Here is a 55809-nt window from a genome sequence, read left to right on the forward strand (position 1 = left end):
ACGAAGCCATCGTCGAAACCTCCAGAATCAACAATGGCAGCTACAGAATCACATACGATTCAACCGCATCAAGCCATTTTCCGGCTTCGCTTCTTCACACTTGACCACAGCACGAAGCAAATGTGTGCGCACGCTAGCCCCTTGAGGAGAGGGTGCCGAGCGAAGCGAGGCGGGTGGGATCGTCTCAACTGCCTCGACCTCTATCTGGCTTTGACTGGAAAGATGGAGTGCGTCACCGCGGACCCCACCCGTCCATCCGCCTTCGGCGGCTGTCCACCCTCCCCTCAAGGGGGAGGGAGGGCGCTCATCTTCGCGGCAATGTCGCGCAATACGGCTTCATCCGCAGCGGAACGATCTTTCCTCGACGCCACGAGACAGGCCTGCGAGCGCAACACGAGGCCGTCGCCCAGCACCTTGAGATGGTTGGCGCGCAGCGTCGAGCCAGTGGTGGTGATGTCGACGATGACATCGGCCAGTCCCGCCGCCGGCGCGCCTTCGGTGGCACCTAAGCTCTCGACGATGCGATAGACCTGGATGCCATGCTTCTGCGAGAAGAATTGCTGGGTCAGCCGCCAGTATTTGGTGGCGATGCGCAACCGCCTGCCGTGGCGCTGGCGGAAATCGGCGGCGACGTCATCAAGGTCGGTCATGGTGTCGACGTCGAGCCATATGTCCGGCACGGCAACCACGACATCGGCACTGCCAAAGCCGAGACGGGCGACGATTTCGGCGCGGGTCTCCCAGTCAGCGAGGTTCTCCCGCACCAGATCTTCGCCGGTGATGCCGAGATCGACCGTGCCCTGGCCGATCTCGCCCGCAATCTCGGAAGCCGACAGGAAGACCACTTCGACATTGTCCAGGCCCTCGACGCGGGCGTGGTACTTGCGCTCGTCGCCGGGCAGGCTGACGGCGAGGCCGGCCTTGGCCAGCACGTCCAGCGCTTGCTCCTTGAGGCGGCCTTTCGACGGGATCGCCAGCGTGATCATGGCGCCATCTCCCGCAACGCCTCGATGCGGTCGAGCCAGACGGAAAAGCCGACGCCGGGGATCGGCGTCTTCGCGCCAAGCAAGGTCAGCAGCCGGTCGTAGCGGCCGCCACCGACCAGCGGCCGGTCGCCATTGTCAGCCGCGATTTCGAAAACAAGGCCGGTGTAATAGTCGAGCGGACGGCCGAAGGCGGCATCGTAGCGGATGTTTCCGGCCGGCAGGCCGTGCGCCTCGATCGCCTTGGCACGGGCGGCGAACTTCTCCAGCGCGGTATCGAGCGAAAGCCCGGCACCGCTGGCGAAGGAGGCCAGCGCCTCGGCCGCACTGTTAAGCGGCACGTCGATCGCCAGAAAACCCTTCAGCGCCGCGAAGGCCTCGTTCGATAGCCGCACGCTGCGCAGTTCGGCCTTTTCGATCAGCCGCCGCGCGATGTCGGATGGCGGGCGTCCGGCGGACGCCGACAGCCCCGCCTTTTCCATGCCGCCGGCGATGTGGGCGGAAAGTCCGTCCAGATCACCGTCGAGGACGAGGGCGGCGACCGGGCCGGAGAGCTGACCGTTGCGCGGCGGGTTGGCGAGATCGGCGAGTGCCGCCTCAAGCATCGGTGCGGAGCCGAAGGCGCGGGCAAGGCGCATGCGCCAGCCGCGCGGCAGGCCAAGGGCTGCCAGCACCGCCTCGAAAATGGTCTGGTCGCCGAGCGTGATCGCCAGCGCCTGGCCGGGCAGCACCAGGGCAAGCAGCGCATGCGCATCGGCCACCGAGCGGGCATCGGCTTCAGCGGTGTCGCGGTCGCCGAGGTCCTCGATACCGGCCTGGAAGAACTCGTTGCCGCCCTCGCGACGCTGCCGAAAGACCTCGCCGAGATAGGAATAGCGGCGCGGCGTCCCGGCCTGCGAATTTATGTGGTCGAGACAGACCGGAATGGTGAATTCAGGCCGCAGGCACAATGTCTGCCCGGTCTCGCTTTCGGTCAGAAAGATACGGCGGCGCAGATCCTCGCCGGCCATGTCGAGGAATGGATCGGCTGGCTGCAGCACCGCGACCTCGACGGCATGCGTGTCGCAGGTGGCGAAGAGGTTGGTGATGTCGGCTGCGATGGCGGGGTAGCGGGAGGTCATCGATCGGATGGGCGCGAGGCACCCCCCTCTGGCCTGCCAGCCATCTCCCCCGCAAGGGGGGAGATTGGCAGCTTGAGGCTCAGCGCCTCTCCTTCAACGCTGGAGATTGGCGAAAGCCCACGTGACATCCGATCTCCCCCCTTGCGGGGGAGATGGCCGGCAGGCCAGAGGGGGGTGTTCAAGCGCCACCTTTCGCGCGATCGGCAGCCTGCGCCGCCAGGATCTTCTTCACTTCCGCGACCAGTTCGCCCTCGGCAACCGTCACTTGCGCCGGGCGCGCGGCGCGCCATTCGGCGTTGTCGGTGATTTCGGCCGACATGCGCGCGCCTTCGATCAGGTCCTTGATCTGCAGCTCGCCCTTGGCGCGCTCGTCGCCGCCCTGGATGATTGCGACCGGGCAGTTGCGGCGGTCGGCGTATTTGAGCTGCGCCTTCATGCCGGCGCCGCCGAGATACATTTCGGAGCGGATGCCGGCAGCACGCAGCTCCGACACCATCTTCTGATAGCGGCCGAGACTGTCGATATCCTTGTCCATCACCAGCACCACGACCGGCGCGATCACGTCCGAGGCGTCGAGCTTGCCGAGGTTCTTCAGCGCGGTCATCAGCCTGGAGACGCCGATGGAGAAACCGGTTGCCGGCACCGACTCGCCGCGAAAGCGCGAGACCAAGCCATCATAACGGCCGCCGCCACCGACCGAGCCGAAGCGCACGATCTGGCCGTCCTCATTGGGGATTTCAGCCAACAGCTCGGCCTCGAAGACGGGGCCGGTGTAATATTCGAGGCCGCGCACGACGGAACGGTCCATGGCAATACGGTCCTCGCCATATCCTGCTGCCCTGACCAGGGCTTCAATCGTCGACAGTTCGCCGACACCTTCCTGGTAGACCGCGTTCGAACTAACCATGGCATCCTGGCCGGCCTGTGCATTCCTCGCTGTCGCGAGAAGGACTGCCTCGGTCTGCCCGTTGTTCAACCCGGCGCCCTTGGCGAAGTCGCCTTCGCCTTCCTTGCCGCCATCCCAGCGCCCCGGCCCAAGCAGAAGCCTCACCCCTTCCGGCCCGAGCTTGTCCAGCTTGTCGATCCCCCGCAGCACCGTCAGCCGGCGGCCGGCATTCTCGTCGCCGCCAAGGCCGATCGCTTCCAGAACGCCGTCCAGCACCTTGCGGTTGTTGACGCGGATGACGTAGTCGCCGCGCTTGATGCCGAGCGCTTCCATCACGTCGGCCATCATCATGGCCATCTCGGCGTCGGCGGCCACGCCCGGTGTGCCGATCGTGTCGGCATCGAACTGCATGAACTGGCGGAAGCGACCGGGGCCGGGCTTCTCGTTGCGGAACACCCAGCCGGAGCGATAGCTGCGATAGGGTTTGGGCAGGCGCTCATAATTCTCGGCGACAAAGCGCGCCGTCGGCGCGGTCAGGTCATAGCGCAGCGACAACCATTGGTCGTCGTCATCCTGGAAGGAGAACACGCCTTCGTTGGGCCGTTCCTGGTCGGGCAGGAATTTTCCAAGCGCATCGGTGTATTCGATCAGCGGCTGGTCGGCCGGTTCAAAACCATAAAGCTCATAGACCGAGCGGATCGTCGCCATCATCTTCTCGACGGCGCGGATGTCCTCGGCGCTGCGGTCGGCAAAACCGCGCGGCAGTCGCGCTTTCGTCTTTTCCGATTTGTCGGCCATGGAATGAGTCTTTTTGCTAAGTAATCGATGACATATCGCGAATGGGCGTGTCCTAACCGAAGCTGCTTGGTGCGGCAAGGGCGCGCGCTCTTCCTTCTCCCCTTGTGGGAGAAGGTGGATCGGCGCGCAGCGCCGAGACGGTTGAGGGGTGTTGGACGGAGTGCCGTCGGTGCCAAGCTGAAGCACCCCTCATCCGACCGAGCTGCGCTCGGCCACCTTCTCCCACAAGGGGAGAAGGGAAAAGGCGCCAAGCCTGAAACAGAAACGCACCGAGAATGAAACAATCCCGCCATGCGCGCGGCATCGTGCCGACACAATCGCAACAGATAAACGCGCCGAATTGAGGGGTTCGCGGCCATGACCAGCATAGCAAGATTCCATGCCATCGACAGCGATGCCGAACTGCCCGCACGCCTGCGCCCGGCCGACAGCCATGCTCCGAAAATGGTCAGTCAGGCTGCCGGCCCGTTCGAAGTCCCGGCCGATACCGGCAAGGGACCATCCATGCGCGACGCGTTGATGACCGGCCTGCTGGTGATCTATCCGACAGTGGCCACGGTGGTGGCGATTGTCGCCGGCTTGGTGCTGGCCAGCGCCAACGGCACCTGAGTCCTACTTCGGCCGCTTGAAAGCCTTCCGCTGCTTCTCAACCTCCTTGCGGCAGACGCAGCCCTCGAGGTGGTCGTTGACCAGACCCATCGCCTGCATGAAGGCGTAGACCGTGGTCGGGCCGACGAAGCTCCAGCCGCGCTTTTTCAGCTCCTTTGAAATTCGCACCGAGACGGCCGTGGTCGGGTTGGCGCGCAGATGCGCGAGATCGATGATCACGGGCCGCTCATCCTTGCCGGGTTCGAATTTCCAGAACCAGGCGGCCAGCGAGCCGAACTCGTCGGCCATCTCGCGGGCGCGCTTGGCGTTGTTGATCGTCGAGACGATCTTGCCGCGATGGCGGATGATGCCGGCATTGCCGAGCAGGCGCTCGACATCCTTGTCGGTGAAGGCGGCGACCTTGTCGAATTCGAAATTGGCGAAGGCTTCGCGAAAATTCTCCCGCTTGCGCAGGATGGTCAGCCATGACAGGCCCGACTGGAAGCCTTCGAGGCAGATCTTTTCGAACAGCCTGCGGTCATCGGCGACCGGCCGTCCCCACTCATGGTCGTGGTAGTGCAGATAGTCGGGCAGATTGCCGTGCCAGAAACAGCGCGCGACGCCGTCGGGGCCTGCGAGCAGGCCGGTGTTTTCCTTGTCCATAGCCCAAAATCCGTTCGTTAATGCGCTCTTGCGCTGCATTTACCGCGGCTTTACCAGATTCCTGAACCCGGCGGTAACCACACCAAAAGGTTTACTGACACTTGCGCATTTTATGCATTCCGATTCATGTTTCGGTTGCTGCTTCCACGCCAATGATCGCCGAACCGGGAGGACGTTTCCACCCGTTTATCAGACGATCAAGGTGCGTTCCGATGAAGGCAATTCTGTTTCCCATGCTCGGCGCCGTGGCTGTGTTTGCCGCCGGCGTCACGCCCTCAACCGCTGGCGACCGCTATGCCGACAGGCCGCCGGTGATGGTGAGCCCCGACCTTTCAGCACCTTGGGTGCTGCAGCTTGGCCAGGCGCCCGGCATCGTGCGACAGAACCGCCAGATCGTGCAGCAGCAGTTGCGGCTGCGCGCTACGCAACAGCCCGACCGGGTACAGACGGCAGCGGTGCAGCCACCCGCGAAACGTGTGGCCATTCGCCCGCAGATCAACCCGATCTTCCTGCCGCAGGAGGTCGACTTTGACGGCCCGCAGAAGCCGGGCACAATCGTCATCGATACCACGCAGAATTTCCTCTTCCTGATCGAGAAGAACGGCAAGGCGCGGCGCTACGGCGTCGGCACCGGCAAGCCGGGCTTCGAATGGTCGGGCACGCACAAGATCACCAACAAGCGCGAGTGGCCGGACTGGCGCCCGCCGGCGCAAATGATCAAGCGCGAAGCCGCCAAGGGCCGCTACCTGCCGACCTATCTGGCCGGCGGCATGGAGAACCCGCTCGGCGCCCGCGCGCTCTATCTCGGCACGACCGAGTACCGCATCCACGGCACCAACCAACCGTGGACGATCGGCGGCGCGGTGTCGTCGGGTTGCATCCGCATGCGCAACGAGGACGTCGTCGACCTCTATGAACGGGTCAATGTCGGAACCACGGTCGAGGTGATATGATAGTTCTTGCGAATCACTTGGCCGGCAAAGCAACCAGCTTTTCGAGGCCAGTCCGGAGATAACGGGGGACGGGCCGTATGGGGATGCGGCCAGTCAGAAAGGGCAGTGCGGGAAACCGTGCTGCCCTTTCCGTTTTGACCACGGCCTGAGGCGCAACGAAACACTGTTTCCTGGCGCGTCGCGCAAAAACCATGGTGGTTCGCTTTCGCGCTGCCCTTGCCGATGTTCTTTTGCTATGTGGGCGGCAACCAGACAAAAGAGTCGACCCATGTCCCTGTCAGACGACATCCGCTATCTCAAGGGCGGCCCGGTTGCCCACCGCATCATCGCCGCTGTGCGCGAAGACGCGGCGATCGCCAAAGCCGAGGGTTTTCCGCCCAAGCTGATCTCGATCACCGTCGCGATACCGATGCGGTGGACGTCTATGTGCGCAACCAGCGCGCCAAGGCACAATTGGCAGGCATCGATTTCGAGGAACGGCGCTTTCCCGCCACCATCACGTCAGGCGAGCTGGAAGCGGCAATCCACGGCCTGAACGCCGATCCGCGCGTCACCGGCATCATCATCCAGCGGCCGGTCCCTGCCCACATCCCGATCAGGATGCTGCAGGCGGCGGTGCATCCGCTGAAGGATGTCGAGGGCATGCATCCGGCTTCGATCGGCAACATCGTCTACAACCAGCTCGATCTCGCGCCCTGCACGGCGGCCGCTTCGGTCGAGTTGCTCAAGGAGACCGGCCTCGACCTCAAGGGGCTGGAAGTCGTGATCGTCGGCCATTCGGAAATCGTCGGCAAACCGATCGCCTTCCTGTTGATGAGCGAGGGCGCGACGGTGACGGTATGCCACCACATGACGCGATCGGTCGCCGCTCATGCAAGGCGCGCCGACGCGCTGTTCGTCGCCGTCGGCAAGCCGCGGCTGATCAAGGCCGACATGGTCAAGCCGGGTGCCGCCGTCATCGACATCGGCATCAATTCCGAGATCGGACCCGACGGCTCCAGCCGCATCGTCGGCGATGTCGACACTGACAGCGTGCGCGAGGTCGCCTCCTGGATCACGCCGGTACCGGGCGGCGTCGGCCCGATCACGGTCGCCATCCTGCTGCGCAACACAATGGTGGCGCTCAGCCGCCAGCGCGCGCTCTATGAGGCGACCTACGGCACCGCCGACAGGCTCGCGGCGGAGTAGCAGCGGCGCAGCTTTACTCCGCGGCGATCAGGTTCTCGTCCAGCACGCCTTCCGGCTTTGGCCCGCCATACGCCCAGTCGAGCAGCTTGATCGTGTGCACGACCGGCAGCTTCGCCGCCGAGGCGATCTGCGTGATGCAGCCGATATTGCCGGTGGCGACGATCGAGGCCCCCGTCGCCTCGATGTTTTTCACCTTGCGGTCGCGCAGCTTGGCCGAAATCTCGGACTGCAGGATGTTGTAGGTGCCGGCCGAACCGCAGCACAGATGGCCCTCGCGCGGCTCGCGTACGATGAAGCCGGCCCTGGCGAGCAGCTCCTTCGGCTCGTGCGTGATCTTCTGGCCGTGCTGCATCGAGCAGGCCGAGTGATAGGCGACGACGGTGCCCGGCTTGCGCACCGGTTCGGGCAGTTCGAGACCGGCCAGATATTCGGTGATGTCCTTGGCCAGTGCCGAGACGCGCGCGGCTTTGTCGGCATAGGCCGGATCCAGCCGCAGCATGAAGCCATAATCCTTGATCGTCGTGCCACAGCCGGACGCCGTGATGACGATGGCGTCGAGCCCACCTTGGTCGATGGCGCGCGTCCAGGCGTCGACGTTTTGTCTGGCCGACGCAAGGGCGGCTTGCTCCCGCCCCATATGATGCACCAGCGCGCCGCAGCAGCCCTCGCCCTGCGGCACCACGACCTCGATGCCTAACCGGGTCAGCAGCGAAATCGTCGTGTCGTTGATGGCGGGATCGAGCACCGATTGCGCACAGCCGGTGAGGATGGCGACGCGGCCCTTTTGGGTCCCCTGCCCGGCATGGGTGCCTGGTGAAGCGCTTCGCGAAGCCATCGGGATTGAGGCCGGGGCGAGCTTGAGCATCGCGCCGAGCGGCTTCAGTGCCGGAACTTTTTCGAAGACGCCGATGAACGGCTTCCCGAGCTTCGCCAGCTTGAGCGCAGTGCGAAAACGCTTGGGATGGGGCAGCACGAAGGCCAGCATGGCGCGGGTCAGACGGTCGAGCAGCGGCCGTTTGTAGGTCTCCTGGATATGGGCGCGGGCATGGTCGACCAGATGCATGTAGTTGACGCCCGATGGGCATGTCGTCATGCAGGCGAGGCAGGACAGGCAGCGGTCGATGTGGGTGACGATCTCCTTGTCGGCGGGACGGCCATTTTCCAGCATGTCCTTGATCAGGTAGATACGCCCGCGCGGTGAATCGAGCTCGTTGCCGAGCGTCACATAGGTCGGGCAGGTGGCGGTGCAGAAGCCGCAATGCACACATTTGCGCAGGATCTTTTCCGATTCCGCGACATGCGGATCGCTGAGCTGGGCAGCTGAAAAACTGGTCTGCATCGCATTTAGGTCCTAGGCCATGCGGCCGGGATTGAGAATGTTCTTCGGGTCGAATTCCTGCTTCAGGCGCTGGCTGAGTGCCGCCAGCGCCGGCGCTTGCGGCTCGAACACCGGCAAGGCGGCGCGATGCGAAGGTGCCGCGCGCACCAGCGTCGCATGGCCGCCGCCGTGTTTCCGCAACAGCCCGCGCAGCAGGGCGGCTTCCGGATCGCCTTGTTCCATGCGCAGCCACACCAGCCCGCCCTGCCAGTCATAGAAGGCGCTGACGGCGGCCTGCATGCGCAAGGCCAGCACCATCTGGTGGCCCGCTCCCGGCGTCATCGACACGCGCCACACCGGTTTCTCGCTGCTGTCGACGAAGGGCCTGCAATCGCGCACATCACGCCAGATCAGCCGTGAAATTTCTCCGGAAATCTCCTCCAGCGGCCCGGCATTGCCGAGCAGCGTTTTCAGTGCGGCGATGCGGTAGGCGACCGACGGGCCAAAACCCTCGACACGCAGCAGCGTGGCGGCCTCGCTGCCGAGCGCACCGGCGGCCACACGCGCGGCGATGCGCTCCGGCAGATGGGCGGCACTCGACACTTCCGCGCTGGAACCGAGCGCCATGGCCATGGAAGCGGCGGCCGCATCGTCGAGCAGGCCACGGATGGCGAGCGTGACTTCGGTTTCGGCGGCAGGCAGCACCTTGAAAGTAACGTCGGTGAACGCCGCCAGCGTGCCCCAACTGTTGGCCATCAGCTTGGACATGTCATAGCCGGTGACGTTCTTGACCACGCGGCCGCCCGACTTGAAGGCCTCGCCACGGCCGGACACCACATTGATGCCCAGGATATGATCGCGCGCCGCGCCCGCCTTCAGCCGGCGCGGGCCGGAGAGGTTTGCGGCGAGCACACCGCCGATCGTGCCTTTGCCAGCTTCGCCCCCGAGCAGCGGACCGTAGTCCATCGGCTCGAAGGCGAGCTGCTGGCCGTTTTCCGCCAGCAGCTTCTCGATGTCGGCCAGCGGTGTGCCTGCTTTGGCCGACAGCACCAATTCGGCTGGTTCGTAGAGCGTGACGCCGACAAGCCGAGACAGGTCGAGCGTGTGTTCGGTTTGCAGCGGCCGGCCGATGCCGCGCTTGGACCCATGGCCAAGGATTTCGAGCGGCGTCTCTTCCGCCACGGCCCAGGCGACGGCGGACAGGACCTCGTCTGACGTGGTTGGGGTAAAGGTGGTCATGAGGAGAACGCGCCAGTCGCGAGTGCCGAAGTGCTGCGATCCTTGGCAAGCGCCGACATGTCCCTCAAAACCTCGGAATGTCCGGGAACGGCAGCTTGCCGCCGGAGATGTGCATGCGGCCGAGTTCGGCGCAGCGGCGGAGCTGCGGGAAGACTTTGCCGGGGTTGAGCAGATGGTTGGGATCGAAGGCGCATTTGACGCGCATCTGCTGGTCGAGGTCGATCTGGGTGAACATTTCCGGCATCAGGTCGCGTTTTTCCACGCCCACCCCGTGTTCGCCTGTCAAGACGCCGCCGACCTTGACGCAGAGCCGCAATATGTCGGCGCCGAAGCTTTCCGCCTTGTCGAGTTCGCCCGGCACGTTGGCATCGTAGAGGATCAGCGGATGCAGATTGCCGTCGCCGGCGTGAAAGACATTGGCGACGCCGAGACCGTATTTCTCCGAAAGCTCGCGCATGCCGGCGAGCACACGTGGCAGCTTCTTGCGCGGGATGGTGCCGTCCATACAGTAATAGTCGGGCGAAATGCGGCCGACCGCCGGGAAAGCCGCCTTGCGGCCGGCCCAGAAGCTCAACCGCTCCTGCTCGGACCGCGAGATGCGGCAGGTGGTCGAGCCGTTCTTGTAGGCGATGGCTTCGACGAGACCGATCAGATGATCGACCTCGACGCCCGGTCCGTCGAGCTCGACGATCAGCAGCGCCTCGACATCGAGGGGATAGCCGGCATGGACGAAATCTTCCGCCGCGTGGATCGCCGGCCGGTCCATCATTTCCATGCCGCCCGGAATGATGCCGGCACCGATGATGTCGGCGACGCATTGGCCGCCCTGCTCGCTGGTCGGGAAGCCGATCAGCAGTGCACGCGCCGTCTCAGGCTTCTTCAGGATGCGCACGGTGACCTCGGTGACGACGCCGAGCAGCCCCTCCGAACCGGTCATGACGCCAAGCAGGTCATAGCCTTCCGCATCGAGGTGACTTCCGCCCAGCCGCACCACCTCGCCGCTCATCAGCACCATCTCGATGCCGAGCACATTGTTGGCGGTGAGGCCGTATTTCAGGCAGTGCACGCCGCCGGAATTCTCGGCGACGTTGCCGCCGATCGAGCAGGCGATCTGGGAGGATGGATCGGGGGCGTAGTAAAAGCCCTCCTGCTCGACGGCGGTGGTGATGCCGAGATTGGTGACGCCCGGCTGGGCGACGACGACGCGATTGGGAAAATCGATCGCGAGGATGCGGTTGAAGCGGCTCATGACCAGCAGCACCGCGTCCTCAAGCGGCAGCGCGCCGCCCGACAACGAGGTGCCGGAGCCGCGCGGCACGACGCGGATGTTGCGCTCGTTGCAATATTTCAGCACGCGCGAAACCTGCGCCACCGTTTGCGGCAAAACGACAACCAGCGGCAGTTGCCGGTAGGCGGTCAGGCCATCGCTCTCGAAGGCTCGCATGGAATTGGCGGCGTCGACGACACCCTCGCCCGGCACGATGATGCGCATGTCGGCGACGATCTCGTCGCGCCGGCGCATCGTCGCGTCGTCTGGTTTCGGCATGGCCAGGCCGGACATCAACAGCCTCGTTTCGCTTGACTGGTCAAAATCTTTTACCAGTGAAGCGCGCTGGTTGCAAATCCTGCCTTGGCGGAGAATCCAGTCTCAAGGTCGAGACGGGGTTCCGCAGCGGCAATCTGCCGCTGTCTTACCCTCCCCCTTGTGGGGAGGGTCGCGAACGAAGTGAGCGGGGCGGGGGTCAGCGCGGCGCTTTACGAGGACCCCCACCCCCGTCTCACGATCTTCGCTTCGCTGCGATCATGAGCCGACCCTCCCCACAAGGGGGAGGGTGGCAGTCCTACTCGCCAGCCAGCTTGCCGGGTTCGGAGTGCATCCGGCGCACACGGCGCACGCCCCACCAGACCAGCAGGAGGGCGACCGGCACCGAGGCGGCGGTGATGACCTCCGGAGCGAAGGCATGGCCGAAGATCGAGGCGCCCTTGGCGACATAACCGATGAGGCCGACCACATAATAGGAGACGGCGGCGACCGACAGGCCTTCGACGGTCTGCTGCAGGCGCAGCTGCAGGCGGGCGCGGTTGTTCATCGAGGCGAGCAGGTCGCGGTTCTGCTTCTCGACCTCGACATCGACCCATGTGCGCAGAAGCGTCGTGGCGCGAGTCAGCTTGCGCGACAGATTGGCTTGCCGCTCCTCGACCGAGCGGCACGTGCGCATGGCAGGTGCGACGCGGCGCTGCAGGAAGCCGCCCCAGGTGTCGTAGCCGGGCACGGCTTCTTCCTCGAGCGCCTCCAGCCGCTCGCCGACGATGCCGTCATAGGCGCGGCTGGCGCCAAAGCGGTAGAGGCTCGACGCCGCGTCCGCTTCCAGTTCCGCGGCGAGTTCGGTGAGATCGGCCAGCAAGGTCTGGCTGTCGCGAGTCTGAGCGACCTTCATCTCCAGCGTGGTCTGCGCCAGCCGGTCCTCGATGCGGCGGGCGCGGCCGGACAGGTTCAGCGCCAGCGGCAGGCCGAGCATGGCCAACGTGCGATAGGTTTCGATGTCGATCAGCCGTTGCGACAGCGCGCCGGTGCGCGCCGGGGTCAGGCCGCGATCGAGCACCAGCATGCGCGTCATGCCGTCACCGTCCTGGCGAAAGTCGGTGACGATGGCTGCGTTGCCGCGCTCGACCAGCGAGTAGCACAGGCTGGTCGGGTCGAAGCCGGCGATCAGCCTTTCGCTGACCTGGGTCCATTTGCGGATTTCGAGCCGGATGCCCGAAATGACGGTTCCCGGCGGCGAAAACCCGTTGCCGAACGGCGAATCTTCCTGCGCCCTGCCGCTTTCGGAGAGCGGCCCTTCCCACAGGTAGGTCGAGAATTCGGTGTGCCGTTCCCAGCGCAGCGAACCCTTGCCCCACTTCATGGCGTGGTGGCGGGCCTGCCGGTCGGGCGCGGCGATGCCGAGGCGTCGTGACAGTTCGGAAAGCACGGCATGATCAACGCCGGAGCCACCCTCGGTCATGAAGGCGAGTTGCACCAGCACGCGCGGCTTTTCGATCAGCGGATGCGGCCGGGCATGGACCTCGCCGAGCGCGCCGGGCCGGCCCTCATGCGCGGGAAACCCCATGACGCTGCCCTTGGCGCGTGGCTGGAACTCGAGATTGGACGGGTCGTCTGACACGGCTTGTCCCCCGGGTTTCTCTGAACCCTCTTGCACTCGCGTCCCTCTAGAGCCAATAGCCCGGTGACGCAAACAGCAAAGTTTAGACGAAGACGATATGGCGTCGGGCGGCAAAATCGACACGCTTCGACCAATTGGATAAATAATTTGACCAGTTGGCGGCGCAGGCTTTATCCTGCGCGACACCGGTTCACCTTCCAGGCATTTGAATTGAACGACATTTTTTCCAGGATCGAGCATTCGCGCACCGCCGACGAGGTGGTGCAGCAGATCGAGAGCCTCATCCTTGAAGGCGTGCTGCGCACCGGCGACCGGTTGCCGGGCGAGCGCGAGCTCGCACGTCAGTTCGACGTGTCGCGGCCGATCCTGCGCGACGCACTGAAAGCGCTGGAGGGGCGCGGCCTTTTGACGACAAGGCCCGGCGGCGGCACGCATGTCGCCGATGTCATCGGCCAGCTGTTCACCAAGCCGGTGACGGACCTGATCTCGATGCACCGCAAGGCTGTGACCGACTATCTGGAATACCGCCGTGAGATCGAAGGGGTGGCGGCCGAATACGCGGCGCGGCGCGCCACTCCAGACGACATGGCGCTGCTCGACAGGATCATGGCACGCATGGACGATGCGCACCGGACCGGCGATTTCGACGACGAGGCTGAAATCGACGTCGAGTTCCACCATGCGATCTGCGAATGCGCGCACAACATCATCCTTTTGCACACGCTGCGCTCCTGCTACCGGCTGTTGTCGGAAGGCGTGTTCCAGAACCGGCTCCTGGTGTTCAGCGTGCCCGGCGCGCGCGAGGCGCTGCTTGCGCAGCACCGGGCGATCCATGCGGCGGTGAAGGCCGGCGATCCGGCCGCTGCCCGGCAAGCGGCGATGGACCACATCACCTATGTCGAACGGTCGATGGCAGAGGCCGAGCGCAGCGGCGACTGGCAGCGCGTCTCGCGGCTGAGGCTGAAGCAGCGTGTCGACGCCACCGATGCCGAACCCGCACGCAAACGCTCCTAACCATCGAAACGGGAAGCCTATGAGCCAAATCCTGACCATCGCCGACCTCAAGGACCTCGCGCGCCGGCGCGTGCCGAAGATGTTCTTCGACTATGCCGATTCCGGTTCGTGGACCGAAAGCACGTATCGGGCCAACGAAGAGGACTTCCAGAAGATCAAGTTCCGCCAACGCGTGCTCGTCGACATGGACAACCGCTCGCTGGCTTCGACCATGATCGGCGAGAAGGTGTCGATGCCGGTTGCATTGGCGCCAACCGGCATGACAGGCATGCAGCACGCCAATGGCGAGATGCTGGCGGCGCAGGCGGCGGAGGAATTCGGCGTGCCGTTCACCCTGTCGACGATGAGCATCTGCTCGATCGAAGACGTTGCCTCTGTGACAACCAAGCCGTTCTGGTTTCAGCTCTATGTGTTGCGCGACAAGGATTTCGTGCTCAACCTAATCGACAGGGCCAAGGCGGCGAAATGCTCGGCGCTGATGCTGACGCTCGACCTGCAGATCCTCGGCCAGCGCCACAAGGACATCCGCAACGGCCTTTCGGCGCCGCCCAAGCTGACGCTGACGAACATCGTCGACATGGCCATCCGCCCGCGCTGGTGCGCCGCCATGGCCGGCACAAAGCGGCGGACCTTCCGCAATATTGTCGGCCACGCCAAAGGCGTCGGCAACATGGCCTCGCTGGCATCGTGGACGACGGAGCAGTTCGATCCGCATCTGTCGTGGAAGGACGTCGCCTGGATCAAGGAACGCTGGGGCGGCAAGCTGATCCTCAAAGGCATTCTCGACAAGGAAGACGCGCTTATGGCGGCCAAGACCGGCGCCGACGCGATCATCATTTCCAACCATGGCGGGCGCCAGCTCGATGGCGCGTCATCGTCGATCGGCGTGCTGGAAGAGATCGCCGATGCGGTCGGTGACACGATCGAGGTGCATATGGATGGCGGCATCCGCTCCGGCCAGGATGTGCTGAAGGCGCTCTGCCTCGGCGCCAAGGGCACCTATATCGGCCGGCCATTTCTTTACGGCCTGGGTGCGCTCGGCAAGGAAGGAGTTACCAAGGCATTGGAAATCATCCGCAAGGAGATGGACATCACGCTGGCGCTGTGCGGAAAGCGTCTGGTCACCGACATGGGCAAGGACCAGCTCCGGCGCTAGAGTTCCGTGACAGCCCTGACCACGGAGACGACGAGACCTTGGCGGAACCCGGTATCCATTTTCTCGACGCGCAGGGGCCGGACGGCGTGCGTCTCTACGCGATCGGCGACGTGCATGGCCGGCCCGACCTGCTGGCCGCCATGCATCAACGCATCAAGGCCGAGATCGAGCAGGACGCGCCCGCCGACTGGCGCGTCATCCATCTTGGCGACTATGTCGACCGCGGACCGGATTCAAAGGGCGTCATCGACTTCCTGATCGAAGCGCGCGAGCGCGACCCGCGTCATCTGATGCTGGCCGGCAACCACGACATCGGCTTTCTCGATTTTCTCAAGACCCCCGACCCGGAAGGGCTTTTCATCCGCTTTGGCGGTATCCAGACCGCGCAGTCCTACGGCGTGGCGATCAGCGAAGGCGCCAGCGCGTGGTTCGGCAAGGCCGAGACCGCCGTGCGCAAAGGACATCAGGCCTTGGTCGAGGCCGTGCCGCGGGGTCACATCGATTTCCTGCGCTCGCTGCCGTTTTCGGTGACGCTGGGCGATTTCTTCTTCTGTCATGCCGGCATCAGGCCGGGCATTCCCCTGGATAGGCAAAACCCGCAGGATCTGATCTGGATCCGCGACGTCTTCCACAATCACACCGGCCTCTATCCGAAGATCGTGGTGCATGGCCACACGCCGGTACCGGAAGCTGAAGTGATGGCCAACCGCGTCAATGTCGACACGCTTGCCTGGCAATCAGGCATGCTGACCGCGCTCGTCGTCGACGGCTCGGACAAACGCATCCTGACAATGACGATCAAGGGACCTGGTCAATAAAGGCAGCTTGAGCGCTGCGCGTCCGAGGACGCTCCGGCTCGCGGCGCGGCCCCGGCTTTAGCGCAGCGAGGCGGTGACGCCGTAACCGTCGACGGCATTGTGGTTGTTGGCCGCGTCGGCGGCGTAGATACCCAGACCGCAAAGCACGATGGCGGACAACATGGCAAAGGACAGAAGCGTTGCTTTCACGGAGGTCATCTCTTGTTGAGCTTTGTGCATCTGTGCACGAGGCGGTTACCAATGCGTTGAAACGGAGAATTCGCTTCAAAATTTCGACGATTTCGCGCTTCTAGGCATGTTCTGTATCAACGGTGTGTCGCGCGGGTCACACAAAAGGTTCATCGCGGTTGCACAGGAGATGCGGAGCGCGCGCCTTCTAGGATGGCGGACGGACACAAGCCAAGGATGAAACCGGTTTTCCCCAACGGTTTCGCCGCCGCGTGCCAATTATGTCACGCGGCAAGGCGCCAAGGCGCGGACGCTCAGATCGTCGCCACCCAGGCACGGGCAATGGCAAGGCCGGCGGCATCCGCGTCAGGCCCGTTGCGGGCCATTTCGCCATCGAGCTTGCCGGCCCAGTCGGGATGGCGCGCGGCGATGATCGGGGCAAAGGACATGCTCCAGTCCTTGACCATCGGCCGGTCGGCCTCGAAATGGAATTGGAAGCCGTAGACCGCGCGGCCGACGCGAAACGCCTGGTTTTCGGCGACATCGTTGCCAGCGAGCCGCACGGCGTTCTCGGGCAGCACGAAGGTGTCGTCGTGCCACTGGAAGATCGGGAAGTTTTCCGGCAGCGCGCCCAGCACCGCATCGGCCTTGGCGTCCGCCGTCAGCGACACGCCGCGCCAGCCGAACTCGTTGGCGCCGCCGATACGGTTCTCGCCACCGAACGCACGGGCGACGAGCTGGCTGCCGAGGCAAATGCCGAGCACGGCGCGATCCTTGCCGGCGAAATCGCGGGTCAGTTCGAGCAGTGCCGGGAAATAGGGGTACTCATCGTCGGCCAGTGCATTCTGGCCACCGCCGAGCACCACCATGGCATCATGCCCGGCCGCATCGTCCGGCAGGAGATCGCCCTTGTAAGGGTAGCGGACATCGAGATCGGCGCCCGCCTCCGCGAGAGCGGCGCCGACTTGGCCAAGGCCGGTATTGTCGTAGTTCTGGACCACCAGCACCCGCATGAAAAACCCCTGCTGACAGGAAAAAGATGCGACGAGCGATATCATGCCGTCCGCATTGCAGCCAAGATGCGCGTTCGGAGAGAAAGATATGCCACTGCAAAACCGGGTCGATCCGTTCGGCGCCATCCACGCCGTGCCCGAGCGTGGACTGTTCACCGGCAATCGCGGCATCATCCACGATCCCGAGACGAAGACGCTGTTGAAGAAGCGCTGGGCGCTTCAAGCCTGGATTATCTGCGTCTGCCAATTCCGCGATGTGCGGCGCGAGCCGATGGGCCGCAACCGGGAGGGCGGTAAAGCGGGTTGGACCGAGCTTTTCTTCCTCGACGAGGTGACGGCACTGGCGGCCGGGCATCGCCCCTGTTTCTTTTGCCAGCGCGAACGGGCCAAGGATTTCGTCGGTCGCTTCGGCGAAGCTTTCGGCATTGCCGAGCCGCGCGCGCCGCAAGTCGACAAGCGGCTGCACAAGGAGCGGCTGGAGTCGGGCGGCAGGCTGGCGATGTTGGCCTTTGAAGAGCTTGCCGGCCTGCCGGACGGCGCCATGGTCGCGGATGGCGGCAACGCTTATGCCTTGCGCGGCGGCAAGGTACTGCGCTGGTCTTTTGCCGGATACGGCCCGCCCGCCGATTTCGACCTGCTCGAAGGCAAGACACTCTCGCTGCTGACACCTGCCACGACGCTCGCCGTGCTGCGGCATGGCTTTCGACCCGTTTGGCATCCGTCCGTCGAGACTTGACGCCGGCGGCAGGCTCGCTCATTCCTCGGCGATGCGCGCCAATTACAAGATGCAACGTCTGTTCGTGCCCGACGATCTGCGGCCAGACATCGAGTTCGATGCCGGTCAGCAGCAGAGCCACTATCTCCTGCATGTGCTGCGGCTCGGCGAAGGCGCCGAAATCCTGGTGTTCAACGGCCGCGACGGCGAGTGGTCGGCGGCTATCGCTGCCAAATCAAAAAGGGCGGTGCGGCTGAAGGTGCTGGCGCTACAACGGCGGCAGCCGCCGTTGCCCGACCTCACCTACTGCTTCGCGCCGCTGAAGCAGGGCCGGCTCGACTATCTCGTGCAGAAGGCGGTCGAGATGGGTGCCGGCATCCTGCAGCCGGTCATCACCCAGCACACGCAAGTGGCCAAGCCAAGCATCGATCGCCTGCGCGCCAATGTCGTCGAAGCCGCCGAACAATGCGGCATCCTGGCGGTGCCTCAAGTGCTCGAAGCGGAAAAATTCGAGCGTTTGCTGACCGGTTGGGACAAGGAACGGCGGCTGATCTTCTGTGACGAGGACGCCTCGACCAACAATCCGCTGTCCGCGCTGCGGGCGGTGAAGGAAAACAAGCTTGGGCTGCTGGTCGGGCCGGAGGGCGGCTTTTCCGACGACGAGCGCAAGGTGCTGCGCGCGCTTCCCTTCGTCACCGCCATTCCACTCGGCCCGCGCATCCTGCGCGCCGATACGGCGGCGGTGGCGGCGCTCGCGGTGATGCAGGCAACAATCGGAGACTGGTAAGCGACCCCTTCTCTTCTCCCCTTTTTGGGAGAAGGAAGAACCGTCGCCGCCGTTCAATTCCCGTTCACCTGTGGCTCAGGATTTTTCGCTTGCTCGTCTGCTGACATTTCGTCCATTTAGCGCCGGCGATCGTCCGATCGTCCTACAGTGCCGCGCGTCCTTTCGGACACGCAAAGGACGCTGTAGCATTTCATTGGGTTCATGGCTCTTTCCGAAAATCGAAAGCAGATTTTCGGGGTCATGTGCTAAGGGCTTACAAATGGCGCGCGATACTACCGATTTCCGCCCGATCGAAGGTGTCGACGAACTCGTCGAGCATCTGGCCGAAGGCAACAAGCCGCGCGACAAGTGGCGTATCGGCACCGAACACGAGAAATTCCCCTTCTACGTCGACGGCAACGCGCCCGTCCCCTATGGCGGCGAACGCGGCATCCGCGCCATCCTCGAAGGCATGCAGTCAAAGCTCGGCTGGGATCCGATCATCGATGATGGCCGCATCATCGGTCTGGTCGAACCGACCGGCCAGGGGGCGATTTCGCTGGAACCCGGCGGCCAGTTCGAGCTTTCCGGGGCACCGCTGGAGACCATCCATCAGACCTGCCGCGAGGGCAATGCGCATCTGGCGCAGGTGCGCGAGATCGCCGAGCCAATGGGCATCCGCTTCCTCGGCCTCGGCGGCAGCCCGAAATGGTCGCTGGCCGAGACGCCGAAAATGCCGAAGTCGCGCTACGAGATCATGACGCGCTACATGCCCAAGGTCGGCACCAAGGGCCTCGACATGATGTACCGCACCTGCACGATCCAGGTGAATCTCGACTTCGAGAGCGAGGCCGACATGCGCCGCAAGATGCAGGTGTCGCTGAAGCTGCAGCCGCTGTCGACGGCATTGTTCGCCAATTCGCCCTTCACCGAAAGTCACCCGAACGGCTTGCAGAGCTGGCGCGGCGACATCTGGCGCGACACCGACAACCAGCGCTCGGGCCTGCTCGAATTCTGCTTTTCGCCCGATTTCGGTTTCGCCGACTATGTCGAATGGGCGCTCGACGTGCCGATGTATTTCGTCATCCGCGACGGCCGCTATCACGACATGACGCACATCACCTTCCGCCAGTTCATGGCCGGGGCCGCGCGCAATGAAGTTCCCGACGGACTGCCGACAATGGGCGACTGGGCAAACCATCTGTCGACGCTGTTCCCGGACGTGCGGCTGAAGCGCTTCCTCGAGATGCGCGGCGCCGACGGCGGGCCGTGGCGGCGCATCTGCGCGCTGCCGGCCTTCTGGGTCGGATTGCTCTATGATGAGGCGGCACTCGACGCCGCCGAGGCGCTGACCTCGAGCTGGACGTATGAAGAAACGCTGGCGATGCGCAATGCCGTGCCGGAACAAGGCATTTCCGCGCCCTTCCGCAACACCACGCTGCGCGAAATCGCGCGCGACGTGCTGGTCATTTCGCGCATGGGGCTGAAGAACCGCGGCAAGAAGAACCGCGACGGCTACGACGAGACATCCTTCCTCAACACGCTCGACGAGGTCGTCGCGCGCGGCACCACCAGCGCAGAGGAGATGCTGTCGGCCTACCACACGCGCTGGGGCGGCTCGATCGAGCCGGTGTTCATGGAATATGCCTATTAACCCCTCGGATTTGACGCAGCCGATCGATCGGCAAAAGTCGCTTCAATCGGAAGTGGAAACGAACTAGGCTTCTTCGGCGAGGATTTCCGGAGGAGACGCCCGATGCCTACCTTGTTCGACATGCTGACGCAGGCGCAGAACGGCAACGGCATGCAGGCCCTTGCCCAACAATACGGGCTTTCGATGCAGCAGACGCAGGCGGCGGTCGCCGCGCTGCTGCCGGCCTTTTCACAGGGGCTGCAACGCAACACCGCCGACCCCTACGGGCTCGGCGCCTTCATGACCGCGATGGCCAGCGGCCAGCACGCCAAATATTTCGAGGACGCAACCCGGGCCTTCTCGCCGCAGGGCGTCGATGAGGGCAACGGCATTCTCGGGCATCTGTTCGGCTCGAAGGATCTGTCGCGCGCCGTGGCCAGCCAGGCGGCGCAAGCGAGCGGTGTCAACCAGCAGATCCTGCAGCAGATGCTGCCGGCGATCGCCTCGATGCTCATGGGCGGGCTGTTCAAGCAGACGACAAATCAGATGCAGGCCGCCGGCGGCTTTGGCGGTGGCGGCAACAATCCACTCGGCGAGATCGTCGAGCAGATGATGCGGCAAGGTGGCGGCATGCAGGCCCCGGCGCCCCAGCCACGCCACGCGCCGCAGCCCCGGAATCCGATGGACAACCCGCTCGGCAAGGTTTTGCAGGACATGTTCGGCGGCGGGGCGCCACAGCCGCAACCTCAGCAGACGCAAAGCCCTTATGGCGATAATCCGCTCGGCAAAATCTTCGAGGAGATGCTGCGGCAAGGCGGCGGTGGCGGCTTCGGCATCCCGGGCGGCCAGCCGGCGCCGCAACAGCCTCAAGCGCCCCCGCAGCAGCGACAGGCATCTCAGCCACAGGCCAATCCGAGCGGTCGGCCGAGGAATCCCTTCGACGACCTGTTCGGCAAGATGTTCGAAACCGGCGCACAGCAGCGTGACGACTACCAGAAAAGCGTGGAAACGATCTTCGACCAGTTCAAGCGGGACATGGACCAGCGGTAGTCGAAATCAGTGGGTGAGAGACTGGAGCAGATGAAAGCTCGTGGCATTGATCGACGAGGCAAAGAGACATGATGGACAGACTTGAATATCCGGTCGTCATTGCGCCACTTTCTGCAGAGGACGGAGGGGGGTTTTCGGCTTTGGTGCCTGATCTGCCAGGCTGCGTGAGTGACGGCGACACCCCTGAAGAGGCCATCGCGAATGTCCAGGACGCCATAGCATCTTGGATAGGGGCTGCGCATGAGCTCGGCAGGTCGATACCAAGGCCATCGCGAAAGCTGGCATTCGCCTGACTGCCAAAAGAAAAGCCCGGTCCTGGGAGGACCGGGCAGAGTGCAGGCGGGCCGGCGGGGATCCGGCAGGGAGTCGGGGCCTGCATACTTCTCAGTCGCGTCGAACCTCGAAAAGGTTCACGGCAACCTAAACGACAAGCGACAGATCAAGCCACCTTGCGGGCAATGTCCTCGATCGTCTCGATGCGATCGCTAGCGATTTCGCGCAGCATCGCCGTCGGGTCGCGGCCGAACGGCACGTCGATGGCGACATGCAGGTCGGCGCGCGTCAGGCCGATATCGGCGAGTTCGGCATCCGACATCTCGCCAAGGCGGTAGAAGGCGCGGCGGTTTTTCCAGGCGCGGTAGACGTTGGAAATGGTGTTTGCCACGCGCGTCGCAACGGCCGGACGCGAGGTGATGCGCGAGGTCTCGGTGGCGAAATCAAACGTGGTCATTGTCGGTCTCCTTCAGACTCGAACGAGCAAGGCCAGGCAATCGGCGCTGGCGACAGCGGCCGCTCCGGTCCCAATTCACATGCTTTCATGTGGACAATGCGAATTTGCCATGATGCGATTGATTAATCCAACGAATGTTTCTAATCCTAGGCATCAACACTAGTGATGGATCATATCGATGAAATCGCCGCTCGATCTGGATCAATTGCAAACTTTCATCTCGATCGCCGACACCGGCAGCTTCACCAGAGCCGCCGAAGAGGTGCACCGGACCCAGTCGGCGGTGTCGATGCAGATGCGCCGGCTGGAGGAGCGGATCGGCAAGCCGCTGTTCGAAAAGGACGGGCGCACCAACAGGCTGACCGAGGAAGGCGACAAGCTGCTCTCCTACGCGCGCCGGCTGCTCTATCTCAACCGCGAGACGCTGGCGGCTTTCGACGACCGGCGGCTGGAAGGCACGATCCGCATCGGCACGCCCGATGATTATGCCGACCGTTTCCTGCCGGAAATCATGGCGCGGTTCACGCGCTCCAATCCGCGCGTCGAACTGACCGTCATCTGCGAGCCGACGCCGGGGCTGGTCGAGCATATCAAACGCGGCAATCTCGACCTGGCGCTGGTGACGCACAACGACGTACGCGGCCAGTCGGAGGTGGTGCGGCGCGAACCGCTGCTGTGGGTCACCTCGGCCAACCATGCGACGCACGAGCAGCAGACGCTGCCGATGGCCTTTGGCCGGCCGAACTGCATCTGGCGGCGCGCCGCCGTCGAGGTGCTCGACCAGCAGAACCGCGACTATCGCATCCTGTTCACCAGCTTCTCGGCCACCGTCATCACCGCCGCTGTGCTTTCGGGCCTGGCGATCTCGGTGCTGCCGGAATGCGCGCTGCGGCCGGGCATGCGGGTGCTGGGTGAAGCCGACGGCTTCGGCGCCTTGCCCGATTGCCGCATCGGCATCATGCGCGGCCAGACGTCGCGACCGGAGATCGTCGATGCGCTCGCCCGCCATATTTCGGAGAGCCTGGACAATATTTCCGTGCCGCTCAGCGAAGACACCGGGACATTCGATTTCGCAGCGCTCGCCTTCAGCAAGCTGCGGCGAACCAAGCCAAACCAGATCCTGCCCGGTTGGTAGGCGGGTCAGGCATGCGGGTTATGAACGCCTGGCCTGGCGCGGCCACCTTGACGCGGGCGCCCAACCGTTCCCCAATCGGCCGATGAGCGACGCACCATCCGAATCACGCACCAACGCCGCCGAATACACGGTGAGCGAGATTTCCGGCGCGCTGAAGCGCACGGTCGAGGACGTCTTCGGCAATGTGCGGGTGCGCGGCGAAATCTCGGGCTATCGCGGGCCGCATTCCTCAGGTCATGCCTATTTCGCGCTGAAGGACGACCGTGCCCGGCTCGACGCCGTGGTGTGGAAGGGCACGATGAGCCGGCTGAAGTTCCGCCCCGAAGAGGGGATGGAAGTGATCGCCACCGGCAAACTCACCACCTATCCCGGCAAGTCCAACTATCAGATCGTCATCGACAATCTGGAGCCGGCCGGCGCCGGCGCCCTGATGGCGCTGCTGGAAGAGCGCAAACGGCGGCTGCAGGCCGAGGGCCTGTTCGACACCGGCCGCAAGCGGTTGCTGCCATTCATGCCGCGCGTCATCGGCGTCGTCACCTCGCCAACAGGGTCCGTCATCCGCGACATCATCCACCGCATCAAGGACCGGTTTCCGCTGCACATCCTGGTCTGGCCGGTACGTGTGCAGGGCGAAACGTCAGGCGCGGAAGTGACCGCCGCGGTCAACGGCTTCAACACGCTGGCCCGGGATGGCGCCATCCAGCGCCCCGATCTACTGATCGTGGCGCGCGGCGGCGGCAGCCTCGAAGACCTCTGGGGCTTTAACGACGAGGCGCTCGCCCGTGCCGTTGCCGCCTCCGTGATTCCGGTGATTTCGGCCGTGGGCCACGAGACCGACTGGACGCTGATCGATCTCGTCGCGGATGTGCGGGCACCGACCCCGACCGGTGCGGCCGAGATTGCAGTGCCGGTGAAGGCGGACCTTGAAGCCACGCTTGCCAGCCTCGGCGCGCGGCTCAAGGCGGCGGTCCTGCGCAATTTCGAACGCAAGCGGCAGGCCGCCCGTGCGGCCGCCCGTGCTCTCCCCTCGCCCGATCAATTGCTGGCGCTGCCGCGGCGACGCCTCGATGATGCGACATCTAGGCTCGGCCGCGACCTGATGGTCTCCACCGAACGAAAGCGGGCACGGTTCTTCGCTGTGAAGCTGACGCCGGCGATGCTGTCCCAGCGGATTGCCGAGGCGCGGCGCACCAACGAGCGCAATCTTTTGCGGGCACAAGGGGCGCTACGCGCGTTGGCAAGAGCCCGACGTGCGGAATTAAATCGTGCGGCGGACCAGTTGCCAAAATGCGCCAGGGCATCGCTGCAGCGGCACAGGCAGCAGCTGGCTTTGCTGCAAGGCCGCATCACGATCGAGCCCACAGCGCGGCGGCAACGGGTGCAGAGGGATTTGCTGACAGCATTAACCAGACGCGGCACGCAAGCCGTGGTGCTCAGGCTGGAGCGTTTGCGCGGCCGCGTTGTCCAAGCCGACAGGCTGATGGCGACGCTGTCGCACAAGGCGGTGCTGGCACGCGGCTTCGCTTTGGTGAAGGACTCCGACGGAGCGGTGATCAAGCAGGCGTCGGAGGTGGCGTCGGGAATGGCGCTTTCGCTTGAGTTCGCGGATGGCACCGCCGATGCGATTGCAACCAGCGGCACGGCAAAACCGAAGGCGGTGGCCAAACCAGCAGCCAGGGCCAAAGAGCCCGGCAACCAGGGATCGCTGTTCTGAGACCATGACCGACAATCCGGACCATCTGGCAACGCCTTCCGGCAAGCCGCGCGCGCGGAGTTTTGGCATCGGCTTCGACGGGACACCCGGGCCGCTCAACGCGATCACCGATGTGCCCGGCGTTGCGGTCGGTTACGCGACGGTGATTTCCGGCGACGGCGCGCTCGTCGTCGGCCAGGGTCCGGTGCGCACCGGCGTGACCGCGATCCTGCCCAGGCCGTGCGCCGACCTTGCAACGCCGGTCTTCGCCGGCATCTTCAGCCAGAACGGCAATGGCGAACTGACCGGCTCGCACATCGTCGAGGAAACCGGCGCTTTCAACTTTCCGATCACCATCACCAACACGCATTCCTGCGGTGTCTCACGCGACGGCACGCTGCGCTGGATGCAAAGCGTGCTGCCGGCGGCGCTCGACAGCGCCTGGGGCCTGCCGGTGGCGGCGGAGACCTATGACGGCTTCCTCAACGACATCAACGGCCACCATTTGACTTTTGAGCACGTCGCCCAGGCCCTCGACGGTGCGACCAGCGGACCGATCGAGGAAGGCAGCGTCGGCGGCGGCACCGGCATGATCACCTTCGGCTTCAAGGCAGGTTCAGGGACCGCGTCGCGCGTCGTCGAATGGCAAGGCCATGCCTACACCGTCGGCGCCTTCGTGCAGTCGAATTTCGGCAAGCGACACAATTTTACCATTCGTGGTCTGCGTGCCGGGCCGGAACTCGTCGAACCGACGATCCGCGAAGGTGCGCCGCGCGCCGAAAAGGGCTCGATCATCGCCGTCATCGCCACCGATGCGCCGTTCCTGCCGCACCAGATGAAGCGGCTGGCACTCCGGGTGCCGCTCGGCGTCGCCATGACCGGCGGCTTCGGCTATCACAGCTCCGGCGATATTTTTCTCGCCTTCTCGACTGCTAATCCCGCAGCGGCTCTGGCGCCGTCAGGCAGCATCGCCAGTGCCGATTTCATCCCTGACACCGACATCGATCCGTTTTTCGACGCGGTGATCCAGGCCGTGGAGGAAGCGATCCTCAACGCGCTGGTCGCCAATGACGACATGAGCGGACGCGACGGCAATTTCGTGCCGGCGCTGCCGAAGGCCTGGCTGAAAGAAAAATTTGGCTGAAAGCGATCGTTGAAACGAAAACGCGGGCCAAACAAAGCCCGCGTGTTTCAGATGGGGGTCGCCCCCTAGAGCAGTTCACCGTTCACGGAAACGGCGAACCGCTCCAATTTCTTGTCTCGACGCAATTCCCAAGGGAAAGCGCTATGCGCTATTCCCGGGAAAACCGTTTCACATTTTTCCTGGAATTGCTCTAAGCGGTCATTCCGCGGCTTTGCTGGACGCCTGCTGCTGCTCGTCGGCCTCGGCCGCTTCCTCGAGCCTGGAGGCAATGAGTTCCTTGATGTCGCCGACTTCCTCCTGGATATCTTCCAGGGGTATGCCGACTTCGGCCGCCTTGGCGGCGCATTCCTTGGCCAGTGTCTCGGCCTGCTTCTCGATCCGGGCCTCGGAAGGCTGGCAGTGGACCTTTTCGCCGATCCATTCCTGCAAGAATTCGATCGCGTGTTCACTCATACTGCTATTCCCTTGCGGCAAAGCCGGTTGGTAATCATAAACGTCGGCACCCCGCAAAGGATGCATGTCCCCATTCCAGCCGAGTCGCGGCCATTCGGCAAGCCGATGCCGTCCAAGGTCCACAGAGCCATAGGAAATCGAGGGGTCAAGAACATTTTCTGATTCTGGAGGAGTCGGTACCGTTGGCTGGGTCTCGCCCAGCGTTGCGCATTGTTTCTATTTGCTTTTTTCCGGTTTCCGAGCCGATTTTCGTCACAATAGATGGCGCAACACACAACACATTTACAGTTGCTTCGGGGTGCTGCCCTCAGGCGCGCGGATCGAAGCCGCCGCTATATAGTGACATCTTCATGCAATGTCGACTCTGCTCGCCATCCTGCTTCTTTCCGCCGCGCCGAAGGGCGGAAACAAGCTGGGACGGACAACCTTGCCGCAGGGTTCAAGCTTCAGACGTGCACAGCCAAGACCGCCGCGCAGTCGCCGGCCTTGACCAGGCCGGGGAAATGCCGCGCCGCCAGCATGCCCGACATTTTTGCCCGGATTTCCTGGGGGGCGATGCCGGTGCGACCGGTGGAATGGATGCGGGCCAGCACCGCGCCTTCTTCGACGGGCTCGCCAAGATCGATCATGGTTTCGATCATGCCGTCATCCTCGGCGAACGAAAAACAATCGCCCGATGGCATGTCGAGCCACTGCGTCGGGCTCTTCTCGACCGCCCCGGCAACGATGCCGGTATGACGCAGCACATTGAGAATACCGCGCCGCGCGATCCGTACGGTTTGCGCGCGGGAGGTCCCGCCGCCGCCAAGCTCGGTGCTGACAAAGACCTTGCCCATCTCCTCGGCAGCCGTGTCGTACATGCCGACAGCGTCGATCTCGATCATGCGCATCGAGAACGGGGCAGAAAATGCCGCAACCGCGTCGAAAGCTTTCTGTTCCAGTGGCTTGTCGGGCAAAGTGTGCGCGGCGCAGAACGGCACGAAGTCCAGTGTCCTGCCGCCGGAATGGAAGTCGAACACGATGTCGGCGCGAGGCAGCAGCTCACGTTGAAAATAATCGGCGATCTTCTCGGTCACCGTGCCGTCCGGCCGGCCGGGAAAACTGCGGTTCATATTGCCCTTGTCGATCGGCGAGGTGCGTGTGCCGGCGCGGAAGGCCGGATAGTTCATCGCCGGCACGATGATCACCGTACCGCTGACATGCTTGGGATCGAGCGTGCGGGCGAGATCGTAGAGCGCCAGCGGCCCCTCATACTCGTCGCCATGGTTACCGCCGGTCAGCAGTGCTGCCGGCCCCTCGCCGTTGCGGATGACGCAGATCGGGATCATCACCGAGCCCCACGCCGAATCGTCGCGGCTGTAGGGCAGACGAAGGAAACCATGCTGGACGCCGTCACGGTCGAAATCCACCGTCGGCGCGATCGGTGATGGGCGTAGACTCGACATCGGGTTCAATCCTTCACCACCAGTTTGCGCGGCACATTGGCCAGGCACTCTACACCGGTTTCGGTGATCAGGATGGATTCGGTGATTTCCAGTCCCATCGTCTCCAGCCACAGCCCGGTCATGAAATGGAAGGTCATGCCCGGTTTGAGCTCAGTGCGGTCGCCGGGACGCAGGCTCATCGTGCGTTCGCCCCAGTCCGGCGGATAGGACAGGCCGATCGGGTAACCGGTGCGGTTGTCCTTGACGATGCCGTATTTCTTCAGCACGCCGAAGAAGCCGTTGGCGATATCTTCGCAGGTGTTGCCGGGTTTCGCTGCCGCCAGGCCCGCTTCCATGCCCTCCAGCGTTGCCTTCTCGGCATCGAGGAATTCCTGCGTCGGCTTGCCGAGGAAAACGGTGCGCGACAGTGGGCAATGGTACCTGTTGTAGCAACCGGCGATTTCGAAGAAGGTGCCCTCGCCCCGCTGCATCGGTTTGTCGTCCCAGGTCAAATGCGGCGCCGAGGCGTCGGCCCCCGACGGCAACAACGGCACGATCGCCGGATAGTCGCCGCCAATTCGCCCCTCTGGGCCGTCGACGCCGCGCGTGCCGGCATCATAGATCTCGGCGACGAGATCGCATTTGCGCATGCCGACCTCGATCTTGTCTACGATGCGCTGGTGCATCGCCTCGACGATGCGGGCGGCCTTGCGCATATAGTCGATCTCGGTCGGGCTCTTGACCGCGCGCTGCCAGTTGACCAATGCGGTGGCGTCGACGAAGCGGGCGTTGGGCAGATGCCTCTGCAGCGATGCGAAAGCGGCGGCAGAGAACCAGTAATTGTCCATCTCGACGCCGATGGTGAGCTTGCCCCAGCCGCGATCGGCAAGCACGCTCGACAAGAAATCCATCGGGTGGCGCTCGGTCGACTGCACATAGTGATCGGCATAGCCGACGATGTTGTCATGCGCGAGATAGGCGGTGCGCTTGGCGCCGTTGGCGTCCTGGCCGCGGCCATACCACACGGGCTCGCCCGACGGCGGAACGATGACGGCCTGATGCACATAAAACGACCAGCCGTCATAGCCGGTCAGCCAAGCCATGTTGGAGGGATCGCTGACGATCAAGAGGTCGACGCCCTTCGCTTCCATGGCTTTGCGCGTCTTGGCTAGGCGTTCTGCATATTCGCCTCGCGAGAATTTCAGGTTCGGCTGCATTGTTCTTGGTCCTCGTTTGTTGGGCCTCGGAACCCGCTTCAACTTCGTTGAATCTGGCTCCAGTCAATTTTCTTGTTTGAGCATGATCCCTTCGGAAAACCGGTTCCCACTTTTCCGGATCATGCTAATTTTCTTGTTTGAGCATGATTTCTCCGGAAAACCGCTTCCCGCTTTTCCGGATCATGCTCCTGCGGCCAGCATCAGCTTTCGAAAATGGTCCCGGAATTGGCCGCCCGCGCACGGTCGCGGGCGAGCGTGGCTATTGCCGTATCCTGCACGCCGGTGCCGGTCAGGTCGGCAATGGTGATGTCCCCGGCCGAACGCCGGCCGTGTTTTGCGCCAGCGATGATCTGGCCAAGTTCGGTCACCTCCGCATCGCCAGCCACCACACCCGCCGCGATGGCATGATGCAGTTCGCCCAGGCGCCGCGTCTGGCGGGCACTGTCGGCGACATAGAGATCGGCCATGCGCAGGATTGCCGGGGCGATCTCGTTCTTGTGCTCGGCGTCGGAGCCCATCGCGGTGATGTGCTGGCCCGCGGAAACAAACCCCGCCTTGATCAGCGGCTCGGTCGCCGGCGTCGTGGTGACGATTATGTCGGCGCCGACGACCGCGTTTGCAGGGTCGGATTCGACGCGTACGGTGATGCCGAGCTTTTCGCGCAAGGCAGCGGCGGTCATCTCTGCCTTGGCGGCATCGCGCGCCCAGATGCGTGCCTCGGCGATCGGCCGCACCAGCATGAGCGCTTCGAGTTGCAGCCCGGCCTGAACGCCGGCACCGAAGATCGCGGCAACCGACGAGTCCTGCCGCGACAGATGTTTGGCGGCGACGGCACCGGCGGCGGCCGTGCGGATGTCGGTCAGATAACCATTGTCGAGCAGCAGCGCCTCGACCAGACCGGTTTTGGCCGACAACAGCACCATCATGCCGTTGACGCTGGGCAGGCCGAGCTTCGGATTGTCGAAGAAGCCGGGGCTGATCTTGATGGCGAAGCCATCGATGCCCGGCACATAGGCGGTCTTCACGTCGACCTCGCCGCGATGCTCGGGAATGTCGAGCCGCATGATCGGCGGCATAGCCACCGGCAGGGTGGCGAGCGCGCGGAAGGCGTTTTCAATGCAGGCTACGGCATCAAGATCGAGCGTCACGATCGCGCGCAATTCAGCTTCGGTGAGAATTGTAATCCGGCTCATGCTGCGCGCTCCTTGAGCGACGGTGCCTCGCCGCAAACGATCTTGCGGTGCAGGTCCATGTCGATGTTGCGGCCGGAAAGCAGAACAATCACCGGCCCGTCCGACCTGACCTTGCCGGCGAGCAGCGCCGCGATGCCGACCGCGCCGGCGCCCTCGACGATCTCGCGTTCTCGTTCGTAGGCATGGCGGATCCCGGCGGCGATCTCGTCCTCGCCAAGCAGTATGACATCGTCAAGCAGGTCGCGGCACATGGCGAAGGTCAGCCGGTTGTCGAGGCCGATGCCGCCGCCGAGCGAATCCGCCAGCGTCGGCAACTCCTCCACCAGCACCGGATGGCCGGCATCGAGGCTGGCCTTCATCGCCGCACCGCGCGCCATCGAAACGCCGATGATTTTTGTCCCGGGATTGACGCCTTTGATGGCTGCGGCAACGCCGGAGGCGAGCCCGCCGCCAGAGAGCTGGACCAGAACGAGGGCAGCATCCGGGACCTGCTCGATCATCTCCAGCCCGAGCGTGCCTTGCCCGGCAATGATGGAAGGATGGTCGAAGGGTGGCAGCATCACCAGCCCCTCCTGCGCCACCAGCCGATCGACTTCCTGCTGGGCATCGTCCTGGCTGTTGCCGACGATGCGGACTTCCGCGCCAAGCCGGCGGATTTCGTCGAGCTTGTTGCCCGGCACCAGCCGCGACATGCAGATCACCGCGCGCATGCCTTCGAGCTTCGCCGCATGGGCAAGCGCCCGGCCATGATTGCCGGTCGACGCCGCGACCGCGCCGCGCGCCTTCTCGTCGGCGCTCAGCGAAGCGACGGCATTCGAGGCGCCGCGCAGCTTGAAGCTGCCGGTGGTTTGGCGATGTTCGAGCTTGAGGTGAACCTGTGCGCCCAACTGTTCGGAAAGACTCGGGGACAGCACGGTCGGCGTACGCTCGACCTTGCCGGCGATGCGCTCACGCGCGGCGCGAATGTGTTCTAGCGTAACCTGTGTCATGATCATCAATCACGCGGCAATGGCAGCGTCATCAGACGGCCGGATTCGGGATGGGCTGTCTCGTCGCCGCAAAGCCGCAGACAATTCCAGGCGGTCGCCTGGTTGCTGGTCACCACGGGACGGCCGATCGCCTTTTCCATGCCGGTGACCGCGAGGGCAGCACGCAGCGCCGTGCAGGACACGAACAGCGCGTCGGCGCTGGCATCGGTCGCATCACGCGCCAGATCGACAAGCGCTGCCGGGGCGATGCGCGCCATCTCGCGGTCGTCCTCGAAGCCGAGACAGGTGAAGCTGGCGATGTCGAACCCCCGCGCCGCGAAATAGGCCGCCATCGGCCTAGATGTCTCGACCGTGTAGGGCGTGAGAATGCTGATCCTGTTTGCGCCGAGCGCACGCAGCCCGCGTACGCCCGCCCTCGGCGGCGTGACGACGGGCACGCCGGGTTTGGCGGCCTGGATCGCGGCCTCGATCTCGGCATCGCCGATCACCACCGAGGCCGACGTGCAGGAATAGCAGATGGCATCAAGCGGCTCATCCGGAAGGATCAGGGCCGCGCCCGCCGTCAGCGCCGGCTGCATCTTGCGCAGATTTTCCGGTGTCGTCGGGTTGGCGTAGGGAATGCGCGCGACGTAGACGCCGATCCGCTCGCTCGCCACCATGCGGCGAAAATCCGGCTCGCTGGTGTGGTCGGTGGCTAGGATGATCAGGCCGACGCGACGCTCAAGCGGGCGCGCATCCAGTGACGGCCGTTTCGGATAGACCTTTATCTCGGGCAAGGGTTTCATCGGTTACCTCTCGATCTTGCCGTAGCGGCGTTCCAGCCAGCGTAGCAGAATGACCGAAAACAGACTGATGACGAGGAAGAAAGCACCGACCAGCGTGATCGGCTCGATGTAGCGATAATAGGTGTTGGCGACGCTTTTCGCCTGGTTCATCAACTCCAGCACGGTGATCGCCGACAGCAGCGGCGTTTCCTTGAACATGGCGATGAAATAATTGGCCAGCGCCGGGATCATCGGCGGAATGGCCTGCGGAATGATGATGTGGGTCCAGGTCTGCCTGGCGCCGAGATTACACGCCTTGGCTGCCTCCCATTGGCCGCGCGGCACATTGTCGATGCCGGCGCGGTAGACTTCCGCCGTATAGGTGCCGTAGTGCAGCCCGAGCCCGATGACACCGGCCACCAGCGGCGGCAACAGGATGCCGATGTCGGGCAGGACGTAGAAGATGAAATAGAGCTGCACCAGCAACGGCGTGCCGCGAATGAACTCGGCCAGGAAGCCGACCGTGCGCGACAACGCCTTGTTGGGCGAGCGGCGCGCCAGCGCGATGCCAAGACCGACGATCGCCGCCAGCACCGAACCGAGCAGCGTCGCCAGGATGGTGATCTTCACCCCCTGGATCAGCGTCGGCATGATTTCCCAGACGAAATTCCAATCCCATTCCATCAGCAGGCCCAATTTATCAGAAAGGCATTCGCCATCAGACGCGCATCCCATCGAGGCCGCGCGCCATGCGGCGTTCCAGCGAGCGCACGCCCCATGAGATGAGCAGCGCCAGGATGAAATAGATGAACAGGATGGTGGTGAAGGGCACCATGGTGTTACCGGTCTGGGCGCGCACCACCTGCGCCTGGAAGGTCAGGTCGGTGAGCGAGATCAGCGACACAACGGCGGTCGCCTTGAGCAGTTCGATGGCGTTGTTGCCGAAGGTGGGCAACATCACCAGCAGCGCCTGCGGCAAGATGATGTGACGCATGGCTTGCCAGCGGCCGAGATTGAGCGCGGTGCAGGCCTCGTATTGTTCGCGGCCGATCGACTGGATGGCGCCACGCACCACTTCGGCGGCATAGGCACCAACATTGAGGCCGAGCGCCAGCACGCCGGCCTGCAGCGGCGTCAGCGAAATACCGGCAAAAGGCAGCACGAAATAGGCCCAGAACAACTGCACGAAGATCGAGGTGCCACGAAAGAATTCGATATAGGCGGTGGCCAGCGCGCGCAGCACGAAGAAACGCGACAGCCGCCCCATCCCGGCGAGAAAGGCCATGAACAGGGCAAGCACCGACCCCATCAGCGTCAGCTCGATGGTGACAAGCGCTCCCTGCAATATCAGGCCGACATAGCCGGACCACTGGGTCATCTAGGTTCCAACGTTGGTTTAGCTCCTTCTCCCCGTTGACGGGGAGAAGGTGCCGGCAGGCAGATGAGGGGCGGCGCTAAACTCTCAGAAGTTGGCGCTGCCCCTCGTCCGGCCCTTCGGGCCACCTTCTCCCCGTGAAACGGGGAGAAGGAAAAAGAAAAGCCCTACTTCGCCGCGCAGAGCTTGTCGCGCGTCGTCGACATCGCCGCTGCCGCCGAGAAGCCGTAGGGCTCGATGATCTTGGCGAACTCGCCCGATGTCTTCAGCTTGGCCAGTTCGACGTCGAAGGCGTCGCGCAGCGCCTCGTCGCCCTTCTTGAAGGCGGCGCCGTCGCAATAGACCGGCGCGCCCTGCACCGGCGCGATGACTTCGAGGTTCGGATCATTGGCTTTCTTGACCAGGTCGTTGATCGACAGAACAGGCAGCGAGTAAACGTCGATGCGGCCATCCTGCAGCATCTTCACGCCGCTCTGGCCATCCGGCACAACGATGACACGCTCGCGCGGCACGCCGGCATTGAGCGCCAGTTTCTCTTCGGTGCCGCCGCCGGGCGCGCCGATGGTTGCGGTGGCGTCCTTGGCGACATCCTCATAGCTCTTGAAACCCTTCGGATTGCCCTTCTTCACCAGCATCGCCTCGGCGTCGCACAGCACCGGTTCCGAATAGGCAACGGCGGCGCAGCGCTCCGGCTTCATGAACAGGCCGGCGGTGACGACGTCGAAGCGCCCGGCCTGCAGGCCGGGGATCATCGCGCCGTACTCCGAGATCGAGGCGACGATGTCGGCGACGCCGAGGCGCTTGAAGATCTCGCGCGCCACATCGGGCGCAGCGCCCGAAACCTTGCCGTCGGCGGCGACCGCCGTATAGGGCGGCTCGTTGGCGATGGCGACGCGGGCAAAGCCTTGCGCCTTGAGCTGCTCGAGCTTGCTGTCGTCGGCCGAACCGGCGGTCGAGGCGGCCAGCACCGCGGTTAGCGCAAGGCCGGCGACACCGGCCAGAATGCCAAGTTTCTTCATTGTTCCCAACTCCTTGTTTCTTGTCTTGCTTTTGTTCCGGATGGCCTCGCCACCCCTGGCATTGCGGTCAGACGCGATGTCCGGCCGCGATGATCTTCTTCAGGAAGCCTTGCGTACGCTCCTGCTTTGGATTGCGGAAAATCTCGTCGGGCTTGCCTTCCTCGACGATCTTGCCGCGATCGAAGAACAGCACCCGGTCGGCGAAATCATGGGCAAAACCCATCTCGTGGGTGACCAGCAGCATGGTCATGTCGGTTTCGGCGGCGAGCTTGCGCATGACGTTCATCACCTCCTCGACCAACTCCGGATCGAGCGCCGACGTCACCTCGTCGAACAGCATGATCTTCGGCGACAGCGCGAGTGCTCGGGCGATCGCGACGCGTTGCTTCTGCCCGCCGGACAATTGCGCCGGCATGCTTTTAGCCTTGTCGGCCATGCCGACCATCTCGAGCAGTTCCATCGCCCGCTTTTCGGCGGCCGCACGCGGCGTGCCCTTGGTCAGCATCGGCGCCAAAGTGACATTGTCGATGACGCATTTGTGCGGAAACAGGTTGAACAGCTGGAAGACCATGCCGATCTTCTGGCGCATCCTTGTGAGGTGCCGCTCGTCGGCGGGCAGCAACTGGCCGTTGCGCTCCATGTGGTAGAGTTGCTCGCCGTCGATCTGGATATGACCGCCATCGATGCGCTCCAGCGTCATCAGGATGCGCAGGATCGTCGTCTTGCCCGAGCCCGACGGGCCGATCAGCGCCAGCTTCTCGCCAGGCATGACCTGCATCGACAGGCCGTCCAGCACTTTGAACGTGCCGAAGCTTTTGGAAATGGCGTCGATCTTGATGATGGGCGTGGGCACTGCGGTTCCCCGTCCTGGAGAGGTCTATGCTCTTAACGATGCGGAACGCGCCAAATCATGTCAATTGGGAAAATAATACCATGACAATTATTCTGATTCCGCACAATTTCCGAGCACTTCGGCCTAGATAGCGAGCAACAGATGTTCCGGATCGCCAAGCAAAAGCTTGGTGACAACGCCGAGGCCGGCGCGCAGTTCCCCTTCAGTGGTCGAGCCCAGCGAGATGCGCACCGCCGGATGCCAGGGCGCATCCGAAATGCGGAAGGATGTGCCGGGCGCGATCGCCACGCCCTGCAGCCGGGCCTGGGCGACAAAACTTTCCTCGGCGCGGTCGGCGGGCAGTTGCAGCCAGACATGCAGCCCGTCGCGCCGGGCGCGATAGTCGACCCCGGCCAGCACCTCCGCCGCGATATCCAGCCGCCGACGCAGCGCCGCGCGCTGCCAGTGGACAAGTTCCATCGCGGTGCCGTCGGTCACCCATTTGGTGGCGATCTCGGCCACCAGCGGCGTCGCCATCCAGTTCGAGACCAGATGCCGGTTGGCGACGGCGGCGACATAGCGGTCGGGCGCGGCGAGATAGCCGATGCGCAAGCCTGGCACCACGATCTTGGTAAAGGAGGTGACGTAGAGCGTGCGCTCTGGCGCAAACGCGGCGACCGGCGGCGGCCGGTCCTCGACCAGCGGGCCGAGCACATCGTTCTCGATGATGGCGATGTCGTGCTTGCGTGCGACGGCGGCGATCTGCTCGCGCCGCGCCGCATCCATCAGCGTCGCCGTCGGATTGATCACCGAGGGCTGCACGAAGACGGCGCGGATATCGGAAAGCCGGCAAGCCTCGTCCAGCGCTTCCGGGATCAGCCCATTGTCATCAATCGGCAGCCCCTCGAGGTTGAAGCCGAGATAGCGGGCCAGCGGCACCAGCGTATGGTGGCCGATCGCCTCGGTGGCAACCGTCGAGCCCGGCGGCGCCACGCTCATCAGCGCCACCGTCATGCCGGCGGTGGCGCCGTTGGTCAGGCTTATGTTCTGCGCGGAGGTGTCGAGCCCGCACAGTCGAAGCCATTCGACCGCCACCGCGCGGTGACGTGGAAACACCATGTTGGGACGGAACGAAAGTGCCGAACTCGACGGCAGATTCTCCGCCAGCCAGCCCAGCGCCTGCTTCAGCCGCTCCAGATGCATCGGTTCGCAGACAGGCTTCAGGATCGACAGATCGATGACTTCGCCGAGCCGCTCCGGCAGATAAGGCGGTTCCGGCTCGCGGCGCTGCGTCTGGACGAAACTGCCGCGGCCGATCTCGCCCGAAATCAGGCCGCGGCGGATCAATTCCTCATAGGCGCGGCTGACGGTCTGCACCGAAAGTTTGAGGTCGTCGGCCAGTCGGCGGTGGGTCGGCAGCCGCGCACCATTGGCAAGGCGCCCGTCATGGATGGCGCGCGCGAACTGGTCGGCAAGCGACTGATAGGCTGGCCGTCGGATGAGCTTGGGATCGGGACGCCACAATGTCATGACTTATTAGAGATCGAAATCAGTGCAATTGACAATCGAAATAATGCGCCCTCATGGTACCGTCGACGAAAAAGTGGGCCCTTATGACTTCAGCGAAACTCGACCCGATCGACCTGAAAATCCTCGACGCCATCCAGCGAGACGGACGCATCACCAAGCTGGCGCTGGCCGAACAGGTCGGCCTGTCGCCGACGCCGTGCTGGATGCGGCTGCGCAAGCTGGAAAAGGCCGGCATCGTCTCGGGCTATCACGCCAGGATCGCCATGCGCGTCGTCGCCCCCGTCGCCACCGTGCTGATGGAGGTGACGCTGGCCAACCACCGCCAGGCCGATTTCGACCGCTTCGAGCGCGTCATCCGCGACATTCCCGAGATCGTCGCCTGCTGGTCCGTCGGCGGCGGCGTCGACTATGTGCTGAAGGTGATGGCGCGCGACATCGACGCCTACCAGCGCCTGGTCGATGGCTTGCTCGAGCGTGAAATCGGCATCGATCGCTACTTCACCTACATCGTCATCAAGACAGTGAAGGACGAGATTGCGCTGCCCATAGCCGACCTTTTGCCGGCGTCGGCTTGAGGTCGATCTCCCCTACTGTACACCCCAGGAGACTGATCGAAACACCCGTCACTTCGTCATCCACGGGCGGAGCAAAGAGCGCAGCGACGCGGCGCAGACCCGAGGATGACGAAGGCGGGGAGCTTTCGGCCAATCTCCAGGGTTTAGTAGCGCCCATCGGCCAGTAGAGAGATCATCTGCGCCCACGGGCCAATAGAGACAATCTCTCTCTATGGGGCTGTCCAAACAGCCTCTCTGTCCGCATAGGACGGATAGTCTTCCCCGCATCATTCCGAACCGGGAGGCCTCGAACCATGTCCGCGCATTTTGCCCGCTCGCATCGCCATGAAGCGCTCGATCGCCTCGTCGACCGCCGGCTGCTGCGTGAGCTCGCCTATATCGATGGGCACTGGACGGCAAGCGAAGCCGCCGGAAGCTTCGAAGTCACCGATCCGGCCACCGGCACCACCGTCGCTTTCGTCGCCGCGCTCGATGGCAAGCAGACGACAAAGGCGATCGATGCCGCCGCGCGCGCCTTTCCGGCGTGGCGGTCGCTGTTGCCGCAGGAGCGCTCGAGGATCCTGCGAAAATGGTTCGAGCTGATCATCGCCGCAAAGCAAGACCTCGCTCTGCTGATGACACTGGAACAGGGCAAGCCGCTGCGGGAGTCGCTCGGCGAGATCGACTATGCCGCCTCCTTCGTCGAATGGTATGCCGAAGAAGCAAAACGGCTGAACGCCGAGAGCGTCACAAGCCATCTGCCGAACGCCGAAATGATGGTGCGGCGTGAACCGCTCGGTGTCGTCGGTGTCGTCACGCCGTGGAATTTTCCGGCGGCGATGCTGACCCGCAAGGCGGCGGCAGCTCTGGCCGCCGGCTGCACCATCGTCGCGCATCCCTCCTCGGAAACGCCGTTGTCGGCGCTGGCGCTGGCCGAACTTGGCGAACGCGCCGGCCTGCCTGCAGGCGTCTTCAACATCGTCACCGGCAAAGCCGCGACAATCGTCGGACGGATGTGCGAAGATCCGCGCGTTCGCGCCATGAGCTTCACCGGCTCGACCGAGATCGGCAGGCTGATCGCCGCGCAAAGTGCGCCGACCATGAAGCGGCTGGTGATGGAGCTTGGCGGTCACGCGCCGCTGATCGTCTTTGCCGATGCCGATCTGGACAAAGCGCTTAACATTGCCATCGATGCCAAATTCGCCACGTCGGGCCAGGACTGCCTCGCCGCCAACCGCATGTATATCCAGCGTCCGATCTACGATCGCTTCTGCGCAGCTTTCGCCCAGCGCATCGAGACGCTGCGGACCGGCAATGGCCTTGCCGACGATACCGACATCGGTCCGCTGATGCATGAGCGCGCCGTCAAGAAGGTCGAGGAACAGGTCGCCGACGCGCTGACCCACGGTGCCCGCTGTCTCACCGGCGGCAAGCGCCATGAGACCGGGACGCTATTCTACCAGCCGACGCTGCTGGCCGATGTCACCGATGAGGCGCTGATCATGCGCGAGGAAACCTTTGGTCCGGTTGCCGCCGTGACGCCTTTCGACAGCGAGGACGAGGTGATCACCCGTGCCAACGCCACCGAATATGGCCTCGTCGCCTATGTCGTGACCGAGAACGGCGCTCGCCAGCAGCGCATGGGCCGCGCGCTCGACTACGGCATGGTCGCCATTAACCGCGTCAAGATCACCGGCGCGCCGATCCCGTTCGGCGGCGTCAAGCAATCCGGCATCGGCCGCGAGGGTTCGCGCCACGGGCTCGAAGCCTTCACCGATCTGAAGTATCTCTGCCTGGACATCTCGTAATTCGTCCGGCCATCCCTCAAGGAGTCAAAAAATGCTCGACCAGTCCAACGAACTCGCCGCCTGGGATCGCGATCACTTGTTCCATCCCTCGACCCATATGGGCACGCACGCGCGTGGCGAGAGCCCGACGCGCATCATGGCCGGCGGTGAAGGCGTCACCGTGTGGGACAACAATGGCAAGAAGAGCCTCGATGCGTTCGCCGGCCTCTATTGCGTCAATGTCGGCTACGGCCGTCAGAAGATCGCCGATGCCATCGCCGCCCAGGCGAAGAACCTCGCCTACTACCACGCCTATGTCGGCCACGGCACCGAGGCCTCGATAACGCTGGCCAAGATGATCATCGACCGCGCGCCGAAGGGCATGTCGAGGGTGTATTTCGGCCTGTCGGGATCGGACGCCAACGAAACCAACATCAAGCTGATCTGGTATTACAACAACGTGCTCGGTCGGCCGGAGAAGAAGAAGATCATCTCGCGCTGGCGCGGCTATCACGGCTCGGGCGTGATGACGGGATCGCTGACCGGGCTCGACCTGTTCCACAACGCCTTCGACCTGCCGCGCGCGCCGATCCTGCACACCGAGGCGCCCTACTATTTCCGCCGCGCCGACCGCTCGATGAGCGAGGAGCAGTTCTCGCAACACTGCGCCGACAAGCTCGAGGAGATGATCCTGGCGGAGGGGCCGGAAACGGTCGCCGCCTTCATCGGCGAGCCGATCCTCGGAACCGGCGGCATCGTGCCGCCGCCCGCCTTCTACTGGGAAAAGATCCAGGCGGTGCTGAAGAAATACGACGTGCTGCTGGTCGCCGACGAAGTGGTGACGGGCTTCGGCCGGCTGGGCACCATGTTCGGCTCCGACCACTATGGCATCAAGCCGGACCTGATCACCATCGCCAAGGGTCTGACCTCGGCTTACGCGCCGCTATCGGGCGTCATCGTCGCCGACAAGATGTGGCAGGTGCTGGTGCAAGGCTCCGACAAGCTCGGCTCGCTCGGTCATGGCTGGACCTATTCGGCGCATCCGATCTGCGTTGCCGCCGGCGTCGCCAATCTCGAATTGATCGACGAGATGGACCTGGTGACCAATGCGCGCGAGACCGGCGCCTATTTCCGCGCCGAGCTGGCCAAGGCGGTCGGCGGTCACAAACATGTCGGCGACGTGCGCGGCGACGGCATGCTGGCAGCGGTCGAGTTCGTTGCAGACAGGGACGACCGGGTGTTCTTCGACGCTTCGCTCAAGATCGGGCCGCAGGTGGCGACAGCGCTTGCCGCAAGCGGCGTCATCGGCCGCGCCATGCCGCAGGGTGATATCCTGGGCTTCGCGCCGCCGCTCTGCCTGACCCGTGAGGAAGCCGACATCGTCGTTTCGAAGACCGCCGATGCGGTCAAGAGCGTGTTCGCCAATCTCTGAGATCGACCATGAACGCCATGACTAAGAATGCCATGACCAGAACCCTCCCCGCCACCATGGCCGCCGTGCTGCTTACCGGGCACGGCGGTCCGGAAAAACTAGTCTACCGCGGTGATGTGAAAGTGCCCGCGCCTGCTCCTGGTGAGGTGCTGGTGAAAGTCAGCGCCTGCGGGATGAACAACACCGATGTCTGGGTGCGCCAGGGCGCCTATGGCACGGAGGAGGACGCGGCCGCGGTGTCGACATGGCGGCGCCAGGGCAACACGCTGAGCTTCCCGCGCATCCAGGGCACCGACACTGTCGGCACCATCGCCGCTGTCGGCGAGGGTGTTTCGCCTGACCGTATCGGCGAACGGGTGATGGTCGATTTCTCAATCTACAACCGCGACGACGATTCGCTCGCCGACATCGACTATATGGGCCACGGCCGCGACGGCGGTTACGCCGAGTACCAGGCCGTGCCGGCCGAGAATGCCCATGTCGTCGACACGGACATGACCGATGTTGAACTCGCCACCTTCTGCTGCGCCTATCTGACCGGCGAACAGATGCTGGAACGCGCGGGCCTGAAAGCCGGCGAACGCGTGCTGGTCACCGGCGCCTCGGGCGGCGTCGGCTCCGGCATCGTGCAATTGGCACGGGCGCGCGGCGCCGTCCCCTATGCCGTCGTCGGCAGGGGCAAGGAGCAGGCGGTGCGCGACATCGGCGCCGAGGCTGTCATCACCCGTGGCGTTGCAGACCTGCCGCAAGCGGTGGCCGAGGCGACCGGCGGCCAGCCGATCGACGTTGTCGCCGACCTCGTCGGCGGCGCCATCTTCAACGACCTGTTGCGTATTTTGAGACCCGAGGGCCGCTACACCACCGCCGGCGCGATCGCCGGCCCGGTCGTGCAGCTCGATCTCAGGACCATGTACCTGAAGCAATTGCAGCTGCACGGCTCGAGCCAGGGCACGCGCGCGGATTTTCGCCGCATCGTCGGGTACATCGAGGCGAAGAAAATCCGGCCACTGGTCGGCGGCGTCTACAAGCTCTCCGATTTCCACCATGCGCAGGCGGATTTCATCGCCAAGGATTTCGTCGGCAAGCTGGTGGTGGTGCCGGATGCGATGTGGGGTTCGGCTGGCTGAATAACCTATGCCTCAACACTGCCTCGATGCGGAAATGATTGCGCCGTCCGAAACCAGCACGAAAAATGGCCGGGCTCGAATACGGCCCGGCCAAAAGAAGGTCAAAACCTTCAGAGGGGAACACCGTCCAGCGGAATGGGAGGAAACCGCCGAACGATTTTACCTATTTGAGCTTATTTCGACGGCTTGGCGACGAATGGAATTCCAAAAAATATCGAAAACGACAAAAATACGTGCTCAGCAGCCTCTCACGAGCCCGCGGCTCCGGTCTCGAGAAGATCGGCATAGTGGCGGCGTGCCACGTCGGGATGTGAACGCAGCCGGCTCTTGAGCACATTGGTGCCGACATCGCGGAACAATGGATTGTCGGGATCGCTTGCCGGTCCGCGCGCTTGCGCCGCCAGTTCCTCGGAAAGGCCGAGAAGCGGGATGGTGGCATCGAGCCGCGCACTGAAGAAAAAGGGAACGGAAATCCGCTCGACGCCGGCAGGCGGTGTGACGACGCGGTGCACGGTGGCGCGCAGATAGCCATTCGACGCCAGTTCGAGCAGTTCACCGATGTTGACGACCAGCGTTCCGGGGAGCGGGTCGACATTCACCCAGCTTCCGTCATATTCGACCTGCAGCCCCTTGTTGTCGTCCTGCAGCAGCAGGGTCAGGAAGCCGCCATCCTTGTGCGCGCCGACGCCCTGGTCGGTACCGGTCGCGTCACGGCCGGGATAGCGCACGATCTTCATACGATGGTTGGGCGAGTCGCGGTAGATCGCGTCGAACGCGTCCTCGGGCTGATCGAGCGACAGTGCGAAGGCTTTCAGCAGCCGGATCGCCACCGCCGTCGCCCTGGTCTGCCACGCCAGCAGCGCCGGCTTGAGATCCGGCAGTGCCGAGGGCCACTGGTTCCGCCCTTGCAGCCGCGTCCAGGGTGCTACTCCCGGCCCTTGCGGGATGGGCTGGCGCTCGACGCCGATGTCGAGCTGCTCGCGCCAGTCGGCCGCGCCCCTGGTCAGTTCACCGCCGGCGCGGGTGTAGCCGCGAAACTGCGGGGACTTGACCATTTCGATGGCCAGCTTGTCGGCTTCCGGCAATGCGAAGAACCGGCGCGAGGCATCGAGCACGTCGTCGATCTCCGCGGCGGAAATTCCGTGGCCGCCGAGGTAGAAGAAGCCGACGTCCCGGGCCGCCGTACGCAGGTCCAGGAGAAAGGTGCGATGCTCGGACGCACCTTGTTCGAGACGGCTGAGATCGAGCACCGGCACAATCCTGGGCATGGTCGGGTTCCTTCTTTTCTCTGCCTTGCCTGGGAGAAGTGGAAGCGACCACAGGCAGGAGATCCGAGCACGGATCGCGCCTCCAAAGTGGCACGCGACGACCGCCGATCAAAGCAATGGGCACGCCAATCTGGTCCGAATGGAAGAACGCCAGCGCTGCATATTATGGCCTGTCGGCAAATAATGTTCCAAACGGGTATTTTACCCGCAATGCATCGCGTGGACCGTCTTTCGAGCGCGACATCGTCCAATGGTGGGCGTGGCCGAAGAGGATCCGCAAGCGCCTAGCGGAAGAGGTATTTCGACACTTCCGGGTTGCCGCGACGCCACATCACGTTGTCCAGGAAGTAGTGGTGCACGTTGATGAATATCCACGCGATGAAGAGGAAAAGCGACGAGCCGAGCACCTGTTTGTCGTAGGGAACCAGGGCGGTCAGCGCCATCGGCACGAGCCAGAAACCAAGCGCGCCAAGAATTGTGCCGGCGACGATGAATATCAGCACCCGCAGCCTGTACAACGGTCCGAGAATGGACAGGACCTTGAATTCCGGATCTTTGACCGCATCCGCGCGGTCACGCTCGACATTGGTCTGGTAACGCCAGACCACCGCCAGGTACTGCAACGAATGGAGCGCAGGCACCACGAGCAGCCAGAGCGGATTTATCGTCACGAACAGGATCCAGGCATAAAGGGTGACGACATAGGCGACGACGCCGTTATACGGCAGCGCGCCACCATGCTTGCGCCAGCGATTGACGAACATCACGACGGTGGCCGCCGAGGAAGCAGCGGCGACCGCGAGCGCGATGTCGAGGAGCCATGGCGGGACGGCGAATGTGTAGTAATCCAGGCCCCAGTACTGCCTTTCGGTGATCACCGCGTTTGTCTGGAGCCAGGCGAACAGCCACACGGCATAGCCGTTGAACAGCAACACTTTCTTGTCCTGATCGCTGAAGAATTTGCGCTTCAGCACGGCGTCCACCATCAGCATGCCGTAGCCTTGCTTGACGTAGTGCCAGCCGACGAAAAAGCCCATCGCATTGGTGGCATATCCCAGCAGGCGAGCGTTCCCGGTTACCGAGCCATAGGCAAAGAAAGCGCACATGGCCAAAGGGACGACAATGCCCGCGAAAATGTAACGAAGCTGGAGATTCCTGTCGTATCCGTCACCGCGCAGCTTGCGCCCGAAATTGCGATAGAAAATCTGGTAGGAATGGGCAAAGTGCGGCTGGTTGATGAGATGGGACAGCAAGAACGCCGTCAGCGCCACGAGGCCTTCGTATTTGAGCGGCACAAAATACAGGACCGGCAGGATCAGGAACGCGCTTCCGCCAAGCATGAAAAAGTCGATGAACGGACCAAAGAGATATTTCTGCGGAGCGACTGAGACCGGGGCATCCGCCGAAAGGTGAAGTGCCATGCTGCCTTCTCCCTGTGATCGTTTATTTAGCCATCGACCTGATTGCTCGGCAAGGTCCTCAGTCCCGTAGGGCTCCGAACTCAGGTTCACAAAAGACCTGACGACAGCCGGTTCGGCGGCAGCTTTTGTGCCGTTAGCTTTTCACGATAGGAATTTTTTCTTGATTTTGTGACCTCAGCTATGGTACATCTTTGTCCATGGTGCTGATTTGCGCCAGTGACCCGCCGCGCAGGCGGGTTTTTCGTTTGCGGCTGAGCGGTTCAGTTAAGCTGGTTGAGGATTCCAGAACCGCTCGCCAGCACCAAACTTTTGTAGATCAGGAACGCTATCGTACAGATCGCGGCTATCGAGATCGGAACTCCGAATGGCACCACGCCTTTGCGATCCAAATGCTGGACAATGAGCCGAAAAGCACCGGCAGGCAGCATGAACGGGTTTTTCACGATCGCGGCGGTGGCGAGGGCGAAAACCAACAGCAGCACCGAAAACACAACCAGATCGGTTCCACCGATCAAAAATGGCACCACGGCGATCAGCTTGACGTCGCCCGCGCCGATCTTGCGCAAGGCCCAGAACGGGAAGAGCGCAACGAACAACAGAAGCCCGGCAAGGGCACTGAGCCCCATGTCCCACCAGGACCCGGATTGGAGCGACAGCAGCAGCAGGCCCCCCGCCCCCAGGCAGAGCAACAGCAGCACGTCGCGATTCGATATCTTCTGGGTGGTAAAGTCGAGCCAGCCAATCCTTGCCAGCAGAGGGATGGCGAGGACCTTCAGCACCAGCGCTTCGACGAGCAGCATGCTAGCGCTCGATATTCTGCACGCTTGACGACAGAAGCTTCAGATTGTTGGCGACGGTCGGATCGTTGGGCGCCAGTTCGTAGGCCTTGAGGAAATTGCTGCGTGCATTCTGCAGCTTGCCGCGCAGCAGATAGGAATAACCGACATTGTTGTAATATTCGGGCGTCGCCCCGACCAGCTTGAAGGCACGGGCATACGCCCGGTCGGACAGATCGAAGCGATGTATCCGGTCGGTGCAGGCGGCCAATCCCATCCAGGCGTTGCCATCATTGGGGGCAAGTTGCGTCGCCTTGAAGAACAGAGCACCGGCATTGCCGTAGTTCTCGGCGCGGAACTGGTTCTTGGCTTCGGCAACAGCCTGGTCGGAGGCGTAATATTCGACGTCGCTGACCGTCTTCAGCCCGTCGAAAGCATCGCCGAAGGACGTCACGTCGCCTTTCGATGGCTCGTTGGTGCGAACGACACCGTCGGTGGCGTCCGTCTGGCAGCCGGCAAGCAAAACCGTCAACAGGCAGAACGCCGCCGCGATAGCCCTCTTCATACAGATTCCCCCAAGGATCTCGGACCTCATATTAGAATCAGATCATACACGCACTTAGAACAAAATGCCCCTCATGCGGATGATCACCGGTAGCATGATAACCATCATAACCACAGGGAAGATACAAAGCCCCAACGGAATCATCATTTTCACAGGCAAAGAGTTGGCGCGTTCCTCTGCACTCAGGATTCTTTGCCCACGCATCTCGGCGCTATAAACACGCAGTGCGTCGGTGAGACTGGTACCGAGTTCTTCCGACTGCCTAAAGAGGACAGCCAGTGCCCGCGCCTCGTCAAGTCCGATGCGATCTGAGAGTTCGCGTAGCGCTTCCCGCAACGGCTTGCCAGCACGCAACTGCAAATTCATGATCGACAGCTGTATTCCCAGCCATCTGTGGGTGGCGGCCATTTCATGGCTGACGCGTTCGACTGCCCCCTCCAAGCTCATGCCGGCATCGGCGCAGGTGATCATCATGTCCATGAAGTCAGGGAAGGCTCGACGATAGACCTGTTTCTGGCTGTTCTCGAAACGGTCGAGCAGAATGGCGGGAAGCACGATGCAGGCCAACCCGAACAGGGCAGAACCAGCAAGGGTGATGAAACCTGGCAGGTGCGGCGGCAGAGCGCGCGACAGGAGTGCATACATTGCCAGAAAGCCGACGCAGACGGCGATCAGGCGACTTAGCGTATAAATCAGTGGTGCGCTTGATTGATAAAAGCCGGCGCGAAACAGCTTCGCCTCCAGGGCATTTGGCTCATCGCGCTCCTTCTCGATCGACTTGAAATAGGCGTCGACCGGCCGCTGCGCCGCAAGCTTGGCAAGCTGGTCTTGTCCGAGCATCGATCGGCGGTCTGTAATTCCTTTGCCCATCAGGCTCTGCGCGACGAGTTTTCGTGTCTGCAGAGCCGGGAGGAAGACAAGCGCACCGAACAGGAAAAAGGACACCGCCGTCACAAAGACGGCAATAGACACCAAGAAGCCCAGGTCCATGTTCGAAAACAATTTCTTTCGTCGCTCCCAGTCAAAAATCGAAAGTAACCATCCGGTACATGATGAAGTCGCCAAGCAGCGCCCACAATCCGAAAATCAGGAATATCGGGAAGATGAGCGGGTTGCCCCAGACGGCGCCGTAATAGGCTGGGGCAAGGATTTGAAGTGTGAAGAACATCACAACAGGAAACAAGGAGATGATCCACGCGGAGACGCGACCTTCGGCCGAAAGCGCCCTGATTTTCATTCGCAATTTCTGCCGTTCACGCAGAACCGAGGAAAGATTGGCCAGAATTTCGGTCAAATTGCCGCCCGTCTTGGCCTGGATCGACAGCGATACCGACAGCAACTGAAGGCCCTCGAAGCCGACACGCTGCGAAAGCTTTCGCACGGCCTGCTCGATGCTGAGGCCAAAGGTGATTTCATCGGAGACGATGCCAAACTCCGTGCCGAGCGGATCGGGCATTTCGCGCCCGACCAGACCGATCGCTACCGAAGCGGGGTGCCCGGCGCGCAGCGAACGGACAATCATGTCGAGCGCATCGGGCAACTGTTTGGCAAACTTCCGGATTCGCTTGTTGCGGGCGCGCCGGAGGACGAGAAGCGGCAAGACAAGCCCTACGACCAGAAAGACAATGAGCGATGCCAAAGCGGAAGAATTGAAGAGGATCGCCAGCAGCAGCGCCATCGCCAGACCCGCAAGCAGGAACGTCGCAGCGAACGTCAGGGGATTTCCGGTGATGCCGGATTGGGTATAGAGCCTGTTCAACCAGACCATACCGAAAAGAAAGTCGCCGGAGTCCGTGAGGCCGCGCTCGCGCAGCAATCCCTGTAACGTTTGTTCGGCCGGGACGTCGCCGGCGAGCCGCTTCAATCGGCGATTAACTGCTAGAGACCGGGAGCGGCGGCCGGCAAATGAAAGATAGAGAGTTTCGCCGGCGAGAATGACCGAAGCCGCCGCCAGCATATAGATGAAGTAAAGCAGAGTTTGACCCGTCAGCATCAGAGGGCAACCTGCGGGTTGAAGGCGTCCTTGGCAAAATGATGGCCAAGAGTCGCGGCCTCCGGAGCGAAGCGCGGACGGACACCGGTTGCGCGAAAATCTCCGATGACTTTGCCCTCGGCCGTGACCTCACGGCGGACGAAATGATAGATTTCCTGGAGTTGGACGACATTGCCCTCCATGCCGGTCAGTTCCGATATGGAGGTGACACGCCGGCCGCCGTCCGAAAGACGCTGTGTCTGCACGATGATGTCGATGGCGGAGGCGATCTGCGCGCGGATCGAATCGTGCGTCATCGGCATGCCGGCCATGCCGACCATCTGTTCCAGCCGCGAGATTGCATCGCGCGGCGTGTTGGCATGGATGGTGGTCATCGAGCCTTCATGGCCCGTGTTCATCGCCTGCAGCATGTCGAAGGCTTCCTCGCCGCGCACCTCGCCGACGATGATGCGATCCGGCCGCATGCGCAAGGCGTTTTTCAGCAATTCGCGCTGGCGAACCTCGCCCCTTCCCTCGACATTGGGCGGACGCGTCTCCAGCCGGCCAACATGCGGCTGCTGCAATTGCAGTTCCGCCGCATCCTCGATGGTGATCAGCCGCTCCCTGGAGGGGATGTAGCTCGACAGCGCATTGAGCAAGGTCGTCTTGCCGCTGCCGGTGCCGCCCGAAACGAGGATCGACTTGCGCGCCTGCACGGCGATCCGCAGCAGTTCGATCATCGGCGGGCGGATCGAATTGAATGCCATCAAACGCTCGAGCGAATAGGGATTTTTCGAGAATTTGCGGATCGACACCAAAGGGCCGTCGACCGAGACCGGCCGCACCGCGATGTTGACGCGAGAGCCGTCTTCCAGCCGTGCATCGACCATCGGCGACGATTCATCGACACGCCTGCCGATCGCCGATACGATCTTGTTGATGACGCGCAGCAAATGCGCCTCGTCGCGGAAACGGATCGCCGTCTCCTCGATCACGCCACGCCGCTCTATGAAGACGCGCTTGTGGGTGTTGATCATGATGTCGGTAATCGAATCGTCCTTGAGCAATGGCTCGATCGGCCCAAGCCCCAGCATCTCGTCGGCGGTATCGCTGGTCAATTGATCGAGTTCGCGGGCGTTCAGCGGCACGTTCCGATTTCGAACGAACTCGCGCACGATCGGACGGATCTCGTTCAGGATCTCATCCTTGGAAGCACTTTCAAGCGCGGTCAGGTTGAACCGATCGATAAGATGGCGATGAATCTCGACCTTGAGCGTCAGAAAATCGTCACCATGTGTTTCAATGTCGGCCGCCGGCGAAACGGGCTGAGCAACAGGCGGCACCGCCAGCGGCTCGACTTTTACCATTGCCTGCTGTTCGCTTGGCCCCTTGATGAACCGCCCCAGCATAATTGCTTATACTCCCCTCTGACTCATATTAGCGGAAACTAACCGTTAACCACCAGGGGCACAAGCGCCCGGATGGCTCGCGCGCAACCAATACTTTATACATAGTTAAGAGCAGGGGCCTGAAATAACGTGTTTATTTGATATGGCTGCCTGTTCGCGGTCAGAGCGTCGACCCCGCTTTCCGGGCCCCTCTGAGTTTCGGCGTCAAACCGTCTGGACGTAGCGCTAAGCCCTTAGATATAAAGGAATATGCAGTATGGCTAATGTTTCCCTAATTTCGCCACATCCGCGACGAAATTGTGAACGGATGGTTAAGGACGATCGAAAAATGAAAAGAATCAAGCCTTTGCGAAGACCTCGGTTTGCAATATTCTTGCCGAATCACGTATATGAAAGTTAAGGAACTCTTAATCCGTTTGACTCTGCATTTTCTCGGGACCTAGGATCGAGATGACGGGGGATGCTTGGGTATGGATTTCATCCTTTGCTCTGTCTCGTCGGGTTCCAACCTCCAAAGGGAGAAATTGACATGAACAAGCTCATGACGATGACCCGGCAGTTCCGCGACGATGAAAACGGCGCTGCCATGGTCGAATATTCCATCCTTATCGGCATCATTGCGGTCGCCTCGATCATGACGGTCATCGCCATCGGCGGATGGGTGAACGGTCGTTTCTCGGCGCTCTGCACCGCGCTGGAAGCCAGCAGCGTCGGCAGCTGCATTGCCTCGACCGGCGTCGGCACCTGATCGCCTGACTACACTCAGGCCCGGATCGTTCGAGCCGGGCCTGAAACTGATCGCAGCGGGCGAATCCCGCATTGGGGCTTGGGGCTTGGGACATGCGCGCCAATACGCTTATCATGATCGTTCTCGCCGGCGTGTTCGGCGTTCTGGCAGTTGTGCTGGTCAATATCTGGCTGGCCGGCCAGCGTAGCGCCATGGCGCAAACGGGCCTCGTTCAGGGCAGCACAGTCGTCGTGGCGGCAATGCCGCTGAAGTTCGGCGACGCGCTCACCGCGGATAAATTGCGTGAAGTCGCGTGGCCGGCAGGTGCGGTCCCAGCCGGGGCGTTCAAGTCAACCATGGACCTGTTAGCTGGTGACGCCAAGCAGGCATTGCAAGCGATCGGCGTCAATGAGCCGATTCTTGCTACCAAGATTACTGGCCCCGGCCAACGCGCCACACTATCGGCAGTGCTTGGCGAAGGCATGAAGGCCGTTTCGATCCGCGTCAACGACGTGCTCGGCGTCGCCGGCTTCGTTTTCCCGGGCGATCGAGTCGATATTCTACTCACCCGCACAGCGCGCGGCGATGATGGCACGGACAAGAGTTTCGTCGACGTGCTGCTGCAGAGCATGAAGGTGCTCGCCATCGACCAGGTGGCCGACGAAAGCAAGGACAGCCCGACAGTGGTCAAGTCCGTCACGCTCGAGGCCAGCACAAGAGATGCGCAGAAGCTGACCCTGGCGGCAGGCGCCGGCCAATTGTCGCTGGCGCTGCGCCAGGCCGCCGCCAGCAAGGGGGAGACGACCGAACGTGTGACGCTTTCCGACCTGACCGGCGAAACGGCGGCCGATGTCGCAGCCAGGCAGGCGGAACTCGACAGGAAGGCAGCAGCGGAAGCAGCGGCCGCGGAGGAGCGCAAGCGCGCCGAAGACAGGATCGCCGGTTTGACCCAGGCCGTGGAAAAAGTGGGAAGCCGCCTCGATGAACTGGGCAAGGTAAAGCCGGCTCCGGCTGTGGCATCTGCGCCGCAGGTGAAAGAAGTTGTCAAGGAAGTGGTCAAATATGTGCAGCCGGAACCACCGGCGCGGGCGACAGTCGGTGTCTTTCGAGGTATAAAGCTCGAAACATATGATGTGCCGCGACAAAAATAGCACCGGCATAGTAGGATATGTGGAGTCCGAATCAGCCGGCGAGGGGGTAGCGTAAATGCGCGTGTTCTGGGGATCACCGGCCGCTGTTCTGGCCTGTTTCTGTTCGTTGCTGTCGTTGAGCCTGGCGGCCGACGCGGCCGACCGTTTCATCGACGTATCGACCCCAAGCGTCCATCGTATCTTCCTGCCGATGTCGCAATCGGTAACGGTCCAGGTGAGTGCCAATCTGGGCGATATCGTCGTCGGCGACGAGAAGATCGCAGATGCCCAGCCGATGACCGACCGCACGCTTTACGTCATCGGCAAGGGTGCCGGCACCACCACGGTCAATCTGTTTTCCACGGACAAGCGCTCGCTCGGCGCCCTCCAGATCGAGGTCGGCGTCGATGTCAGCGACATGGCGGCGGCAATCCGCCAGGTGGCACCCAGGTCACGCATTGAAATCGGCTCGATCAACGGCAAAGTCAGGCTCGGCGGCCATGTCAAGGACGGCGCGACGCTGGAGGCAATCATGCAGGTTGCGCAGCAGTATGGTCCCGACGCCGTCATCAACTCCGTTACCGTCGATGACAGCCAGCAGGTCAATCTGGAAGTTCGTGTGCTGGAGGCCAAGCGCAATGCCGGACGCGACCTTGGCGTCTCGATCAGGAGCCGCAACAGCAGCGGCACGACTCGTACCGGAACTGGCGATGCCGCCGTCGATGAAGACAATGTGGTGGCCGGACCGGGTAATATTATCACCGGCCTGTTGTCGAACAGCAGCCCCTTTGCGGCACTGATCACCCGCGTCATCGACAGCAACATCAAGGTCGATTTGGTCATCGAGGCACTGGAGGCCAAGGGCGTGGTGCGCACGCTGGCCGAGCCCAATCTGACCACGCTTTCCGGCGAGCCGGCCAGCTTCAACGCCGGCGGGCAGGTCCCGATCCGCAGCGTAGATAACGATGGCCAAGTCCAGATCGAGTACAAGCAGTTCGGCGTCAATCTTCTGTTCACGCCGGTCGTGCTCGCCGACGACAAGATCCATATGAAGCTTGCGCCGGAGGTCAGCGACCTGACCGGCTTTACCACCGCCGGCGACCCGATCTTCACCAACCGCAAATTGGATACCGTCGTCGAACTGCGCGACGGCCAGAGCTTCGCGGTCGGCGGCCTTCTGTCCAGCAAGACCACCAAGCTTCAGAACCAGGTGCCGTGGTTGGGCCAGGTGCCGATTATCGGCACGCTGTTTCGCAATTCGAGCAACCAGAAGGAAGAGACCGAGCTGGTGGTCATCGTCACGCCGCATATCGTGCGGCCGGTGAAGCCCGGCGAGCAGCTGGCGACGCCTTTCGACAAGACACGGCCCGCCAACGATCCGGAATTCTTCGTGCTCGGCCAGCTCGAGGTTAACAAGGATATGATCCGAAAATACGAAACGGGCGATGGCGTCACCGGCCCCTATGGCCACATGCTCGACTTCAAATCGAAGGACAAGATGCTCTATGTCAAGAAATAGCGCCTTGATCCTCATTCTGTGCGCCGGTGCGCTGTCGGGCTGCGCCGCGGACTATCTGAACCATTATGATTCGGTGACCCTGGCCGCCGGCGACCCGCAGAAGTTCAATTCGCTGCTGCAGACTGTCGACCCGCTCAATCCGGCCTCCAGGAACACACACATCGAAGGCGACGGCACGCGCGCCGCACTTATTGCGCACAACTACAAATTTCCGCCGCCTCCGCCGCCGCCGCCGGCGATCACGGTCAATGTCGGTGGGTCGGGTGTGACGCCGTGAACTGAACGGAAGGATGCGGAGGGCGCCGGGCAAGCGAGGAGCCCTGACGCGACGTGAAAGAGAGTAAGGTCATGTTTGGGACCATTCGTGCCTTCTGGAACGATCAGAGAGGAATAGCGCTGATCCTCGTCAGCATCACGCTGCCGGCGATCATCGGCTTTTCGCTGCTAGCGATTGACATGAGCCGGATCAACAATCTGCACAATGATTTGCAGAAGGGCGCCGATAGCTTTGCACTTGCCGCGGCGGCCGAACTAGACGGAAGCAGCGGGGCCTGGATGCGGGCTGAACGCGCAATGGACGTGCTTGTTCGCAATGAGAGCCAGTTCTCGACAGCAGGCCCAGGAATCCTATTGGCCGGCCCCCAACCAGGAGGCACACAGCCATGCAATAGTGCCGGAAGTATCTCATGGTGCTTTCTGAAAGCTATCCCTGCCGCGGACGGCACTCAGATAACAGTAGCCAACCAGGCAACTTATCTCGCGAACGCCGATCCCATCGTGGGAGAAGCGCAAACGCGGTTCATCCAGGTGACTGTCACGCCCACCGGCTTTGACGCAATCTTCCCGGCTTCCTTTTTGTCGTCCGGCGCCAGCAACAGCTTCAACGTGGGGGCAGCCGCCGTGGCGGGCTTCACTTCTGGGGTCTGCGATTTCACGCCTGTCTTCATGTGCAACCCTTATGAGATGGTGAACGGGACCAATTCGGCGGGCGGATTTACATTGGCCCAGGCCGTTTCTGACCCGGCTGTGCATCGTCGGTTGATCGAAATGAGGAAAGTCGGTAGCGGGGCTGCCGCCGGGCCAGGTAACTTCGGCTTTTTAGAGCCCCCGTCAGGTGTGGGAAACGGCGCCCAAGCTCTCGCGCAAACCATCGCCACATCGAAGCCAATTGGGTGTTACAGTTCTGCGAGCGTCTCGACCAAGACGGGTCAGAACGCTGGCCCTGTGCAAGACGCCTTCAATGTTCGTTTTGGTATCGGAGCCGGAGGCACCTTCAATGCCCCCGAATACGGTCCTTCTGCGAATGTGCGGAAAGGGGCAAAACAGGTCAAAGGCAGCGTAAATCAATGCCCTGCCATGAACCAGCTCTCGTTCACGGAGGCTGGAAGAAAAGGCCTTCCGCGCGACGCGACCACTCCGTACATGAGTGGCAGGATGGGTGACGGAAATTGGGATTTTTCCAGCTATTGGAGCACCAATTTCGGTTCTACCTTGTATCCAGCTTCATGGAACACGACCAAGCCGACGCGCTATGAGGTTTACCGTTACGAGATATCGGCCGGATTGGTTAGCACCGCGTCAACGGGTGGAGAAATCGGGACACCGTCGGCAGGTTGCCAACCACCGGTCACATCGGTGGACCGGCGTCTGCTCTATGGGGCAATCCTGAACTGCAACGCACTCGAAAGTGCTGGCAACGATCTGTCCGGGCATAGCACCGATCTGCCGGTCGAAGCATTCGGCAGCTTCTTCCTTACGGAACCGGTCATGTCAGCATCGGATGATGCTTCCGTGATGGTTGAACTGGTCGACATCACCGGTCACGATGGTCAGAATACGCTTGATAATTTCCTCCGCGACGAAGCCCAGCTTTACCGGTGACGATGATGATCGCAACGCTGGGCCATCATCTCAATAGATTTCGACGCGATGGGCGCGGTACAGCGCTGGTAGAAATGGCGCTGATCGCGCCGCTGATGCTGATGTTGTCGGCGGGCGTGTTCGAGTTCGGCAATTTGATCCACGACAAGCTGCTGATGGAGGCCGGGCTTACGGATGGTGCCCGCTTTGCCGCGCGCTGCAACAGTAAGTTGTATACCGATGCCGGGCTCGCGGCGATCAACTGTGCGGAAGTAGCCACAAACATCGCGGTGTTTGGGAAGGCGGCAGTGAACGTGTCAGGTATTCCAGACGTTCCGCGTATCAGTGGCTGGCGGACAGCGGATGTCACGGTGACCATGAACAACACCTGCCAAGCCGCCGTGGAGGCCGGCGTTACCATGTATCGATCCACCACGACACAAGTCTGCGTAGTCCGCGCAGTCGGCACCTACCCATACACTGGGGTCGGGATGCTGTCGTTCATCGGCATCGGCCCGATCACCCTCGGCGGCTTTCACGAGGAGCGGTTAATCCGGTTCTGATCATGATCAGGGGCTTCGCAAAATCCGAGGACGGCGCGACGATGGTGGAGATGGCCATCGTATCGACGCTGCTGTTTACCCTTGTGCTCGGCTTCGTCGATTTCGGCTATGCGTTGTATCAATGGAACGCCGCCACAAAGGCCGTGCAGCTCGGCGCACGGCTGGCCTCCATTTCCGATCCGGTTGCCACCGCACTTACGGGAGCTGGCCCGACGACGACACCGGGCGCCCCAGTCGTTGCTGCCGCCTATGGACCCTTCGTCTGCAAATACACCGGCAACGTAGGAGCGTGCAGCAATGGCGGCGCATTCGATGCCACCAACTTCAACTTCAGCCGCATCTTTCGCGGCGACACGGCCAACACCAACGATAACGCCTGTCCAGCGGCGGGCACAGACCAGCGAGTTGGAATGTGCCATTTCTTTCCCGGCCTGCACCGCGACAACGTGGTGATTACCTACAGCGCCACCGGCTTGGGCTACCAGACCCGTCTGGGCGGACCTGTTCCGACAATAACCGTCAGCTTGCAGAATTTGAATTTCCAGTTCTTCTTCCTGGGCGGACTTCTCGGATTCGGAAACATCGCCATGCCCTCCATGCTGAGCACGGTCACGGGCGAAGATTTAAAGAGTACCGCGCCATGAATGCCATCAACACCAAGGTTACGCCGACCAAGCGGAAGCAGGTTGCGCTGTTCTCGTCGGATCCGAATTTCAAGCGCGATGTGGCGACGCGGCTGGATGCGTTGGCGATCTATGATGTCAGGATTTCCGAGACGAACGACTTTCTCAAGGGGCCGCCGGCGGACACGCGTCCGGGCATCGTCATCCTCGATCTCGGCAATGGCGAGTTGCTCGGCAGGCCCGGCATCGTCGAGGCGCGCGCGCTGTGGGCTGATGTGCCGCTGATCGCGGTTTCCGACGAGCTGACGTCGGAGCAGACGCGCGTGCTGGTGCGCATGAACGCC

Annotated in this window: 54 protein-coding genes and 1 pseudogene (1 of these 55 only partly in view); 26 read left to right on the top strand and 29 right to left on the bottom strand. The window is 62.8% G+C overall.

Annotation, left to right across the window (positions count from 1 at the left end; all coding sequences use genetic code 11):
* Positions 1–284 precede the first annotated feature (284 nt).
* The 3 genes from hisG to hisS all read right to left on the bottom strand — a co-directional run bounded on the left by hisG (position 285) and on the right by hisS (position 3788).
* Entirely contained in the window at positions 285–986 is a 702-nt protein-coding gene (gene hisG, locus NKG99_RS25455; RefSeq protein ID WP_352871606.1) for an ATP phosphoribosyltransferase, read from the bottom strand.
* Positions 983–2104 (bottom strand): ATP phosphoribosyltransferase regulatory subunit, encoded by a 1122-nt coding sequence (locus NKG99_RS25460; protein WP_352871608.1) that lies wholly within the window; start codon positions 2102–2104, stop codon positions 983–985. Before NKG99_RS25460 ends, hisG begins: the two co-directional genes overlap by 4 nt.
* 178 nt (positions 2105–2282) lie before the next feature.
* Positions 2283–3788, bottom strand: coding sequence for a histidine--tRNA ligase (gene hisS / locus NKG99_RS25465; RefSeq protein WP_352871610.1), 1506 nt, complete (start codon positions 3786–3788; stop codon positions 2283–2285).
* Between the two features lie 357 nt (positions 3789–4145).
* On the opposite strand from hisS, the gene NKG99_RS25470 reads away from it, so the two are divergent.
* Positions 4146–4397, top strand: coding sequence for a hypothetical protein (locus NKG99_RS25470; RefSeq protein WP_352871611.1), 252 nt, complete (start codon positions 4146–4148; stop codon positions 4395–4397).
* Positions 4398–4400: 3 nt separating this feature from the next.
* Here NKG99_RS25470 and NKG99_RS25475 read toward each other — a convergent pair whose 3' ends face one another.
* Positions 4401–5039 carry a DNA-3-methyladenine glycosylase I gene (locus NKG99_RS25475; RefSeq protein WP_352871612.1) on the bottom strand — a complete coding sequence of 213 codons (639 nt, stop codon included), beginning with the start codon at positions 5037–5039 and terminating at the stop codon, positions 4401–4403.
* 212 nt (positions 5040–5251) lie between these two features.
* Between NKG99_RS25475 and NKG99_RS25480 the strand changes: the two genes are divergently transcribed.
* Together NKG99_RS25480 and NKG99_RS25485 are read left to right on the top strand one after the other, a co-directional pair.
* Positions 5252–5992: a L,D-transpeptidase gene (locus tag NKG99_RS25480; RefSeq protein ID WP_352871614.1), complete on the top strand. Its 741-nt coding sequence runs from the start codon at positions 5252–5254 to the stop codon at positions 5990–5992.
* 268 nt (positions 5993–6260) lie between these two features.
* Positions 6261–7180 (top strand): annotated as a pseudogene (locus NKG99_RS25485) (bifunctional 5,10-methylenetetrahydrofolate dehydrogenase/5,10-methenyltetrahydrofolate cyclohydrolase).
* 13 nt (positions 7181–7193) lie between these two features.
* On the opposite strand, the gene glcF reads toward NKG99_RS25485, so the two are convergent.
* From glcF to NKG99_RS25505, 4 genes are all read right to left on the bottom strand, one after another.
* Positions 7194–8519 carry a glycolate oxidase subunit GlcF gene (glcF, locus tag NKG99_RS25490; protein WP_352871615.1) on the bottom strand — a complete coding sequence of 442 codons (1326 nt, stop codon included), beginning with the start codon at positions 8517–8519 and terminating at the stop codon, positions 7194–7196.
* Positions 8520–8531: 12 nt separating this feature from the next.
* Positions 8532–9737 (bottom strand): glycolate oxidase subunit GlcE, encoded by a 1206-nt coding sequence (gene glcE / locus NKG99_RS25495; RefSeq protein WP_352871617.1) that lies wholly within the window; start codon positions 9735–9737, stop codon positions 8532–8534.
* Positions 9738–9801: 64 nt separating this feature from the next.
* Positions 9802–11298 (bottom strand): FAD-linked oxidase C-terminal domain-containing protein, encoded by a 1497-nt coding sequence (locus tag NKG99_RS25500; protein WP_352871618.1) that lies wholly within the window; start codon positions 11296–11298, stop codon positions 9802–9804.
* Between the two features lie 280 nt (positions 11299–11578).
* The gene (locus tag NKG99_RS25505) at positions 11579–12901 is read right to left on the bottom strand and encodes a DUF3422 family protein (RefSeq protein WP_352871620.1); all 1323 of its coding nucleotides are present in this window, start codon (positions 12899–12901) and stop codon (positions 11579–11581) included.
* Between the two features lie 210 nt (positions 12902–13111).
* Between NKG99_RS25505 and NKG99_RS25510 the strand changes: the two genes are divergently transcribed.
* The 3 genes from NKG99_RS25510 to NKG99_RS25520 are packed head-to-tail and all read left to right on the top strand — an operon-like array spanning position 13112 to position 15889.
* A complete protein-coding gene (locus tag NKG99_RS25510; protein ID WP_352871622.1) occupies positions 13112–13915 on the top strand; it encodes a FadR/GntR family transcriptional regulator in 804 nt (267 codons plus the stop codon).
* A 19-nt stretch (positions 13916–13934) separates the two neighbouring features.
* Complete coding sequence (locus NKG99_RS25515; RefSeq protein WP_352871623.1) at positions 13935–15071, top strand: alpha-hydroxy acid oxidase; 1137 nt, start codon at positions 13935–13937, stop codon at positions 15069–15071.
* Positions 15072–15109: 38 nt separating this feature from the next.
* Entirely contained in the window at positions 15110–15889 is a 780-nt protein-coding gene (locus NKG99_RS25520; protein WP_352871625.1) for a metallophosphoesterase, read from the top strand.
* A 57-nt stretch (positions 15890–15946) separates the two neighbouring features.
* Here the strand turns inward: NKG99_RS25520 and NKG99_RS25525 are convergent, their stop codons facing one another.
* Both NKG99_RS25525 and NKG99_RS25530 read right to left on the bottom strand, forming a co-directional pair.
* Complete coding sequence (locus tag NKG99_RS25525) at positions 15947–16078, bottom strand: hypothetical protein (RefSeq protein ID WP_352871709.1); 132 nt, start codon at positions 16076–16078, stop codon at positions 15947–15949.
* Between the two features lie 293 nt (positions 16079–16371).
* Positions 16372–17070, bottom strand: coding sequence for a type 1 glutamine amidotransferase (locus tag NKG99_RS25530; RefSeq protein ID WP_352871627.1), 699 nt, complete (start codon positions 17068–17070; stop codon positions 16372–16374).
* An 88-nt stretch (positions 17071–17158) separates the two neighbouring features.
* Between NKG99_RS25530 and NKG99_RS25535 the strand changes: the two genes are divergently transcribed.
* The 5 genes from NKG99_RS25535 (at position 17159) to NKG99_RS25555 (ending at position 21527) form a co-directional block, all read left to right on the top strand.
* A complete protein-coding gene (locus NKG99_RS25535; protein ID WP_352871629.1) occupies positions 17159–17806 on the top strand; it encodes a hypothetical protein in 648 nt (215 codons plus the stop codon).
* 31 nt (positions 17807–17837) lie between these two features.
* On the top strand, positions 17838–18572 hold the full coding sequence (locus tag NKG99_RS25540) for a 16S rRNA (uracil(1498)-N(3))-methyltransferase (RefSeq protein ID WP_352871703.1): 735 nt from the start codon (positions 17838–17840) through the stop codon (positions 18570–18572).
* A 259-nt stretch (positions 18573–18831) separates the two neighbouring features.
* Complete coding sequence (locus NKG99_RS25545; protein WP_352871631.1) at positions 18832–20205, top strand: glutamate--cysteine ligase; 1374 nt, start codon at positions 18832–18834, stop codon at positions 20203–20205.
* A 102-nt stretch (positions 20206–20307) separates the two neighbouring features.
* The gene (locus NKG99_RS25550) at positions 20308–21234 is read left to right on the top strand and encodes a DUF937 domain-containing protein (RefSeq protein WP_352871632.1); all 927 of its coding nucleotides are present in this window, start codon (positions 20308–20310) and stop codon (positions 21232–21234) included.
* Positions 21235–21305: 71 nt separating this feature from the next.
* Positions 21306–21527 carry a type II toxin-antitoxin system HicB family antitoxin gene (locus NKG99_RS25555; protein WP_352871705.1) on the top strand — a complete coding sequence of 74 codons (222 nt, stop codon included), beginning with the start codon at positions 21306–21308 and terminating at the stop codon, positions 21525–21527.
* Positions 21528–21673: 146 nt separating this feature from the next.
* Here the strand turns inward: NKG99_RS25555 and NKG99_RS25560 are convergent, their stop codons facing one another.
* Positions 21674–21964 (bottom strand): DUF1127 domain-containing protein, encoded by a 291-nt coding sequence (locus NKG99_RS25560; protein WP_352871633.1) that lies wholly within the window; start codon positions 21962–21964, stop codon positions 21674–21676.
* A 178-nt stretch (positions 21965–22142) separates the two neighbouring features.
* Here NKG99_RS25560 and NKG99_RS25565 point away from each other — a divergent pair, with 178 nt between their 5' ends.
* The 3 genes from NKG99_RS25565 to NKG99_RS25575 all read left to right on the top strand — a co-directional run bounded on the left by NKG99_RS25565 (position 22143) and on the right by NKG99_RS25575 (position 25936).
* Complete coding sequence (locus tag NKG99_RS25565) at positions 22143–23099, top strand: LysR substrate-binding domain-containing protein (protein ID WP_352871635.1); 957 nt, start codon at positions 22143–22145, stop codon at positions 23097–23099.
* Positions 23100–23181: 82 nt separating this feature from the next.
* The gene (gene xseA / locus NKG99_RS25570) at positions 23182–24813 is read left to right on the top strand and encodes an exodeoxyribonuclease VII large subunit (RefSeq protein WP_352871637.1); all 1632 of its coding nucleotides are present in this window, start codon (positions 23182–23184) and stop codon (positions 24811–24813) included.
* A gap of 4 nt (positions 24814–24817) precedes the next feature.
* Entirely contained in the window at positions 24818–25936 is a 1119-nt protein-coding gene (locus tag NKG99_RS25575; protein WP_352871638.1) for a DmpA family aminopeptidase, read from the top strand.
* A 198-nt stretch (positions 25937–26134) separates the two neighbouring features.
* Here the strand turns inward: NKG99_RS25575 and NKG99_RS25580 are convergent, their stop codons facing one another.
* The 11 genes from NKG99_RS25580 to ehuR form a co-directional block, all read right to left on the bottom strand.
* Positions 26135–26389: a hypothetical protein gene (locus NKG99_RS25580; RefSeq protein ID WP_352731361.1), complete on the bottom strand. Its 255-nt coding sequence runs from the start codon at positions 26387–26389 to the stop codon at positions 26135–26137.
* A 446-nt stretch (positions 26390–26835) separates the two neighbouring features.
* Positions 26836–27834 carry a N(2)-acetyl-L-2,4-diaminobutanoate deacetylase DoeB gene (gene doeB, locus NKG99_RS25585; protein WP_352871639.1) on the bottom strand — a complete coding sequence of 333 codons (999 nt, stop codon included), beginning with the start codon at positions 27832–27834 and terminating at the stop codon, positions 26836–26838.
* A gap of 5 nt (positions 27835–27839) precedes the next feature.
* On the bottom strand, positions 27840–29030 hold the full coding sequence (gene doeA / locus NKG99_RS25590) for an ectoine hydrolase DoeA (RefSeq protein ID WP_352871640.1): 1191 nt from the start codon (positions 29028–29030) through the stop codon (positions 27840–27842).
* A 200-nt stretch (positions 29031–29230) separates the two neighbouring features.
* Positions 29231–30223, bottom strand: a complete 993-nt coding sequence (gene eutC / locus NKG99_RS25595) for an ectoine utilization protein EutC (RefSeq protein WP_352871641.1) — start codon at positions 30221–30223, stop codon at positions 29231–29233.
* Positions 30220–31212, bottom strand: a complete 993-nt coding sequence (eutB, locus tag NKG99_RS25600) for a hydroxyectoine utilization dehydratase EutB (protein WP_352871642.1) — start codon at positions 31210–31212, stop codon at positions 30220–30222. Before eutB ends, eutC begins: the two co-directional genes overlap by 4 nt.
* Positions 31213–31217: 5 nt before the next feature.
* On the bottom strand, positions 31218–31997 hold the full coding sequence (gene eutA / locus NKG99_RS25605) for an ectoine utilization protein EutA (RefSeq protein ID WP_352871643.1): 780 nt from the start codon (positions 31995–31997) through the stop codon (positions 31218–31220).
* Between the two features lie 3 nt (positions 31998–32000).
* On the bottom strand, positions 32001–32660 hold the full coding sequence (gene ehuD / locus NKG99_RS25610; RefSeq protein WP_352871644.1) for an ectoine/hydroxyectoine ABC transporter permease subunit EhuD: 660 nt from the start codon (positions 32658–32660) through the stop codon (positions 32001–32003).
* 34 nt (positions 32661–32694) lie between these two features.
* The gene (gene ehuC / locus NKG99_RS25615) at positions 32695–33354 is read right to left on the bottom strand and encodes an ectoine/hydroxyectoine ABC transporter permease subunit EhuC (protein ID WP_352871646.1); all 660 of its coding nucleotides are present in this window, start codon (positions 33352–33354) and stop codon (positions 32695–32697) included.
* Positions 33355–33518: 164 nt separating this feature from the next.
* A complete protein-coding gene (ehuB, locus tag NKG99_RS25620; protein ID WP_352871648.1) occupies positions 33519–34370 on the bottom strand; it encodes an ectoine/hydroxyectoine ABC transporter substrate-binding protein EhuB in 852 nt (283 codons plus the stop codon).
* Between the two features lie 67 nt (positions 34371–34437).
* Positions 34438–35223, bottom strand: coding sequence for an ectoine/hydroxyectoine ABC transporter ATP-binding protein EhuA (ehuA, locus tag NKG99_RS25625; RefSeq protein ID WP_352871649.1), 786 nt, complete (start codon positions 35221–35223; stop codon positions 34438–34440).
* A gap of 123 nt (positions 35224–35346) precedes the next feature.
* On the bottom strand, positions 35347–36732 hold the full coding sequence (gene ehuR / locus NKG99_RS25630) for a MocR-like ectoine utilization transcription factor EhuR (protein ID WP_352871650.1): 1386 nt from the start codon (positions 36730–36732) through the stop codon (positions 35347–35349).
* A gap of 83 nt (positions 36733–36815) precedes the next feature.
* Between ehuR and NKG99_RS25635 the strand changes: the two genes are divergently transcribed.
* The 4 genes from NKG99_RS25635 to NKG99_RS25650 all read left to right on the top strand — a co-directional run bounded on the left by NKG99_RS25635 (position 36816) and on the right by NKG99_RS25650 (position 41632).
* Entirely contained in the window at positions 36816–37307 is a 492-nt protein-coding gene (locus tag NKG99_RS25635; protein ID WP_352871651.1) for an Lrp/AsnC family transcriptional regulator, read from the top strand.
* A 293-nt stretch (positions 37308–37600) separates the two neighbouring features.
* A complete protein-coding gene (locus NKG99_RS25640; protein WP_352871652.1) occupies positions 37601–39094 on the top strand; it encodes an NAD-dependent succinate-semialdehyde dehydrogenase in 1494 nt (497 codons plus the stop codon).
* Positions 39095–39125: 31 nt separating this feature from the next.
* Positions 39126–40505, top strand: coding sequence for an aspartate aminotransferase family protein (locus tag NKG99_RS25645; protein WP_352871653.1), 1380 nt, complete (start codon positions 39126–39128; stop codon positions 40503–40505).
* A 17-nt stretch (positions 40506–40522) separates the two neighbouring features.
* Complete coding sequence (locus tag NKG99_RS25650) at positions 40523–41632, top strand: alcohol dehydrogenase family protein (protein WP_352871707.1); 1110 nt, start codon at positions 40523–40525, stop codon at positions 41630–41632.
* Between the two features lie 248 nt (positions 41633–41880).
* Here NKG99_RS25650 and NKG99_RS25655 read toward each other — a convergent pair whose 3' ends face one another.
* The 7 genes from NKG99_RS25655 to NKG99_RS25685 all read right to left on the bottom strand — a co-directional run bounded on the left by NKG99_RS25655 (position 41881) and on the right by NKG99_RS25685 (position 49043).
* Complete coding sequence (locus NKG99_RS25655) at positions 41881–42900, bottom strand: isopenicillin N synthase family dioxygenase (RefSeq protein WP_352871654.1); 1020 nt, start codon at positions 42898–42900, stop codon at positions 41881–41883.
* 284 nt (positions 42901–43184) lie between these two features.
* A complete protein-coding gene (locus NKG99_RS25660) occupies positions 43185–44411 on the bottom strand; it encodes a hypothetical protein (RefSeq protein WP_352871655.1) in 1227 nt (408 codons plus the stop codon).
* 170 nt (positions 44412–44581) lie between these two features.
* On the bottom strand, positions 44582–45121 hold the full coding sequence (locus NKG99_RS25665; RefSeq protein WP_352871656.1) for a prepilin peptidase: 540 nt from the start codon (positions 45119–45121) through the stop codon (positions 44582–44584).
* 1 nt (position 45122) lies between these two features.
* The gene (locus tag NKG99_RS25670; RefSeq protein ID WP_352871657.1) at positions 45123–45662 is read right to left on the bottom strand and encodes a hypothetical protein; all 540 of its coding nucleotides are present in this window, start codon (positions 45660–45662) and stop codon (positions 45123–45125) included.
* Positions 45663–45716: 54 nt separating this feature from the next.
* Positions 45717–46652 carry a type II secretion system F family protein gene (locus NKG99_RS25675; RefSeq protein ID WP_352871658.1) on the bottom strand — a complete coding sequence of 312 codons (936 nt, stop codon included), beginning with the start codon at positions 46650–46652 and terminating at the stop codon, positions 45717–45719.
* Positions 46653–46683: 31 nt separating this feature from the next.
* Positions 46684–47655: a type II secretion system F family protein gene (locus tag NKG99_RS25680; protein WP_352871660.1), complete on the bottom strand. Its 972-nt coding sequence runs from the start codon at positions 47653–47655 to the stop codon at positions 46684–46686.
* Positions 47655–49043 (bottom strand): TadA family conjugal transfer-associated ATPase, encoded by a 1389-nt coding sequence (locus tag NKG99_RS25685; protein ID WP_352871661.1) that lies wholly within the window; start codon positions 49041–49043, stop codon positions 47655–47657. The genes NKG99_RS25680 and NKG99_RS25685 overlap by 1 nt, the downstream gene beginning before the upstream one ends.
* A 529-nt stretch (positions 49044–49572) precedes the next feature.
* Here NKG99_RS25685 and NKG99_RS25690 point away from each other — a divergent pair.
* The 8 genes from NKG99_RS25690 to NKG99_RS25725 all read left to right on the top strand — a co-directional run.
* Positions 49573–49791 carry a Flp family type IVb pilin gene (locus NKG99_RS25690; RefSeq protein WP_352871662.1) on the top strand — a complete coding sequence of 73 codons (219 nt, stop codon included), beginning with the start codon at positions 49573–49575 and terminating at the stop codon, positions 49789–49791.
* 92 nt (positions 49792–49883) lie between these two features.
* A complete protein-coding gene (gene cpaB, locus NKG99_RS25695) occupies positions 49884–50921 on the top strand; it encodes a Flp pilus assembly protein CpaB (RefSeq protein WP_352871663.1) in 1038 nt (345 codons plus the stop codon).
* Between the two features lie 55 nt (positions 50922–50976).
* Entirely contained in the window at positions 50977–52419 is a 1443-nt protein-coding gene (locus NKG99_RS25700; RefSeq protein WP_352871664.1) for a type II and III secretion system protein family protein, read from the top strand.
* A 4-nt stretch (positions 52420–52423) separates the two neighbouring features.
* Positions 52424–52696, top strand: a complete 273-nt coding sequence (locus tag NKG99_RS25705) for a hypothetical protein (RefSeq protein WP_352871666.1) — start codon at positions 52424–52426, stop codon at positions 52694–52696.
* A 71-nt stretch (positions 52697–52767) separates the two neighbouring features.
* Entirely contained in the window at positions 52768–54300 is a 1533-nt protein-coding gene (locus NKG99_RS25710) for a TadE/TadG family type IV pilus assembly protein (RefSeq protein ID WP_352871668.1), read from the top strand.
* Between the two features lie 2 nt (positions 54301–54302).
* Positions 54303–54842: a TadE/TadG family type IV pilus assembly protein gene (locus NKG99_RS25715; protein ID WP_352871670.1), complete on the top strand. Its 540-nt coding sequence runs from the start codon at positions 54303–54305 to the stop codon at positions 54840–54842.
* Positions 54843–54844: 2 nt separating this feature from the next.
* Positions 54845–55486, top strand: a complete 642-nt coding sequence (locus tag NKG99_RS25720) for a TadE/TadG family type IV pilus assembly protein (RefSeq protein WP_352871672.1) — start codon at positions 54845–54847, stop codon at positions 55484–55486.
* On the top strand, positions 55483–55809 hold the beginning of the coding sequence (locus NKG99_RS25725; protein WP_352871674.1) for a CpaE/TadZ family protein. It continues 837 nt past the right edge of the window; only the first 327 of its 1164 coding nucleotides appear in the window; its start codon is at positions 55483–55485; the stop codon falls past the right edge of the window. The genes NKG99_RS25720 and NKG99_RS25725 overlap by 4 nt, the downstream gene beginning before the upstream one ends.

The organism is Mesorhizobium sp. M1409 (genome assembly GCF_040317535.1).
Taxonomy (GTDB): Bacteria; Pseudomonadota; Alphaproteobacteria; order Rhizobiales; family Rhizobiaceae; genus Mesorhizobium.

What these genes read in the sequence shown, in the direction of transcription:
- NKG99_RS25720 (WP_352871672.1), top strand. Translation starts at nt 54,845, where the DNA reads ATGATCAGGGGCTTCGCAAAATCCGAGGACGGCGCGACGATGGTGGAG.
- NKG99_RS25670 (WP_352871657.1), bottom strand. Translation starts at nt 45,662, where the DNA reads ATGAAGAGGGCTATCGCGGCGGCGTTCTGCCTGTTGACGGTTTTGCTT.
- NKG99_RS25480 (WP_352871614.1), top strand. Translation starts at nt 5,252, where the DNA reads ATGAAGGCAATTCTGTTTCCCATGCTCGGCGCCGTGGCTGTGTTTGCC.
- NKG99_RS25665 (WP_352871656.1), bottom strand. Translation starts at nt 45,121, where the DNA reads ATGCTGCTCGTCGAAGCGCTGGTGCTGAAGGTCCTCGCCATCCCTCTG.
- NKG99_RS25535 (WP_352871629.1), top strand. Translation starts at nt 17,159, where the DNA reads ATGCCACTGCAAAACCGGGTCGATCCGTTCGGCGCCATCCACGCCGTG.
- NKG99_RS25640 (WP_352871652.1), top strand. Translation starts at nt 37,601, where the DNA reads ATGTCCGCGCATTTTGCCCGCTCGCATCGCCATGAAGCGCTCGATCGC.
- NKG99_RS25500 (WP_352871618.1), bottom strand. Translation starts at nt 11,298, where the DNA reads ATGTCCGGCCTGGCCATGCCGAAACCAGACGACGCGACGATGCGCCGG.
- ehuB (WP_352871648.1), bottom strand. Translation starts at nt 34,370, where the DNA reads ATGAAGAAACTTGGCATTCTGGCCGGTGTCGCCGGCCTTGCGCTAACC.
- NKG99_RS25515 (WP_352871623.1), top strand. Translation starts at nt 13,935, where the DNA reads ATGAGCCAAATCCTGACCATCGCCGACCTCAAGGACCTCGCGCGCCGG.
- eutC (WP_352871641.1), bottom strand. Translation starts at nt 30,223, where the DNA reads ATGAGCCGGATTACAATTCTCACCGAAGCTGAATTGCGCGCGATCGTG.
- NKG99_RS25685 (WP_352871661.1), bottom strand. Translation starts at nt 49,043, where the DNA reads ATGCTGGGGCGGTTCATCAAGGGGCCAAGCGAACAGCAGGCAATGGTA.
- NKG99_RS25555 (WP_352871705.1), top strand. Translation starts at nt 21,306, where the DNA reads ATGGACAGACTTGAATATCCGGTCGTCATTGCGCCACTTTCTGCAGAG.
- NKG99_RS25580 (WP_352731361.1), bottom strand. Translation starts at nt 26,389, where the DNA reads ATGAGTGAACACGCGATCGAATTCTTGCAGGAATGGATCGGCGAAAAG.
- NKG99_RS25710 (WP_352871668.1), top strand. Translation starts at nt 52,768, where the DNA reads ATGTTTGGGACCATTCGTGCCTTCTGGAACGATCAGAGAGGAATAGCG.
- doeB (WP_352871639.1), bottom strand. Translation starts at nt 27,834, where the DNA reads ATGTCGAGTCTACGCCCATCACCGATCGCGCCGACGGTGGATTTCGAC.
- NKG99_RS25545 (WP_352871631.1), top strand. Translation starts at nt 18,832, where the DNA reads ATGGCGCGCGATACTACCGATTTCCGCCCGATCGAAGGTGTCGACGAA.
- NKG99_RS25655 (WP_352871654.1), bottom strand. Translation starts at nt 42,900, where the DNA reads ATGCCCAGGATTGTGCCGGTGCTCGATCTCAGCCGTCTCGAACAAGGT.
- NKG99_RS25550 (WP_352871632.1), top strand. Translation starts at nt 20,308, where the DNA reads ATGCCTACCTTGTTCGACATGCTGACGCAGGCGCAGAACGGCAACGGC.
- NKG99_RS25715 (WP_352871670.1), top strand. Translation starts at nt 54,303, where the DNA reads ATGATGATCGCAACGCTGGGCCATCATCTCAATAGATTTCGACGCGAT.
- NKG99_RS25460 (WP_352871608.1), bottom strand. Translation starts at nt 2,104, where the DNA reads ATGACCTCCCGCTACCCCGCCATCGCAGCCGACATCACCAACCTCTTC.
- NKG99_RS25680 (WP_352871660.1), bottom strand. Translation starts at nt 47,655, where the DNA reads ATGCTGACGGGTCAAACTCTGCTTTACTTCATCTATATGCTGGCGGCG.
- NKG99_RS25635 (WP_352871651.1), top strand. Translation starts at nt 36,816, where the DNA reads ATGACTTCAGCGAAACTCGACCCGATCGACCTGAAAATCCTCGACGCC.
- hisS (WP_352871610.1), bottom strand. Translation starts at nt 3,788, where the DNA reads ATGGCCGACAAATCGGAAAAGACGAAAGCGCGACTGCCGCGCGGTTTT.
- NKG99_RS25530 (WP_352871627.1), bottom strand. Translation starts at nt 17,070, where the DNA reads ATGCGGGTGCTGGTGGTCCAGAACTACGACAATACCGGCCTTGGCCAA.
- NKG99_RS25650 (WP_352871707.1), top strand. Translation starts at nt 40,523, where the DNA reads ATGACTAAGAATGCCATGACCAGAACCCTCCCCGCCACCATGGCCGCC.
- xseA (WP_352871637.1), top strand. Translation starts at nt 23,182, where the DNA reads ATGAGCGACGCACCATCCGAATCACGCACCAACGCCGCCGAATACACG.
- NKG99_RS25675 (WP_352871658.1), bottom strand. Translation starts at nt 46,652, where the DNA reads ATGGACCTGGGCTTCTTGGTGTCTATTGCCGTCTTTGTGACGGCGGTG.
- doeA (WP_352871640.1), bottom strand. Translation starts at nt 29,030, where the DNA reads ATGCAGCCGAACCTGAAATTCTCGCGAGGCGAATATGCAGAACGCCTA.
- glcF (WP_352871615.1), bottom strand. Translation starts at nt 8,519, where the DNA reads ATGCAGACCAGTTTTTCAGCTGCCCAGCTCAGCGATCCGCATGTCGCG.
- ehuD (WP_352871644.1), bottom strand. Translation starts at nt 32,660, where the DNA reads ATGGAATGGGATTGGAATTTCGTCTGGGAAATCATGCCGACGCTGATC.
- cpaB (WP_352871663.1), top strand. Translation starts at nt 49,884, where the DNA reads ATGCGCGCCAATACGCTTATCATGATCGTTCTCGCCGGCGTGTTCGGC.
- glcE (WP_352871617.1), bottom strand. Translation starts at nt 9,737, where the DNA reads ATGACCACCTTTACCCCAACCACGTCAGACGAGGTCCTGTCCGCCGTC.
- NKG99_RS25690 (WP_352871662.1), top strand. Translation starts at nt 49,573, where the DNA reads ATGAACAAGCTCATGACGATGACCCGGCAGTTCCGCGACGATGAAAAC.
- NKG99_RS25540 (WP_352871703.1), top strand. Translation starts at nt 17,838, where the DNA reads ATGCGCGCCAATTACAAGATGCAACGTCTGTTCGTGCCCGACGATCTG.
- NKG99_RS25700 (WP_352871664.1), top strand. Translation starts at nt 50,977, where the DNA reads ATGCGCGTGTTCTGGGGATCACCGGCCGCTGTTCTGGCCTGTTTCTGT.
- NKG99_RS25575 (WP_352871638.1), top strand. Translation starts at nt 24,818, where the DNA reads ATGACCGACAATCCGGACCATCTGGCAACGCCTTCCGGCAAGCCGCGC.
- NKG99_RS25565 (WP_352871635.1), top strand. Translation starts at nt 22,143, where the DNA reads ATGAAATCGCCGCTCGATCTGGATCAATTGCAAACTTTCATCTCGATC.
- eutA (WP_352871643.1), bottom strand. Translation starts at nt 31,997, where the DNA reads ATGAAACCCTTGCCCGAGATAAAGGTCTATCCGAAACGGCCGTCACTG.
- NKG99_RS25645 (WP_352871653.1), top strand. Translation starts at nt 39,126, where the DNA reads ATGCTCGACCAGTCCAACGAACTCGCCGCCTGGGATCGCGATCACTTG.
- NKG99_RS25470 (WP_352871611.1), top strand. Translation starts at nt 4,146, where the DNA reads ATGACCAGCATAGCAAGATTCCATGCCATCGACAGCGATGCCGAACTG.
- ehuC (WP_352871646.1), bottom strand. Translation starts at nt 33,354, where the DNA reads ATGACCCAGTGGTCCGGCTATGTCGGCCTGATATTGCAGGGAGCGCTT.
- ehuR (WP_352871650.1), bottom strand. Translation starts at nt 36,732, where the DNA reads ATGACATTGTGGCGTCCCGATCCCAAGCTCATCCGACGGCCAGCCTAT.
- eutB (WP_352871642.1), bottom strand. Translation starts at nt 31,212, where the DNA reads ATGACACAGGTTACGCTAGAACACATTCGCGCCGCGCGTGAGCGCATC.
- NKG99_RS25475 (WP_352871612.1), bottom strand. Translation starts at nt 5,039, where the DNA reads ATGGACAAGGAAAACACCGGCCTGCTCGCAGGCCCCGACGGCGTCGCG.
- hisG (WP_352871606.1), bottom strand. Translation starts at nt 986, where the DNA reads ATGATCACGCTGGCGATCCCGTCGAAAGGCCGCCTCAAGGAGCAAGCG.
- NKG99_RS25560 (WP_352871633.1), bottom strand. Translation starts at nt 21,964, where the DNA reads ATGACCACGTTTGATTTCGCCACCGAGACCTCGCGCATCACCTCGCGT.